Annotated in this window: 32 protein-coding genes; 13 read left to right on the forward strand and 19 right to left on the reverse strand. The window is 35.7% G+C overall.

Features of this window, described 5'->3' with window-relative positions:
- Positions 1 to 257 precede the first annotated feature (257 nt).
- Positions 258 to 737 carry a hypothetical protein gene (locus tag SGJ10_14885; protein MDZ4759408.1) on the reverse strand — a complete coding sequence of 160 codons (480 nt, stop codon included), beginning with the start codon at positions 735 to 737 and terminating at the stop codon, positions 258 to 260.
- 277 nt (positions 738 to 1,014) lie between these two features.
- Here SGJ10_14885 and SGJ10_14890 point away from each other — a divergent pair, with 277 nt between their 5' ends.
- The 4 genes from SGJ10_14890 to SGJ10_14905 all read left to right on the forward strand — a co-directional run bounded on the left by SGJ10_14890 (position 1,015) and on the right by SGJ10_14905 (position 4,513).
- Positions 1,015 to 1,434: a lipocalin family protein gene (locus SGJ10_14890; GenBank protein MDZ4759409.1), complete on the forward strand. Its 420-nt coding sequence runs from the start codon at positions 1,015 to 1,017 to the stop codon at positions 1,432 to 1,434.
- A 375-nt stretch (positions 1,435 to 1,809) separates the two neighbouring features.
- Entirely contained in the window at positions 1,810 to 2,715 is a 906-nt protein-coding gene (locus SGJ10_14895) for a PKD domain-containing protein (protein MDZ4759410.1), read from the forward strand.
- Positions 2,716 to 2,919: 204 nt separating this feature from the next.
- Entirely contained in the window at positions 2,920 to 3,726 is an 807-nt protein-coding gene (locus SGJ10_14900; protein ID MDZ4759411.1) for a hypothetical protein, read from the forward strand.
- Positions 3,671 to 4,513, forward strand: a complete 843-nt coding sequence (locus SGJ10_14905) for a gliding motility-associated C-terminal domain-containing protein (protein MDZ4759412.1) — start codon at positions 3,671 to 3,673, stop codon at positions 4,511 to 4,513. The genes SGJ10_14900 and SGJ10_14905 overlap by 56 nt, the downstream gene beginning before the upstream one ends.
- A 57-nt stretch (positions 4,514 to 4,570) precedes the next feature.
- Here SGJ10_14905 and SGJ10_14910 read toward each other — a convergent pair whose 3' ends face one another.
- Positions 4,571 to 7,714 carry an ATP-dependent DNA helicase gene (locus tag SGJ10_14910; protein ID MDZ4759413.1) on the reverse strand — a complete coding sequence of 1,048 codons (3,144 nt, stop codon included), beginning with the start codon at positions 7,712 to 7,714 and terminating at the stop codon, positions 4,571 to 4,573.
- Between the two features lie 472 nt (positions 7,715 to 8,186).
- On the opposite strand from SGJ10_14910, the gene SGJ10_14915 reads away from it, so the two are divergent.
- Positions 8,187 to 9,122: a T9SS type A sorting domain-containing protein gene (locus tag SGJ10_14915; GenBank protein ID MDZ4759414.1), complete on the forward strand. Its 936-nt coding sequence runs from the start codon at positions 8,187 to 8,189 to the stop codon at positions 9,120 to 9,122.
- A gap of 27 nt (positions 9,123 to 9,149) precedes the next feature.
- Entirely contained in the window at positions 9,150 to 9,896 is a 747-nt protein-coding gene (locus tag SGJ10_14920) for a T9SS type A sorting domain-containing protein (protein ID MDZ4759415.1), read from the forward strand.
- 280 nt (positions 9,897 to 10,176) lie between these two features.
- Here SGJ10_14920 and SGJ10_14925 read toward each other — a convergent pair whose 3' ends face one another.
- Together SGJ10_14925 and SGJ10_14930 are read right to left on the reverse strand one after the other, a co-directional pair.
- Positions 10,177 to 12,270 (reverse strand): M43 family zinc metalloprotease, encoded by a 2,094-nt coding sequence (locus SGJ10_14925; GenBank protein ID MDZ4759416.1) that lies wholly within the window; start codon positions 12,268 to 12,270, stop codon positions 10,177 to 10,179.
- Positions 12,271 to 12,322: 52 nt separating this feature from the next.
- Positions 12,323 to 13,984: a DUF4139 domain-containing protein gene (locus tag SGJ10_14930; GenBank protein MDZ4759417.1), complete on the reverse strand. Its 1,662-nt coding sequence runs from the start codon at positions 13,982 to 13,984 to the stop codon at positions 12,323 to 12,325.
- Positions 13,985 to 14,145: 161 nt separating this feature from the next.
- On the opposite strand from SGJ10_14930, the gene rbfA reads away from it, so the two are divergent.
- The 3 genes from rbfA to SGJ10_14945 all read left to right on the forward strand — a co-directional run bounded on the left by rbfA (position 14,146) and on the right by SGJ10_14945 (position 16,415).
- Complete coding sequence (gene rbfA / locus SGJ10_14935; GenBank protein ID MDZ4759418.1) at positions 14,146 to 14,505, forward strand: 30S ribosome-binding factor RbfA; 360 nt, start codon at positions 14,146 to 14,148, stop codon at positions 14,503 to 14,505.
- Between the two features lie 139 nt (positions 14,506 to 14,644).
- A complete protein-coding gene (locus SGJ10_14940; GenBank protein ID MDZ4759419.1) occupies positions 14,645 to 15,451 on the forward strand; it encodes a class I SAM-dependent methyltransferase in 807 nt (268 codons plus the stop codon).
- Between the two features lie 73 nt (positions 15,452 to 15,524).
- A complete protein-coding gene (locus SGJ10_14945; GenBank protein MDZ4759420.1) occupies positions 15,525 to 16,415 on the forward strand; it encodes a tyrosine-type recombinase/integrase in 891 nt (296 codons plus the stop codon).
- A gap of 356 nt (positions 16,416 to 16,771) precedes the next feature.
- Here SGJ10_14945 and SGJ10_14950 read toward each other — a convergent pair whose 3' ends face one another.
- From SGJ10_14950 to dut, 6 genes are all read right to left on the reverse strand, one after another.
- Positions 16,772 to 17,143 carry a hypothetical protein gene (locus tag SGJ10_14950; protein ID MDZ4759421.1) on the reverse strand — a complete coding sequence of 124 codons (372 nt, stop codon included), beginning with the start codon at positions 17,141 to 17,143 and terminating at the stop codon, positions 16,772 to 16,774.
- Positions 17,144 to 17,284: 141 nt separating this feature from the next.
- On the reverse strand, positions 17,285 to 18,622 hold the full coding sequence (locus SGJ10_14955) for a peptidoglycan DD-metalloendopeptidase family protein (protein MDZ4759422.1): 1,338 nt from the start codon (positions 18,620 to 18,622) through the stop codon (positions 17,285 to 17,287).
- Positions 18,607 to 19,413, reverse strand: a complete 807-nt coding sequence (locus SGJ10_14960) for a DUF4292 domain-containing protein (GenBank protein MDZ4759423.1) — start codon at positions 19,411 to 19,413, stop codon at positions 18,607 to 18,609. Before SGJ10_14960 ends, SGJ10_14955 begins: the two co-directional genes overlap by 16 nt.
- 121 nt (positions 19,414 to 19,534) lie before the next feature.
- On the reverse strand, positions 19,535 to 21,292 hold the full coding sequence (locus tag SGJ10_14965; GenBank protein MDZ4759424.1) for a tetratricopeptide repeat protein: 1,758 nt from the start codon (positions 21,290 to 21,292) through the stop codon (positions 19,535 to 19,537).
- 7 nt (positions 21,293 to 21,299) lie between these two features.
- A complete protein-coding gene (locus SGJ10_14970) occupies positions 21,300 to 22,301 on the reverse strand; it encodes a sugar phosphate nucleotidyltransferase (protein MDZ4759425.1) in 1,002 nt (333 codons plus the stop codon).
- Between the two features lie 28 nt (positions 22,302 to 22,329).
- Positions 22,330 to 22,764 (reverse strand): dUTP diphosphatase, encoded by a 435-nt coding sequence (gene dut, locus SGJ10_14975; GenBank protein MDZ4759426.1) that lies wholly within the window; start codon positions 22,762 to 22,764, stop codon positions 22,330 to 22,332.
- Positions 22,765 to 23,238: 474 nt separating this feature from the next.
- Here dut and SGJ10_14980 point away from each other — a divergent pair, with 474 nt between their 5' ends.
- From SGJ10_14980 to SGJ10_14995, 4 genes are all read left to right on the forward strand, one after another.
- Positions 23,239 to 26,919, forward strand: coding sequence for a PKD domain-containing protein (locus SGJ10_14980; GenBank protein MDZ4759427.1), 3,681 nt, complete (start codon positions 23,239 to 23,241; stop codon positions 26,917 to 26,919).
- A 551-nt stretch (positions 26,920 to 27,470) separates the two neighbouring features.
- Positions 27,471 to 34,667, forward strand: a complete 7,197-nt coding sequence (locus SGJ10_14985; protein ID MDZ4759428.1) for a PKD domain-containing protein — start codon at positions 27,471 to 27,473, stop codon at positions 34,665 to 34,667.
- 3 nt (positions 34,668 to 34,670) lie between these two features.
- On the forward strand, positions 34,671 to 35,345 hold the full coding sequence (locus tag SGJ10_14990) for a DUF5329 family protein (protein MDZ4759429.1): 675 nt from the start codon (positions 34,671 to 34,673) through the stop codon (positions 35,343 to 35,345).
- Positions 35,346 to 35,931: 586 nt separating this feature from the next.
- A complete protein-coding gene (locus SGJ10_14995) occupies positions 35,932 to 36,606 on the forward strand; it encodes an ATP-binding protein (protein ID MDZ4759430.1) in 675 nt (224 codons plus the stop codon).
- A 2-nt stretch (positions 36,607 to 36,608) separates the two neighbouring features.
- Here the strand turns inward: SGJ10_14995 and SGJ10_15000 are convergent, their stop codons facing one another.
- From SGJ10_15000 to SGJ10_15040, 9 genes are all read right to left on the reverse strand, one after another.
- Positions 36,609 to 36,890: a hypothetical protein gene (locus SGJ10_15000; GenBank protein ID MDZ4759431.1), complete on the reverse strand. Its 282-nt coding sequence runs from the start codon at positions 36,888 to 36,890 to the stop codon at positions 36,609 to 36,611.
- Between the two features lie 120 nt (positions 36,891 to 37,010).
- Positions 37,011 to 37,382 (reverse strand): hypothetical protein, encoded by a 372-nt coding sequence (locus SGJ10_15005; protein MDZ4759432.1) that lies wholly within the window; start codon positions 37,380 to 37,382, stop codon positions 37,011 to 37,013.
- Between the two features lie 35 nt (positions 37,383 to 37,417).
- Positions 37,418 to 38,296 carry a hypothetical protein gene (locus SGJ10_15010; GenBank protein MDZ4759433.1) on the reverse strand — a complete coding sequence of 293 codons (879 nt, stop codon included), beginning with the start codon at positions 38,294 to 38,296 and terminating at the stop codon, positions 37,418 to 37,420.
- Between the two features lie 282 nt (positions 38,297 to 38,578).
- Entirely contained in the window at positions 38,579 to 39,469 is an 891-nt protein-coding gene (gene era / locus SGJ10_15015; protein MDZ4759434.1) for a GTPase Era, read from the reverse strand.
- A 48-nt stretch (positions 39,470 to 39,517) separates the two neighbouring features.
- A complete protein-coding gene (gene hutH, locus SGJ10_15020) occupies positions 39,518 to 40,990 on the reverse strand; it encodes a histidine ammonia-lyase (protein MDZ4759435.1) in 1,473 nt (490 codons plus the stop codon).
- Positions 40,991 to 41,097: 107 nt separating this feature from the next.
- Positions 41,098 to 41,628: a hypothetical protein gene (locus SGJ10_15025; GenBank protein ID MDZ4759436.1), complete on the reverse strand. Its 531-nt coding sequence runs from the start codon at positions 41,626 to 41,628 to the stop codon at positions 41,098 to 41,100.
- Positions 41,629 to 41,686: 58 nt separating this feature from the next.
- Positions 41,687 to 42,208 carry a hypothetical protein gene (locus tag SGJ10_15030; protein ID MDZ4759437.1) on the reverse strand — a complete coding sequence of 174 codons (522 nt, stop codon included), beginning with the start codon at positions 42,206 to 42,208 and terminating at the stop codon, positions 41,687 to 41,689.
- 3 nt (positions 42,209 to 42,211) lie between these two features.
- Positions 42,212 to 42,577, reverse strand: a complete 366-nt coding sequence (locus SGJ10_15035; GenBank protein MDZ4759438.1) for a hypothetical protein — start codon at positions 42,575 to 42,577, stop codon at positions 42,212 to 42,214.
- Between the two features lie 14 nt (positions 42,578 to 42,591).
- A partial coding sequence (locus SGJ10_15040) for a hypothetical protein (protein MDZ4759439.1) occupies positions 42,592 to 42,875 on the reverse strand: 284 nt, incomplete at its 5' end.

Consider the following 42,875-nt stretch of genomic DNA (forward strand, 5'->3'; position numbering starts at 1 on the left):
AAACTCAATATATAATAGTCCAAAAGAAAGGGACTAATCCCCCCGCATCCCGATAATTATCGGGATTAAGCGGGGCTTTCGGGATGTAGTTCGGTATTAACATTCTAAAAACTAAGTCCGCCACAGGCGGAGAACTATTTTAGTTTAAGAATTGGTATAATATCAAATAGTTTAAGTGTTTCGAAATAAACAAATCGAAGCTATAGGAAACAGTTATCCTATAGCTTGATTTGTTAAAATATAAACCGCATTCCCATTTATCTTGGAACCACCTTAAAATTAATGGTGATTATATAGTCGTTCTCTAGAGCTTCATTCTTTTTGCATTTGCGGTGCTTTGGAGGACGAGGGCCTTTGCAAGTAGAATCCATTTTGCTTGAGTCTCTTGGAGGAGGAGGAGGCATCAAAGAATCTTTGGGGTGTTTGCATTTGCCCTTAATTCCTTTCACTGTAGAGATAACTACCTTATCAGTTCCGGTATAGGTACCATCAGGAATATACTGATAAATTAATTGTCCTGCTGCATCTACTCCCAAGGCACTTAATGTGCCGTGCAAAGGTTGCGTAGTTACTTCAAAGGCATCATCCGTATTTGTAGGCAATACATAGGTGTAGGTGGTACCCGCTGCAACAGTAGCTGACTCAATGGGTGTAAGTAGGGTTTCTGCTTTTTTGCAGCTTGGCATAAAGAACATCGCGGTGCCGGCAATGGCCAACATTAAAATTGATTTTTTCATGGTGTTTAATAATTAATTGTGAGTTGAAATAAAATTTAAAGTAGATGTTCTTTCAATATTTTTAATTGCTTTTCAAATACCATTACGGGGGAGTTTTTGAAAAGGTGGGCTTGGGATTATTTTTTATTTTACATTTTTAGAATTTACATTTTATTTCCTATGCTGTAGATTACATTTTCGTTGGTGACACCTTTAGGAAAGTTTAGAACTTTCTTAAAGAAAACATTTGGTTTGTAAGGTTAAGAGGCTTTATTTTGTAATCTAATAAATTAAAATCATGAAAAAAATAATTACCCTAACCCTTATTATCGCAGCGTTGGCTGTAACTTTTAGTTCTTGTAATAAAGAAAAGCAACTAGAAAAACGCATTGAAGGTACTTGGAACATTGACAAAGCTGATGGTATAGTCACTCCTATTGGTGGTGGTGCTGGACAAACTTTTTCTTTCCCAAACATTGGTACTTTCACTTTTAAGAGTGACGGCACTGGCACAAGTTCAACAAACTTTGGTGGTGGCTCTCAAAATAGTACCTTCAATTGGACTAATACTGAGACTACTGTAACTATTACAGAAAGTGGAAAAACACCTTCTGTAATGACCGTAACTACCAATGAGAAGACCAAACAAATTTGGACTTCTACCGAAAGTGATGCTACCTCAAGCACCACTTATACTTATACATTAAGCAAAAAATAATTAGTTAAAACAAACTAAATCAAAAAGCCCCGTCAAAATATTTTGGTGGGGCTTTTTATTTTACTATAGTTTATATCTTGAAATTTACATTCTTATTTTTTTGAGAAATATGTATTATACCGAAACTCAATATATAATAGTCCAAAAGAAAGGGCTAATTCCCCCGCAAGTTTGCGGGGCTTTCGGGATGTAGTTCGGCATTACCATTCTACAAACCAATCCGCCACAGGCAGAGAACTATTTTAGGTTAAGAATTGGTATAACAGATACCAGAAATAAGTTTTTTATTAGCATATAGAAGCTATATTTGCTTCCTTAATGAAAAAGGTAAATACATACTTTTATGCTATACTATTTATATGCTTTTGTATTATAATGCCTAACAAACTGTATTCTCAGTGTAGTTCATTTCCCTATAACAGTACTGCGGCAGGCAAGATTGACCCTTCGCTAGGAATTAGTGGGAACAACCTGATTTGTTATAAAGGATGTATTGATTTAGAAATTAAAACTAAAATATCTGTTGATTCAATATGTGTCGATTTTGGCGACAATAAATATTTGACAATTATTTCTTCAACCTTGGACACCACAATAAAACATTGTTATAACTTTACACCTAAAGATAGCTGTCCTGCAAGCAGACCACAAGATATAAAAGTTGAAGCCAAATATTATAAAGGCAGCCCCGCTGCTACCTTTAGTTTTAGTTCAATAAGCACTACAGTTTCAGTGCAATATTTACCCCGTTTACCCAAAGTTAATTGTCAAGATACGGTTTGCGTGAATGACTCTCTGGTTCTGAGTTTAACTGGAAATAGCTGCACGAATGGATTTGTGAATAATTCTGCAACTATTATTTGGAATTTTGGAGATGGCACCTCTCCATATTCTGTAAATGATATCACGAACAACTATACACTTCCTATTCCACGGCACGCTTATACAAAACCGGGGATATATTATATAAAGCTTACCTGTTCTAACACTTGCGGGAGTGTAGAAGATTCAATCCCAATTGTAGTGGTAAAAATAGACAGTGTGCAATGTGCAAAAAAAACTTGTACTGGCGACACAATTGCAGCAAGAGTATATGCAAAAAATATTAAATATTACGATTGCTATAGTTTGAATGGATGGGTAACTATTATAGGAAAAAATACCAGCACCCCTAAAATTATTTTTAATAGTACGGGCACTTTTGTTATAGCCTTCGCTATTTGCAATCCAGTTACTTGTATCAAATACGATACAATTATAGTGGGCAAGGGCCTGACATGAATTTATCTGCGGTTCCTGATTTTTGCTTTTTCCAACTATTTTTCGACAAATGGTATACCTCAGTCAAATCATTATTATATATTATTAAAGAATAGTATTATATATCAAAAAATTGATTCGGGTATTCCAGCTTCGATAAATCTAACTAAAGCAGGAACCTATACCGTTATTGATTCTGCATTCAATACTTGTGGTTTTAAAGTTATGATTCGTACATTTAATTTGTCATCGATCGACAGTGTTCAACTTCCCAAAACTGGATGTACTGGCGATACAATTAAGGCTTTTGTTTATGCAAGCAATACTTCAATATATAATTGCAGTAGTATAAATGGTAGCGTTTCAATAGTAGGGCAAAATACCAATGCCCCGAAATTTGTCTTTAATAGTCCAGGGACTTATACTATACAATTTACCATAGGTACATCCTCAGTATGTCCTGCTGATAGTGTTATAACAATTGCACAAGGCCCTATGATGAACATGAACGCCATGCCCGATGGTTGTTTTACGGGAAATGATTCATTCTATTTCGACAAATATTTTAGTTCGGGAGTGAGTACACAGTCGAATCATTTTTATGTATATAGAAACAATACACAAATAAATAAATTTACAAGCACTGGAATTCCCGCACCCATATTATTGCCGCAAACAGGCAAATATGTTGTTTTAGACTCCTCATTTAATGGTTGTGGTTTTATAGTTTTAAGTGACACTTTTGATTTGTTAACACCAGCTATAGTTAATTTACCAAGTGATTACGACACCTGCATCCAATCTACCATTTCACTTCCTAGTAAAGCAGGTACCACTATATATTTGGATGGAAATATTGTTTCTGCCACCTCCCTGTTTTTAGACTCAGTAAGGAAATATAGTTTTATATATATTCCTGGGTGCGGAAATGCTGATACTATAAATATCAATGCAAGAGGTGTGAAGGTGAAAGGCCATGAATATATATATTGCTATATTGGACACCACCATCTGTGCCCGTTCAAATTTTAGTATTTCAGTAGATGCAACTTACTTTGATGTGTCTTATTATTGGAAATTGTACCATAATAATGATTCTATTCTCATTACAACTTATGATGGAAAAATGAAAATGAATACCAAGGATACGGGCTTATATGTTTTAAGTCTGTTAGCATCGAACAACAACCCGCCATTTTGTAGTGCGATTTCGAAAACAACTTCCATATATATACATATAACTCCTCGTGCTTCTTTTATTATTGACCGCAAATCGGATTCTATTAAATTCAATACAGATACAATCCCTGCCAATATTATTTTAATAGATAAAAGTATAAATGCGACGAGCTATCTTTGGCATTTCGGCAATGGTGAATCTAGTTTTAACAATAACCCCGTCGTAAATTATACAACTCCAGGGCAGTATAAAATACAGTTGATTGCTTATAACGGAATTTGTAGTGATACAGCAGAAAATCCTATAAAAATATACCCATTCTTTTCAATATATGTTCCCAATGCCTTTACCCCCAACAATGACGGTGTGAATGACTTTTTTGATATCAAAGTTAATGGGTATGAGGATTATACTTTTACCATTTTTAATAGGTGGGGTGAGCGTGTATATGTAGGCCACAAGAATGACATAGGTTGGGATGGAACATTTAAGGGAAAACTATGCAATCAGGATGTTTACCTTTGGGTATTGAGCAATGTAATGTATAATAATGTAGGAAATTTAAACATTAATACTTCTAATAATTGTATTGATTGTAATAAGAAAAACTTATCTGGGGATATACATTTGTTAAGATAGTAGGTCATCTTTAACTTTTAACTTTTGGAAAGTTCTATACTTTCCAAAAGTTAAACCTCAATCCCTCCTATTCAACTTACACCAATCACACTCACCACACCCTTTATCAAACTCGTGGTTTTTAATGCGGGTGTAAACATCTTTTATTTGAACTGATAGCATGCCGGTTTCTTCTGGAACTATATGCATCGTTTCTTCATGAAATTGCTTGGTATCTTTATCGGGTTCTATAAATTGATATACTGCTTTGTCAAAATTCCAAGCACGCATTCTGGCTTTTGGATCGTTGTCTAGTAATATTTTATAGAACACAGCTTGCCTCCAATAGTCGCCACCCAAAGCAATTTCAGGATCTATATTACCTGGCTCGGGTCGTTTTAATTTTTTCTTATCGAACTTGCCAGTTTTATAATCGACCACTGTGGCTTTGCTCCCCTCAAATTCTAATTTATCTATGAAACCTTTTAAGGGTATATCATTGAAAATAATAGCTTCCATGCGTACCTCTGTTTGTATAATAGGATTCCATTTATCTTTGAAATGATTGTGGTATTGTTTTAATACATCGCTTCCATATTCTATTCTACGTTCATATTCTTCGGCCACAAATTCATGTTTTCGCAAATACATTTCATAGGTAAAAAATTGCACCAACTCTTCCGCATTGTCAAATGTTTTCTCCTCTTTGTTTTTATTGAAATAACGCTCCAATGCTTTGTGCACTGCGTTTCCAAATGACAATGCTGGGGCACTTCCTGTAGGCACTTTTAATAAATACATATAATAAAAACCAATGGGACATTCCAAATATGCATTGAGATGTGACACACTTAATTTATAATCGCCCAACAAATTTTCCATTTCTTCATTGGCCAATAATTCTGGCTTGCTTTCTTTTTGTTCTGCCATTACCAGAGCAAGTGCTTCGGCTAATATATCATCATTTGCTTCTACTCTTTGTATCATAATACCTGCCTTTTCTACCTCGGGAACAAAACGGGTTGGGATAGCTTCTTTATCTTCATTGTCAAAATTATAATAACTCATATATAAACCATGCTTTGCTCTTGTCATACCCACATAGAAAAGTCGACGGCTTTCTTCAATAGCTAATGCATCAGTATCCACCGCCATTTGACTGGCTTGACGTTGGGTATGGTCTAATATATTGGGCGGGAATTTAAATCCATCTCCTCTTCTGCCACCTTCCCAATACTTGCCTACCAAACCCACCATAAATACATGCTCAAATTCCAAACCTTTGCTACTATGAGCGGTTGTAAACTTTACGCCTTTGCCAGTTCCAGTGTTTAATACCGCTTCCAAAGTTATATTATACTCCGCCATCAATTCCAAACTTTGCATGAAACGTGCAATATTTAATCCTGGTGCTTTATGTTCTTCTATTGTTATATAATTATGCAAGGCATGGATTTGCTGCAAATACAAATTTCTTTCGGGGTGATGAAGGGCAAATTTCAGTGCACCTGAACGTGTAATCACATCTTCAAAAAACTGTAATAATGTTTTGTTTGCACAAGCAGGAACCCAATGGTTAATCATATCTGATAACTTGGAGGCACTTTTTTCAAAATCACTCAAACCACTAAATAAATTAGGCTTCTCGGGGTTTGCTATAGTTTCTAATGCTGCACGAAGTGAGTTTATATTTCCCCGTGTTTTCGGAGTTTTTTGCCAACGAGCCATAAATCTTGCTGCCTCCACTGGCGGACCAAATCCTAAAAAATCTATATGGAATAGTTGAAATAATAAATCATCATTACTATGTGGTCTGTCAACTTGTGTTTTTATATAATTAAGAAGTGTAATTAAATGTTGTGTAAAAGGTTCTTTCAATACATCAATTTTGCGTTGCAAACTCACAGGTATTTCTTTTTGTTTGAAAAACTTGACTAAGTTTTCTACCTGTCGATGTTCTCTATATATCACTGCAATTTCTGCGGGGTTGGTATCTTCTTCTATCAACTCCATGATATGTTTGGCAACGCCCGCCATTTCAGCAGTTTCAGTAGGATAGTTTATAATAACAGGTGCTTGAATATTGCTCGGAAATTCTCTTTGAGCAATGAGTTTTTTATCCAGTTTTTCAAAACCTGCAATACGTGTAATACGTTCAATATTCAAATCAATTAATGCTTTTGATGCATCTAAAATTTGTTGCGTACTTCTATAATTATCTCGCAGCATCACTACTTTTAAATGGGCATCATATTGTTGTTTGAAATTAAAAATATTCGCCACATTCGCACCTTGAAATCTATATATACTTTGATCATCATCGCCTACTACAAATACATTGGGATTGGGCCAATAATTACACAGCAGTTGCACCAATTGATTTTGTGCATCATTGGTATCCTGAAATTCATCCACCAATATATATTGAAAACGCTCCTGAAAAATACGCAGTGTTTGCGGGCGGTCCACAAATAGTTGAAGCACCCACAATATCATATCATTAAAATCGTAGCGGCCAAGTTCTTTTAATTGTTCATTATAGTTGGGATATAAATTTGCAGCAGCAATTAATTGTTGCATATCCTTTTGCAACTTCTCCATAGCCGTGGGTTTGGCATCGCCCGCATTATACTGCTTGTATTTTTTTTGATAATAAAATTCTGAATTAGTCGTATCACTTTCCACTTCTTTCAGATACTCGCCTACCCTTTCTGTTATATATTCGGGCATCCAGTTTTCGTGCTTCATTACGCCAAATAATTTCTGCAAACGAGCCACATCATAATATGCTCCGCTGCCCTGCCTTTTTAGCGGATGCTGGAGCGGCAATTTATCGATCATTTTGCGTAATAGTTCTATTACTTCTATTTCAGTAACAGGGCTCATTTCACGCAATCCAAAATCGGCAGCATGTTGTTGTATAATATCATTACAAAAAGAGTGAAAAGTTTCTATCTTAATTCTGTAAGCATCAGGACCAATTAAATGCAATAAGCGTTTACGCATGGCCACCACTCCTGCATTGGTATAGGTAATACATAATATATTTTCGGGTGCCGCGTGTGTAGTATCCGACACCAATATATGCCCAATACGTGTAGCAAGAATTTGTGTTTTGCCTGTGCCTGGGCCAGCTATTACGAGTACTGGGCCTTCTATTTGGTCTACTGCTTCGCGTTGGGCTTCGTTGAGGTTGTTGTAGGCTTCTTGAAACGGGGTCATAATATTTACGATTTAATGATTTACGATTTACGTCCCGATAACTATCGGGATGCTGACGCAAGATTTAGATGAATGGACAAATATAATAGTAGAGTTGTTACCAAAAGTAGGAGTTGATAAAAAGAGGAAGAAGTTGTGGATATAGATCAGCCTGCACAAATGATTAGTTTCTACAATCAAAAAAAAATGTTATTTGGTATTATTCAATAGTTTACATTTGCCATACAATTTTTTTATTTTAAACCTTAAACAAATATAACTAAATGAAAAACAGCATATTACTCCTCCCCCATTTCGAATTCGATAACTTCCAATTACAAAGTTGTTAAACCGTTCTTACAAAAGAATTTCTATATTCTTTTATTATTGGCGATGTGTAGCACTACTAATTTAATTGCACAAAAAAGAGATTGGACGTTCTTTAATGTACAGCCATCTGGAACTGCTAATCTTAATGGTTTTATTTTTAAAGGTGTCTACAACAAAAAACACCCGCATTCCCGATTTTACTGCTTATCCTCCTCCTATTACGCCTCCAATTAACAATGGAGTATGGCTTGACCAAACCGATGAATGCACTGTCTCCAATAGTAAATTTCATTATTGCAAAAATGGCTTGCAGTATTATAATACACACTCAAACCAAGCCACGACAACAATTACAGAAAATGTATTTTTTAACAATCAATTTGGTTTGGTGATGGCCTCAAGTAACCACCCAAATACATGCGGTAGTATTTGTAATAATACCAATACGAATACTATAGCAGTCAATATTGGGTGTAATAATTTTCTGCTGAATAATGTAGGTATTTTTGGTTGCGGTAAATTAAATGATATTGGCGGTGCACAAGAATCCGGAAATATATTTATTTGGAGTAATAGTAACAATAATAATATTGATTGGGACTTTTTGTGGGATGATTTGTCGGGGAATGCTAATCAGAAACATATTGAATTAAATAGCGGTGGACAGGGGTTCGCATATTATGATATTAACAAACCTAATCACAATACTCTTAATCCTTATCAAATGAATTCAAATGTTGCTTTTTCTTTAAATGGATTTAAAGGCAACTCGAACGGCGGAGCTCCTTCTGGCTGTAATAGGTCTGCGGGGCGTGCATTTGCCCCTCAGGAGTCTATGAACGAAATAACTCAGCAAATAATATCATATTTCCCAAACCCATTTTACGACTTATTAAACATTACTATTAATTCTATAGATGAACAGGAGATTTTCTACTACGAAATATTTGATATGACTGGACGAATCACTCAGAAAGGAAAATTATCTATAAGCAATAGTATAAACTGTAGTTCAATGCCTTCTGGGGCATATATAATAAAGATTTTTTCTAACAAAGGATTTAATCAGTATAATAAAATTAATAAACTAAATAATTAGATAGTGCGATATTTAAAATATTTTATATTGCTTATAATAGTAATCAATTGTGACATATCTAATGCCCAATATGATAACAATTGGACTTTTGGCTGGCACGGTGGCATTAATTTTAGCACTTCACCCCCAACATTGTTCCAGTCAGGGTCATGTTATGACTCAGGTATTACCAATAAAAATGATATAAGTAAATTTTCAAGTGCTATTTCAAGTTGTAGTGGTGATTTACTTTTTTATTTAGGGGGGGGGTGTCAGCTATGGAATAAAAATCATAATTTAATGCCACTAAAAATAAGTTTCCTACCACAACTGTTTGCCAATATCAAGAAAGGAAAAGATAGTTTATATGTGATAACTACAAGGCCTATTGTTAGTTATACTTGGTATAAAGATAATATATTATATAGTAACAGCTCCGCACTTTTACACCCACCCACAGGCAGATATAATGTGCAAGTGCTGGATGCGGATGGATGTGTAGCTAATAGTAGTTCCTTGATGTTTACTGGGATTGCTAATTATAATAGTAGTGTGTTTAATATATATCCAAATCCGACTAAAGATATATTATATATTGAGGGAATGCGTGGGATGGTTGGTGGGGACACCAACCACGGACAAACACGCATCGTACTGCATGATATGCTAGGTAAGAAAATATATGATACAATTACAAATGGGGAGAATGTATATAGTATAAATGTGGGAGGGCTGCCAAAAGGATTATATATAATACTTGTGGGCGATGTGATGCAAAAGATTGTGGTGGAATAGTAGCTAAGTCAAAAGACTTTTTATTTCATAAATAACCACAAGTCATCATTCGCTTATGGCCAAACACGCGACACTTGCGGCAAAAATGGGTATTTGCATGCACAGATTTGACAACTCTGCGTACGTATGGGCTTGGCTGGGTTGTCAAATCTACCAACTGCACTAAAATCGTAGATACCTCCTACATCGGTATAACAAATTTAATTAAATTGCGGAATGGGGAATTACGGCTATTCAGCGACAAAAAAAATCGTAATTCGTAATTGAAAATTTGTAATTCTTATTCCACCACCAAACTCTTACTCACACTTCCCTTTTCTGTCACAAAAATCAATTGATAAATTCCTTTGCTCAAGGTATTGTTATATATGTTTCTAAGTTCGAAAGTTGAGGTATTGCTTGGAAGTTGTACGTTTGTCAATTGTCTTCCTGTCATGTCCACCAAAATAATTTTTATATTATCATATATGTTTTCAGGTAATTTGATAGTGGCATTTCCATTATTTGGGTTGGGATAAATTTCAATAATGTTTGCCATATCTATATCATTTGTTGCCAACGGCCACCCACCAACATTAATATTATCTATATAGAAATTATTACCTACGCCACTTGTGATAAAAGTAAATCTGAGCATTAGATTCTGTACGGTTTGGTAAGCACTCAAACTTACTTTCTCTCTACGCCAATCGGCTGTCGAGGCGGGAGTGAAGGTACTGTTTTGGGTGGTGGTAGTTTCTAATTTTCCGCCTGATTTTGAAAATATATTATTCCAGTTCAAACCACAATCGGAAGAAGCAAATATCTTTAAATTATCAAAACTAGCAGCAGTGCGACGGGCATAGGATATAAAAAATTCTAAGTTGGGGGCCAAGCGTGAAGTCATGTCCAATGGGGGAATGGTGAGTTCGCAATAATCGCCTACATTGAAATTATTATAGTTATTGATATATAAACAGGAGGTACTAGCATAACCTGTTGTTTTATTTAATTTCCACCCATTACTCCCTGCTACTGCCATTGCGGTCAATTCGGACGGCAAGGTGGTATTTGTTTCAAAACTATATTGCCAAGGGGTTTTATAACCCGATACATTTGATACAACATTGATATAAGAAATTTTAGTTACCGAGTCGGCTCCGCTTGCATTAGCTACCACCAACTTTACATACATTGAACCGGATTTGGTAAAAGATACGGTAGGGTTTGAATCTATAGCTGTAGCTGGATTTCCATTTTCGAAATACCATTTATAGTTCGCTACTTTTCCTCTCGTGCTATTATCATAAAACTTAATTTGTGAACCTTGACATACATTGACCAATGGCGTATAAAAATCGGCCTTGGGAATACACAAGGCAATATTTGAAGTATCATATACTCCTGTTGCTTTTAAATTGGCTGTTGTATATATAGTTCCTCGATATTGTTGGAACACGCCATCAATCACATCTTTTTGCCCCGATGAAAACATATTCTGGCATTTACCATCACTGTAATCCATAAAGTTTTCTGTTTGGTCGGGAAGATCGGGTACATCATTCGTACAACTGTTACGATTGCTGGGGCAGCCTGAATTTGCTGAAGCTACAGGTGGTGTATCATAAACATCTTCTGCCGGGAAACTACCATTACAACCACCTTGAAAGGTATGAAACAAACCCAACCAATGCCCTATTTCATGAGTGGCCACTCGACCATTATTTCCACTATTTTTGGCTGAACCTATGCTGCCAAAATAATCTCCTCTTATTAGCACACCATCCGTTTTGGTAGCACCCGAACCTGGATATGGAAATTGTGCATAGCCCAAAACCGTTCCTATTCCCCCTCCTCCTATATTATCATCAATAGTTTTCACTATCCATATATTCAAATATTGAGTTTTAGGCCAAGGATTTAATTTGCTGGCTTCATTAGCAGTATTGGTAAGCGATGAATATATACGTTCGATGCCATCAGTGCAATTGCCCTGCGGGTCCTTCGTTGCCATACGAAACTCAACTTCACAATCAATTGCAACATTTTGAAATATACTTCTTGTACTACTCGCATCTGCATTCTGCCGGCGAAAATCGAGATTGAGAATCCGTATCTGATCAAGTATTTGATTCTTTGAAATGTTTTCGGGCCCATATTGATGTATTACATGAACCACTACTGGAATGATACGCAGATTGGCTCCACGTTCATTTTTATGCGAATGGCCTGCTAATTTTACCCCCTGCTGAAAATTCAGAATTTCATTTTTTAAAGCTATATTATTGTGCAGTTGCTTTTGAAAATATTCATCGGTGAGACAGGATTGTGCTTGAATTTGAAGTTTGCTGAAAACAAAAATAGTAAGACTAATAATAATTAATAATTTTTTCATTGAAATATATGATAGTGGATTTTTTAGGGTGGTTTTCTATTATAATATATATTTAAAAGTCGGGGCAGTATAATGCTTTGTGGCGTTCGGCCTTCACTTTTACAGGTCTATTTTTTGGATATTTTACAGAGTATGATATAATATATTTTACGGATTCGCCCGCTTTCACATTGATGTTCCACTGCAGTTTACCATTGTCTTTGTTCCAGTCGGCTGCTGATATTTCTGTTACATCAACCACAATCTCACTATTAGCACTAATTGGCACTTGGTCGAACAAATTAATAGATACATCTTTACTATTTCCATTTCGAATAGATATTTCATACGTGAAATTACTGACTGTGTTTCCACTAAAAAAAGTCTTATGAGATTTTTCTTTTTTCTTCTCATATTTCAGAACAACCTTTTGGTCACGGCCCACCGAAACTTCTAGGGTATCACCATCAATATTTGGGTTAATATATGATTCGCCTATATATGTTTTTCCCATATATACATTTGCGGGGCCTTCAATCAAATTCAAAGTATCCCAATCTAAAATACTGGCCATCAAATAAGCCTTTGCATCTAATTTGGGAATAGCTACATAGTGATAATCTGCTTTCAAAGTATATTGTTTCATTTCTACCAAATAAGGTTTTCCATCGGTAGGAATTGTTTTCTTTTCTGCTATTTCAAAATCTACACTTAATTGTGATATATCAATGGTGGTAAATTTTTTCTGTTCATCTCTATTACTATTTGTTATGATATCATAAGTAGTATAACCGTTACTATTTTTTTGAATTTTACTTTTATTGGCCCAGTTGGATTGTCTACCACTTGAATACATTTGCCCTGTTGGCGACTCAAAATCGATACGCCAAGGATCGAGCACTGGCACCATGGCCGACTTAGAAGGGTCAGCCGTTGACACCACCAATTGTATATTATTCCAATCGATTCCAGTATTATTATACATTTTTGCATTATATACTAAATTGACGGGTTTGGAAATATCTGAAATTTTAAAATCGTAAAAGGGAGCCCAACCGCAATCGGTAACAAAATGTTGGAACTCGTATATTTCGGTTGTGGCCATTTCACTTTCTACAGTTGCTTTCACCAGCCTGTTTGTCTTGTAAAAGGTATTCTCCATTTTCGACTTATATACTTTTAAAGCTGTGCGTATACCGGCCAAACTATCTAATTGTATTTGGTACTTTCGTAATAAATGAACAATCTCGGTAAGCCTTGAACGAAATAGGTTAGCCATTTTCTGTAGCTCCACTACTTGCACGCCCACATTGCTACCACCTATATTCATATTACTTGAAAACAAATCACGTTCTTTATTATAAATGCTAATCAAATCATTGGTCTCATTAATCTGAGCCTGTATCAATTTGAGGCTGTCTGTGATGCTTTTGTAATGTATGTTTTGCTCCAATGCCGTCAATTCTAAAGACACTTCTGTAAGTGCGACTACTTTGGCATTGCCCGAAAACTGTAACAAAATTCGGTCAGCATCGGCTTTGGCTGAAATGCCCTTGAATTCGATTTGGTTGGTTCCCTTTTTAAGATTGACGGATCCATATTGGACGAGTGTTGCTCCCATTGTATAAATGGTAACATTAGAAGGTTTACTGTCAAAATTCAGACGCTCTTGTGCTTGAGCGATGTGAAGACTAACACTACAAGCAAATACTAAAATACTAAATAATTTTTTCATTGTGTTAAATGAGGGGTTCAAAAATAATGATTATTGTGCAAAGTATAACGGCGTATCGCGTAATAAAGTTGCAATCTTTGCGAGAGGATTGGGGAATTGGAATTCAGATTTCATCCTATTCCCCGTTTCCCAATTCCCAAATCCTATCTTACCTTTGCACCATGGCTTCCATCAGACAAGAAAAATTTGCTAGGCTCCTACAGCGTGATTTGTCTAACATTATACAACAACGCACGCACAGTTATTTCGAGGGGAAAATGTTAATGGTGAACGACGTAGAAGTATCACCCGATCTTGGTTATGCCAAAGTATATTTGGGATTTGTTAACCAAAGCGAGAAAGATTATTTATTGGGCCTGGTTAATTTCCACAGCAAAGAAATTAGACACGAGCTCGCTCAAAAAATAAGAAACGAAGTACGCAAAATTCCAGAACTCACTTTCTATATCGACAACACCTTGGACAATGCCCTGAAGATGGAGAAAATTTTGGAAAAATTGAAAGAGAATAATGAATTATAATAGTTGACAGTTGCGAGTTGCGGGTTGCGGGTTGTGAGAGGCATACGCGAGATAGCCCATACCCCACTCCTAACTAATAACGCACAACCGACAACTAAAAAATCATTAAATCAAAAATCACTAAATCATACATATCAAGATGCATTATGACCCAATAAAAGACGGACTCGGCAGGTTTTTTAATAAGAGCACTGCTAGCCGCAAATTTTTCTACAAACTATTAGATCTTTTGTTGCTGCGTTGTTGGCATATTCACCAAGAATTGCGTGTATGGCAAGATGAAAATCCAAACAAAAAAGAAGTATTGGATGCAGGTTGTGGCTTTGGTCAATATAGTTTTTGGATGGCGAATAAAAATCCCAAATTTAATATTACTTCTGTAGATGTGAAAGAAGATTACTTGGCCGATTGCCGTGTATTTTTTAAAGAATGTGGATTGAATAATGTGAAATTTGAAGTGGGCGATCTTACCAATTTCCCCCGTGAAAACAGCTACGATTTAGTGGTGTGTGTAGATGTGATGGAACATATATTGGAAGATGTGGAAGTGTTCAAACATTTCTATAAAAACTTAAAACCCGGAGGTATGATGTTGGTATCAACCCCTAGCGACCAAGGTGGCAGCGATGTTGGTGATGATAGTGATGAGTCATTTATTAGCGAACATGTACGTGATGGTTATAATATAAATGAGATACAAGACAAATTACGTTTGGCTGGTTTCACCAAAACATTTGCTAGATACAGTTATGGTACACCTGGCAAAATTTCGTGGAGATTGTCTATGAAATATCCCATACAAATGCTCAATACTTCCAAACTTTTCTATATCATTATTCCTTTTTGGTATCTGGTATTTTATCCACTTTGTTATGTATTAAATTGGGTGGATACTTTAGGCTCGCACAAAACAGGAACAGGTTTGATAGTGAAAGCTTGGAAGTAATACCTATCATTCTGTCCCGATAAGTCCCGAAAGCTTTCGGGACTTATCGGGACAGAATGACATATATAATATAATGAACACCGATTCTGCTCAAACTATATATATTGATTATCTCAAATTTGAGAAGAAAGCATCGCCACATACTGTCGATGCATATCTTACCGATTTAGGCCAGTTTCTTGCTTTTATAAAACTAGATTTCGAAATAGAAAATCTGGAAGAATGTTCACACCAGATAATCCGCAGTTGGCTGGTACAGCTAATGGGAGATGGCATTAGCCCACGTTCGGTTAATAGAAAGATTACTTGTTTGCAAAGTTTTTTTAAGTATCATATTCGCTTGGGAAATATTATACAAAATCCGATACAAAAAGTACAAAGACCCAAGCAGGGAAAAAAACTTCCTGTTTTTATTGACGAACAAAATATCAATAACTTTTTGGATATTAAAAATGAAGAAAATGATTTTGCCACACAGCGTAACCAAATGATTTTATTATTATTATATCATTGTGGAATTAGGAGAGCGGAATTGGTGAATTTAAAAACTGCTGATGTTGATTTATTGCGTGGGCAAATAAAAGTATTAGGTAAACGCAACAAAGAACGCATTATCCCTATCCTGCCTGAATTACAAGATGCCATCAAAGAATATATAATTGCAAAAACAGAAATGGGTTTTAACAATATAGAACTCTTATGCAGCGATAAAGGAGTTATACTTAGTGTGGGAATGGTTTATACAAAAGTGAAGAATTTTTTATCGCAGTTTACTACTTTGCAAAAGAAAAGTCCGCATGTATTACGTCATACATTCGCTACGCACATGCTCAATCATGGTGCCGATTTGAATGCAATTAAAGAATTGTTGGGTCATGCAAATTTAGCAGCCACGCAAGTATATACGCATAATTCGTTCGAGCGATTAAAAGCACAGCATAAGCAGGCACATCCAAAGGGGTAGCATGTTTAGATTTCACAGCCGTACTTGTTTCGAGATGGTAAAGTTGTCAAATCTTTAGAAAGCAAAATATATACATATTTTACAAAAAACCAAATTATACCGAAATTAAATATATAATAGTCCGAAAAAAGGGGGACTAATTCCCCCGCATCCCGATAACTATCGGGATTAAGCGGGGCGTTCGGGATGTAGTTCGGCATTACGATTCTAAAAACTAAATCCGCCACAGGCGGAGAACTATTTTAGTTTAAGAATTGGTATTATATACTGTGGTTTAGGCTTTCCATAGCAAAGATGAGAGAACAGAAATAGTATAACATATATATTCATTTTCATATGCTTCACTTTACACTTAATTATTTATCAATAGTTATTATTGGAAGTTTGAAAGTGTAGTTCTTTGTTGCGTCGATGGGTGTAAACTCTACATATCCTTTCTTTAGTGAATCCTGTTGTTGTGTAATTAATATATATGGATAGTAATCTTCTAACGGATGATTCAGGGAATAGGCTAAGTCGATTGTGTCTGAGTTATTTCTTTTATTCCAATCACCTGTATAGTATGTTGAACAACCAAAAGCAGAGGAAGTGCTAGCAAATTTATTATGTTCTCTTAAAGTAAAATCGAAAGTACTTACCGCCCCTTCTGAACCTGCATAAAGAATTATTTTTTCGTGTTTCACATTCTTTATAAAATCACGTCTTGCCTTTTTGTCAATTTTAGACATGATGCAACTTGTGAAAAATAAAGTCGATATAATTATAAGTTTTTGCAAAACATATTAATTAGTGTGTGTTGCTATTTAATAGTGATAGATTTGACAAATCTGCAAACACACATGCCAATACTGATTTGTCAAATCATCTTCCTAATTCCCCAACCAATCTTCCGGGTTCAATTTCACGGTATCTTTCCACACCTCAAAGTGTAAAATTGTTTGTCCTTCGTCTACATCAGTATAGATGGAGCCCAAGGACTGACGGGCGTTTACATTGTCGCCTACTTTTACGGTTACATTCTCTAAATGGCAATAAACAGTATAATAATTACCATGACTCACCATCACCATTTTTTGCAAACCGGGAATCGTTACTACAGCTTTCACGGTGCCTTTATATACTGCGGTAACATTGCTACCAGGGGTGGTGCTTATGTCAACGCCATTATTTTCTATCACAATGTTTTTGAGATTAGGGTGAGAATGGACCCCAAACGAACTCACTATTAATCCCTTCGAAACTGGCCAAGGTAAATTGTTGCGATTCACGGCAAAGTTTGTAGTAAGCGGGTCTATAGTGGCATGTGCAGGTAAGTCTGCTTTTTTAGGTTGGTCTTCCTTGTCTTCTTTTTTAGGCTCAATACCATCTTGTTTTTGTTGTTCCAGCTTCTTCCGTTTCTCTTCGTCTTTTTTGCGTTTTTCTTCGGCATCAGCTTCACGTTGTTTACGTTTGGCTTCTTCTATTTCGCGTTTTATAATATCTTTAATAGCACGATCCAATTGAGCCATCGCTTTTTTGCGGTCGTTCAACTGGCGTTGTAAATCTTTTTCTTGTCCCTTTAGTTGTGTTAATACATCGGTTTGCTCTACGCGGTCACTTTGCAGGGCATGCTTTTCGGTTTCTTTTTCGCCAATGGTTTGCTCTTTATTTGTTTTGGTATAGGTCAATCTTTTTTGCTTACCAGATAATACAACTTTGGTCTCTTTAATTTTATTTAACTGTGTTTTGCGTTGCTCGGCTAGTGTCTTATAATACTTTATTCTATTTACTGCTTGGTTAAACGAACTTGCAGAAAATATATATACCAGTTTATTATAGTGGTCACGGTTTTTATAAGCACCCACTACCATTTTGGCAAGTTTGCTTTTCTGTTGTTTTAAGTTTTGGCTTAGTGTTACTACCGAATCTTCAATTGCAATCAATTCATTTTCTAAGTAGTCTACTTGTTGGCCCAAATTAGAGATAACAGATTGTCTGGTATATATTTGCCTGGTGAGCGACTGTAATACAAAAAGTGATTTGTACTGACTATTTTTGTTATGAGAAATATAGTTTTTTATTTCTTGTATCTCTTGCTGTTTTTGTTTTTTGCTTTTTTCTAAATCACTTTTGCTAGGCTGTTGGGCAAGTGAAACAAATGCATTGTTGATAGCCATAAAGGTGATGATATATATATATATTCTTTTCATCTTCATTTTTTTTGACATTTGGTATAACTGGCAGGGATATTAAAATCGGGTGAGAGTAGCTTATTGAAAGCAGGCTCATCATAATCGAATTTGATGGTAGCTTGTTGTGGTCGAACGGTATTGAACTCCAAACTATGTGGTATTTTAGTTGATTCTACCATGTTGAAATTACTATAGTTTATTCTCAGATCCTGTTTCTTAATTTTATCTTCGACTGCGTTCTCAAATATCTCTAACGTATTAAGTAGTGCTTTTATTGTGTTTTTGGTAGCAGTGTCTTCCAAATTAGCAGTGACCACACCCAAACTGTCTTTACTAAAAAAAGCCTTAGCCAAGTCGATGGTTGAATTTCCTATAAGTGCCGCCTGTAGTTTCTCGAGTGTGAAAGGTACATTGGAGAATTTTTGTATATAATTGTAATTGGCAAGTATATAACATTTATTAAATTTGTTGAGCACCTTAAGTGAATCTTTGGTGACCAAAACCCTAGCTTGCTCACCTAAAAAAGGGACAGATACAGAAAGCCAAACATATTCTCCTTTTTTCATTCGAAGCGTCCCACTAAAATTACTAATAGGCAAACTGATGGCACTGGTGTTCAGATCAATGTCTACCTTGGCAGTAAAAGTATTCCACTCAATGTTTTTAAATTGGTAGCTTTCAGCTTTTACGGGAATGGGTTCTCTATTTTTTAAAACCAGCACAGTGTCCTTTTTTTCAACAGGTGTAGTTTTTGTTAAATTCTTTTTCGGTTTACACGAATACGCAAACATCGAAACTGAAAGTATTATATATAGTAGTTTAGTCATTGTTTTTTAGTTGCGAGTTGTAATCCCGATAGCTATGGTGTGGGTTGTGGGTTGTATTCGCGTTAGCATCATTAACCCCGCCGCGGCGGGAATCATTTATCATTGCATTATCGATTCACCATTATTCAATCATTTTACTACTAATCTTACGGTCTATCATTTCACTTGCTCCACCTTTCTCTTTAGCAAGTATCCAATATTTAAGTGCCTCTTCGGGCTTTCCGTTTTTATATAAAGCATCTGCATAATGTTCTAATACTTCTCCATTATCGGGGTTACCGTTCGCAGCTTTCTTTAAATTGATTTCAGCATCATTGTATTTTTTGTTTTTATATAATACATAACCGTAGGTATCTAAATAATTGGCATTGTCAGGAAAACGCTCAATGATGCGTTTCGACATTTCTTCTGCTTTATTGAGTTTATCACCACGCAAGGCCAAAAAATATGCCCAGTTGTTTAGGGTATAATAGTTATCTATATCAAATAGTAATACTTGTTCAAAAGCGGAATCGGAAGTGCTGTATTGTTTTGCAAAATGTGCGGCATCGCCCAGTGTGGTATATAATAATATATTCAAACTGCGGTCGATGGGCGAAGTCTCAATACCTTGTCTGCAAAGGGTTACCACTCGGTCATACTTTTTAAGGTTATAGTTTGCTTGTGCATTATACAAATAAAAACCTGTAACGTGGGGGAAGTATGAAATGGCCCTATCGGCATCCTCAATTACTTTTTTATCATCTTTTAATTTAATATCAATTTCGATAATTTCTGAATGGGCATTTTGTATACTGGGCGATAATTGTATTGCTCTTTCCAAATCGTTTCTGGCATCTTCCAATTTGTCAATGGTTTGGTTGTAACGAGCAGAGATAAGAAAAAAAGTGGGTTCTTCACTTTCATTCAGTTTTAATATATTTAATAAATCTTCAAAGTCTTCCCTGGTTTTTGGGTCCGATTTTTTGATACGTTGCAAGCGTGGTATCAAATTTTCCATTTTGTCTTTACTTGGCACATCATCGCTCGCAAAGGCAAGCTTAAGGTGATGCACGGCACTATCGTCCATACCTTTACTTTCATAATATTGCGAAAGGGCCATGTGGGCCAATCCGCTTTGTGGCTTTGTGGCCGCAATTTCATAATACATTTTTATTGCTTTTTCTACTTGATTATGTTGTTGGTATAAATCGGCAAGCATACCTTTATATCTTATTTCTAATGGAAATGCATCTGCTAATTTTATCAATGTTTTAATGGCATTGTTATAATCTTTTTTCTGTAAATACACATCTTCCTTGCTTAACGATGATTTTTCGTTGATGCCCTCTTTCTTTTCAATTTTATTGTAGAGTTTAATTGCTTTGCTTGTTTTTCCACTGATGCCCCACATGGCAGCGGCATTATACACATGATTAAGCTGGTCGGGTTCAAGTTTATATAATTGTTCGAAAGTTTGAGCCGCTTCTTCATATTGCCTCACAGCTTTGTACATATCGGCTAGATGTTGCAAATACCAGCGGTTTTTGGGATCGAGTTTGGATGCATTTGAATAGTATATCAAAGCTTGCCTATAATCGCCTTTCCCCTGCAGAATGGTGCCAATTAAATACATACTTGCATGATGCTTGGGCTCAATCTCTAAGCAACGCAATAGGTTTGTTTCAGCACTTTCTTTATTAGACAAAGCTAATTGTTTGAGGGCCTCATAATAATAATTGTCGAGTTTTATTTTTTGCTGTTCAGCTATAACAGACTCTATAGAATTCTGTGAAAAACTATAATTTGAGAAACAAAAAAGAGCAATAAATATATATAATATCCTTTTAATGATTTGCCCCTTGCAAAAGCCGTGATTATATAATATAATTGGTAACAAAATGCACTTAGGTTAATATAGAATAATCGCCCAAACTGAGTTCTTCTGTCGGGCCTTTGTAATGAACGTTGTTACCTATCATACTGTTACAAATATTTGCATATTCTATAAGGGTATTGCTTTGTATAATACTGTTACTGATTACAGAATGAGATACTTTGCAGTTGTCGCCCACAGAAGCATAAGGCCCCACCACTGAATTTTCTATCACGACATTGTGGCCGATATAGGATGGTTCGATAACTATACTATTAACTAGTTTGGCCGATGGGCTAAGCAACGTTTCGTTACGTTTGTTTTCCAATACTCGTTGGTTGGTGAATACGGTGCTTTGATAATTACCGCAGTCGAGCCATTCAGTAACTGCGGCTGGGGCAAATTTGAGACCCTTGTTTTTCATATTGGCCAAGGCATTGGTAAGTTGGTATTCGCCTTTTTCTTTTATATTATTATCGATAAGATATTGCAATTCGGTGCGAAGATTTTCACCATCTTTAAAATAATATATACCGATGATGGCCATATCGCTCACAAAATCTTTGGGTTTTTCTATCATATCACTGATAAAACCATCCTCACCCATTTTCACCACCCCAAACTGTTCGGGATTTTTCACATGGTTCACCCAAATAACCCCATCGAGGTTGCGGTCAATTTTGATATCGGCCACAAAAAGAGTATCAGCAAATGCTACAATTACGTTTCCTTTAAGGCTTTCGGCTGCACATAAAATAGCATGGCCTGTTCCCAAAGGTTCGTCTTGATAAAATATTTTACCTTTTGCCCCTAGGCTTTCTGCAATACTGATGAGACTTTGTTCGGCCTCGAGGCCAAATCGTCCCACCACAAATGCTATTTCCTCAATTTTTTCGTTGCTTTCTTTTGCTAAATCTTCTACGAGTCTTTGCACAATTGGCTTGCCAGCCACGGGTAGCAGGGGTTTGGGCACGGTGAGGGTATGTGGCCTCATGCGTTTGCCCATGCCTGCCATGGGTATGATAATGTTCATCTATTTTTTTCTTTCGTTATTATAATATTCAAATTCCTGTACTTCCATAGCCACCATTGCCTCGTTGTGTTTCATTGAGCTCTTCAACGGGCTGCCAAGTAATAGTTTCGTGTTTAGAAACTATCATTTGGGCTATTCTTTCGCCTGGGGTTAGAGTCACTTTTTCGGGGGACAAATTTATGATTAAAACTTGGATTTCACCCCGATAATCCGCATCGATGGTGCCTGGGGTATTGAGCACGGTAATTCCTTTTTTTAATGCAAGCCCACTGCGGGGTCTAATCTGGGCTTCGTGGCCAACGGGCAGCTCAATGAACAATCCAGTAGGAATTAATTTTCGCTCCAATGAATTCAGTTCAATCGGGCTTTCGATATTGGCCATTAAATCTAAGCCCGCTGCGGCTACCGTTTGGTATGCAGGCAATGGGTTGGCCGATTTATTAACGACGAGTACGTTGAGCATATTGTTATTAGTTTTCAAAATTAAGGAATGTAAGCTAATAGCGACAAAGAAAAAGAATATACATTGGGGATAACTTGATTGATGGCAGTCTGAGTTTATCAAAGACGGTCTTCAATAAACTCAGACTGACAATTGTGTTAGCAGCTTATTTAGGTGTTCTCATTGACTGCACAATAAAGTTGCTGTTAGCAAGCTTTCTAATTTGTGTAGGCCTGAGGAATATTGTGTTCGATTTTTTGGTATTTTGGATTTTATCAGGTTTGATTTTTTTCCTAAAACAAGGGCAACGTATTTTTTAAAATTGTGTCTTAATGCGAGCAATTACCCTTTACTTTGCTGAAAACTATATTTATTATTTTTTTGAGAAGCTGTCAACTTTTATTTTGCACTATACTTTTAAATCTGCTGTGTTTGCATGCAGAAGCACAATCGTGTACAATAAAATGCGATAATTACACTTGTCTTGGAAGTAGTATGGTCTTCGTGCTGGATGCAGGTGCTCAGACACCCGTAAGTTATGATTGGGATTTCGGGGATGGGCAAAAATCCACATTATCGTCGCCTGCAAATTTATATATTAAGGCAGGAATATATAAAGTAAAAGTAACGTCTACTTTTACTGGTGGTGCATCGTGCAGCGATACTAAAACCATTTCTGTATATGACTTGCCTGTTGCCAAATTTTCTATAAACCCAATATCCCAGTTTTGTTTTGTGGGAAATAATATATGCGTTGCAGACGAAAGTACTGAAAGTGCAGACAAAAATGCGTTAAAAAAGCGAATTATTCTATGGGGCGATGGTGCTGCAAATATTGATACAGGAAGTAGTATAAATAACAAAGGACTTTGCCATAGCTATAATCAAACGGGTCAGTTTATTATAGATATGGAAATAACGGACACGAAAGGATGTACTAAAAAGTTTGGGGTTACCATTAATATTAAGCATGATATTGTGGCACAGTTTTTTGCAGATACTGTTGACCGAAACTGCGATTCACCTAGGATTTGCTTTACAGATATATCCATTGCACAAGCCGGTACACATGTGAAAGGCCGTATATGGAAATCGGGGAATACAACGGATAGCAATGCGACATTTTGCAAAACATTTTACGCAGGAAAGTATGATACGGTTAGATTATATAGTTATAATGATTCTGGATGTGTGGATACGGCAGAAACATTTATTTATATTCCGAAGGTAAGCAGTAACTATCAATTTCGCGATTCAATAGTCGAGCATTGTTTTGGGACAAATGAGGTTTGGGTAAGTTTGCCGCCTAACTCAGCCTATATAAAAAGTGTGAATACCACATTTTATAATGAGTTTCACAAACCACTCGAGAAAGTATTGATATATGTGGGTGAAAATAGCAAATGGGAATTCTATCATATAGCTAGAGAATATGGAGCTGGTGTTTTTTATATAAGCCAATCTATAAATTATGGTTTTTGTAATACCACTTATACCGATTCGATATATATAAATGGGCCAGGATTAAATGATAAATCAGTAAAATTTAGAAATACAAATCAGTGTAAAGAAAAGAACGATTCCGTATTTGTATGTGTAGATTTTATTAAGGCTCGTGCAAAGAATGCAAAAGTAACCGTCGACTATGGCGACAACTACAGCCCTGCATGTACTTCGTGGGTTGGCAAAGGGATTAATGTGGGACAAAATTGTAATATAAGTCATGATAATCCAAGTGCACATTTATATACTAAGCAAGGTTGCTATCAATTAAAATTAACCGTAGAAGATACAATTCTACATTGTGTAGATTCTATGATACAAAACGTGTGGATTGGTCCACCCAAGCTTACGCCGTTTTATTATTCAAGTACCAATCATTGTAAAGGTTCGCTATTCACTTTTTTTAAAGAAAAGATGCAACCTAGTTTGCCTTGCGGTTTTAAAGATTGGTGGATTAATTTTGATTCGGCATGTGATATTAAAAATTTTGTACATCGAGATACCACACCACTTGATGGCAACGGAAATCCGTTTACAAGATATAATTATACTTGCGGCTCCGATGGTTGGGTAACTGTTGGTTTCGTGGGTAAGACAGGTGGTGGCCCAATATATACAGGATGCAATAGTAGCAATGGAGAAATGGATTCGTGTATAGATACTATATGGGTGCACAATTGGTTTAGAATATTTCGTCCGAAAGCAATTATGGTGTTACTAAAACAAAATGTATGTGCCAATGGTGAAATAGAAGTTGGTTTGCGTGATTCTATTCAAGACAGTATAGATATTGTGGTGTGGGATTTTAATGATGGTACTATTGTATATGATACTATAAAGGGACCAAAGTGGCTTATCAAAAGTCAGAAACATATATATAAATCGCAAGGGCATTGGCCTATTACAGTTACGGTTAATGATAAGCATGGTTGTAGTGCCTATTCCTATCAATTTATTGATGTAGGCCATTCTAGTTTTTTTACAGTAAAAGATACCGTGATGTGTATGGGAAGTCCCACAAGGTTTTATGATGATATATGGTATTGGTCATCGATAGGAAAATATACCTATAATGATTCCCAATATTTATGGAAATTCGCCAACCGTCCCGAAAAAATGTATTGGTATTTTGGTGATGGCGATTCGGCCACGGGTACGCGTCCGCAGCACACATATAAGCAAGCAGGTAAATATAAACCTATGCTAGTGAGCATTGATAGTTTGGGATGCATAGATACTTTTTATGCAAATTTTGGTATACATATATTAAACTTCCATGCAAATTTTTATCAGAAAAATGATAAGTTTTTATGTGGTGAGTTTGTGCAGTTATTCGATTCAAGTTATAGTTCATCCGACTCCACTTATACCGCAGCTAACGATACGGCAATATGGTGGGATTGGGATTTTGGCGATGGTAAACGACACAGTAGTTTGCAAAATCCTTATCATAATTATTCTTCTTTTGGTTGGTTTACGGTTACCTTAAAAACAAGAAATAAAAAGGGTTGTGAAGATAGTATTTCGAAACGCATATATGTGAAAGGTCCTATTCCTTCTTTTGAAATTATTTCTGACTCTATCGGCTGTGTCGCAATGACGGTGAGGTTCCGCAATACCAGTATCGATACCACCTGTTCAAGATATATATGGTTGATGGGCGACAGCAATCGTACTATAATTTCTACCACTAGCGATACAGATATAGTGTTTACTTATACCAAACCGGGCCGATACGAAATATATTTATATGGTGAAGACAGTATATATAATCCAGATACCAAAAATAAATATTATTGTTCATCTCTATTTCCCGATACTAATTTTCAAATGAAAAGAGTAGTGATTGTGCAGCCATTTCTACCAGCAGATTTTACAAAGCCCGATACCGTATGCCCACACCAGTACTTTGATTTGATTGACAAAAGTGATTCTGCATATACTTTTTATAGAATAAATTGGGACGATGGAACTTATGATAGTGCAATAGCAAAAACCATCAAACATGCTTATAACAAATCGGGGATATATACCATACAGTATATGCCCGGCAATGTGCCACAACCATTATATGATACTTGTTTTAATCAGATATCGAAAACTATTATAGTAAGTAATATTATAGCAGATTTTGATTTGGACGCTACCAAAATTGGAGAAACGGGTGAGATTGGTACCATTCAAAAATCGACTTACGCTGTAAAATATAAATGGGATTTCGGCAATGCAAAACAGGGAAGTTCAAACAAAAGCACAGAAATAGCCCCATCGCATAATTATGCAGGCGACACAGGAATATTTAATGTGTGTTTATGGACATATAATGAACAAGGCTGCTGGGATTCTTTGTGCAAACCAGTACACGCATTCCTTATACACCATATTCTCATCCCCAATGTATTTACTGCCAATGGCGATACTATTAATGATGCATTTGATATTGATATAGAAGGCGAAGAAGATTATCATTTGTATATTTATAACCGTTGGGGTGAATTGGTATTTATAGGAACCGAAGACGGAGAAGGCGATGATGGAAAAAACTGGAATGGTCATGTATTCAATACAGGAGCTGAGTGTGCCGAAGGTACTTACTATTGGGTACTATCATGCAGATTTCGAGGGTACAAAAAACAGGAGTATCGTAAAGGCTTTTTAACTTTGCTGAGGTAGGTATTATCTTGAATTGAAGAAAACTTTGAACGAATAAAATTTTATACCAAAACTCAATATATAATAGTCTAAAAAAGGGGACTAAACCCCCCGCATCCCGATAATTATCGGGATTAAGCGGGGCTTTCGGGATGCAATTCGGCATTACCATTCTAAAAACTAATCCACCACAGGCAGAGAACTATTATAGTTTAAGAAATAGTGTTAAAGATATTGGATCCCTTTCAGCATTCCCTTCTGCTATAGTAAGCACAATAGTATAAGCCAGCCACTGGCGGGAAGGGTCGATGCCAATGTTCATTAAGTGTAAGAGCAAATTGCAAAACAGGGGAGGAGGCAAACCCGCGTAGCTGCGTGAGGGATGGCAGCGGAAAGCCCGCAGCAGAGCGAGGACTTGCAGCGTACAGCCCGACGCCGCTTCGGCGGCACGCCCACAAAAACACTGAGAGAACTTAATAAAAAACTCATTTTTTTACATTCCCGTTATTAAACCTTATTGTACTTTTGCTTGTCAGTAACTTTGCTTACAAAGCAGAGGGTCATGTTATAACTTGAAAAAACTATTATATATATTTATTATACTATTTGCCACGCAGGTAAATGCACAGGTTACGAGCAATAAGGGCACTGACTTTTGGGTGACCTATGCCAACCACTATGAAGGTAGCAATAGCCAAATGGCATTATATATAACTTCGGATGTGAACACGAGCGGCACCGTTTCTATACCCGGTAAAAGTTGGTCGACCACTTATACTGTGAGTGCAAATTCCATCACTATCATATCCATTCCACAAACTTTTGCCATTATGAACTGCACCGAATGCACGCAGAGTAAGGGAATTAATGTTACCAGCGTGGATCCTGTGGTGGTTTATTCACATATATATTATAAAAACAAATCGGATGCAACACTTGTGCTGCCTACCGAAACTGCAGGACGAGAGTATTATGTGATGGGTGCTACCCAAATGAAAACAGGTTATAACAATACAACAGGCGTGTATAGTGCAAGTCAATTTCAGATTATTGGATTATATGATAGTACAGAAATAGAGATTACACCCACAGCAGGAAGTATAAATTCGGCCCACAGCAAGGGCAGCACTTTTAATATATATTTAAACAAAGGTGAAGTATACCAATACCAATCGGATACTGACCTTACGGGTACTTATATAACATCGGTAACGAGCAGCGGCACCAATTGTAAGCGTATAGCAGTATTTGCAGGTAGCACCTGGACGCCCTTGGGATGCAGTGGGGCGGGCACAGGCGATAATTTATACCAACAATTATATCCAGTTAGTGCGTGGGGTAAATCATTTGCAACTGCACCTTGGAAAACAAGAACTGGTGGTGATGTATATAGAGTTTTGGCATCGGTGAATAGCACAAAAGTTACCATAAATAACTATAATACACAAACGCTTAGTGCAGGTCAATATTATGAGTGGATGATTGATTCGGCACAATATATTATAGCAGACCAGCCCATTTGTTTGGCTCAATATCAACGAACGCAAAGTTGCGATAACGTAACGGGGGACCCCAGTATGACTATATTGTCGCCCATTGAACAACAGCTCAGCAATATAACTTTATACAGTTCGCCTTATTATCAGATTAGTGGACATTATATAAATATATTGATGGAAAGTGATGATACCAGTAATTTTTATTTGGACAATAATAAAGTGATATGGAAAACTATCCCTGCAAATACCACCTATGCATACTCGCAAACTGCGGTGAGCAGTGGCAACCATACACTTATTGCCGATAGCGGATTTAATGCGATAGCTTATGGCTTTGGAAATATAGAAAGCTATGGATACAGTGCAGGTGCCAATATTGTGAATTTGGTACAACATATAGAATTAGGTAATACCAAAGAATGCAAAGGGCGAAGTGTTTCGTTTAAAGGTTTCTGTGTATATACTCCCATAAAATGGAAATGGACATTTGGCGATGGAGGTACGGATACAGTACAGAATCCTTATCATATTTATCAAGATACGGGCACTTTTATAGCCACCTTGGTTACGTTAAAATCGAATGGGAATGATTGCAGTTCGCAGGACTCAACGATTTATACCGTAAAAATATCTATGCTGCCCGTCGCTGATTTTACTTACGACAATTCCTGCTCAAAAGGGGATGTAAATTTCTATGATAAAAGTAGTATTGCAAACGGAAGTATAACTAAGTACTATTGGGAATTTGGCGACGGATCTTATGCTACTTCCAAAAATACCACACACCATTATAATAATACTGGAAACTATACCGTAAAATTAATGGTGACCTCGGCAAGCTTATGTGACTCAACCATCTCAAAAACTATTACTGTAAATGAAACACCTGCCGCAAACTTTAATATAACACAAATTTGCTATCCTGACACTATCGTACTTTTTGATTCATCGACCTTGGGCAATGTATATAAAACAAACTATAGTTGTTCTAAAGCCTATGTGAGGTGGGGTGATGGCACTGTGAGCGATACTTTTTATAACCAAATAGGCAATCAGAATTTCAAACATAAATATAACACTTATGGCACTTATTCGGTTACTATCATCGTGAACGATTGTTATAAGACTTGTGTTGATTCATTTACCAAATCGGTTATTATATATGATAAACCAAAACCGAAGTTTGTATTGAGCAATACTTGTCAAAAAGACAGTTTCACCATTATTGATTCATCGAGTATTGCCTATGGCTCAATTACGCAGTGGGATTGGACCTTTGGCGATGCTACGACCAAAACGTATACCAGCAAAGTAAGTAGTTTTAAGAAAGCATATACCAATAATGGTGTGTATCTGATCTCGTTGAAAGTATATAATGCCAATGCTTGCTATGATACGGTATCGCAATATATAACTATATACCCCAAACCAAAACCAGGATTTACTTTTGGAAATGTATGTTATCCTTTCACTGCTACTTTTAATGATACCTCTACCATTACTTCGGGGAGTATTGTATATAAAAGAATTTATTTTGGCGATGGCAAGGATAGCATATTTACAAGTAGTTCTGTGGGGCATACATTTACCACTGCTGGAACTTATACGGTAAAATTATATTTGGAGAGCAATATGGGCTGCAAAGATTCGGTAAGTAAAAGTATAGTTATATATCCAAAACCAACCGTAAATTTCACGGTTACCAATTCGTGCTTGAATGATTCGGTACCATTTACGGAAAGTTCTAGTGTTTCATCAGGTTCAATTACCAAACGCTATTATGATTTTGGCGATGGCGATACTATCACTTATTTCACTACCAAAAGTAGTTTCAAAAAATTATATCAGGATACTGGCATCTATGCTGTGCAATTAATTATATATACCGATAAGGGCTGCTCAGATAGCGTAAGCAAAAATGTATATATCGCCCCATTGCCTACGCCTGTGTTCTCGACACTAAACGTGTGTTACCAAGATACTGCCTCGTTCTACGATTCGACAAATATATACAATACCAATATCATCAAATGGACTTGGGATTGGGGTGATGCACAAACCACTACATATACAACTTATAGCAGCTCCGTAAAACACTATTATAGCACTTCGGGAATATATAAAGTCGTACTAAAAATAACAAATACCACCAATTGTTATGATACTTTTTCGCAATATCTACAGATATATAAAAAACCTTTCATGGGTTTTACCGCTATCAATAATTGCTTAAATGACAGTGTGATATTTACTGACACTTCTATCTCTGCTGATGGTCAAATAATCAGTAGGAACTGGGACTTTGGGGATGCAAGTACCTCAAATGGTAATGACAGTATCGTTAAACATCATTATAATAGTATTGGAAATAAAACAGTGAAATTGGTTGAAATTTCTCAATATGGTTGTAAGCAAACCTATACAAAAAATATCACGATTGATACCGTGCCTGTACCAGCGTTTTCTAATACAACGGGTTGTGCAAAAGACAGTATTATATTCACCAATGCCAGTACCATAAAATCGGGAAGTATATCAAATTATCAGTGGATCTGGGATGATACCACCACTTCTGCGGTAACAAATAGCAGCAATATCAAACACGGGTATTGGAAAGGTGGCTATAAAAATGTATCGCTGATTGCATACTCTGCCAAAGGTTGCAGAGACACCCTTACGAAAAAAATATATATAAACCCCAGACCCAATGTCACTTTCTCAACGCCTGGAATATGTTTTAAAGACTCCGTTACTTTTGTAGATTATTCTACTTTGGATAGTGGCAGTATAACACTCTGGCGATTTGATTTTGGCGACGGGAATCAAACTACTTATTTTTCGAAGAGTAATTTAACGCACAAGTATGCCACGCCAAATACCTATCCTGTAAAGATGTATATAGAGACTACTTGGGGATGTGCTGACAGTGCCACTGCACAGTTTGTTGTAAACTCGTCACCCGTGGCCAAAATTTCTTGGGACAAACTCTGCAAGAACGATTTCGTGTTATTTATTGACTCAACGTATATGGCTTATGGAAGCGTGTTGAAATGGTTCTGGAAATTCGGAGACAGCTATTCTGATACCCTAAAAAACCCTTTACATAAGTATGCGGATACAGGAACTTATACCGTTTCACTAAAAGTGAAATCTGGGAATTTGTGTGAAGATTCTACCACTACAAAAGTTTATATAAACTTAAACCCGCTTACCAAATTTACATTGAGCAATATATGTGAGGACGATACTGTGGTGGTTAATATACAATCATCGTTATATAATAACCCATTGCTATATTATGTATGCAACTGGGGCGACGGAAGTATTGATACTTCAACATCTTCTAAGATGAAGCATGGCTATAGTAATTGGGGCTACTATCCGATTACAGTCAACACCTTATCCATTTACAGTTGTGGCGATACCTTAACCAAATATGTATATATTCGTCCAAAACCTATTCCTACTTTTAATTTCAACCAAGTTTGTATTTATGATAGTTTGTATTTAATTGATTCCAGTTTTATACCACGAGGAAATATTATACAATGGAAATGGGATTGGGGCGATGGAAACCAAACCACAAAGAATACGAATATAGCTGTAGCACATAAATACAATGCTCCAGGCAAATACTCCGTAAGCCTTTTGCTTAGCAGCGACAGTGGTTGTAGTGATATAAAGTATGATACCGTGGAGATATACCCGGTACCCAAACCCAAAATCTACATTGCTGATTCAAGTCAGTGCGAACCTATGCAACAATTTAATTTTATTGATACTTCCACCATCGCTTATGGTTACTATAGCCGTGTTTGGGATTTTGGTGATGGCAATACGGATACGAACAAAACGATTACACATACCTATGCTACTTACGGAAATTATACCGTAAAGCTCAAACTTAAGTCTGTCAATGGTTGTGAGGATTCAACCACACAAAGTATTATAGTGTACGAAACACCCAAACCTAGAATATATTATACCATAGCCGATAGTTGTGAGCAAACTGATATTATCAATTTGTATGATAGTACTACCTCAAAAACAGTGACGTGGAATGTGAATTGGACTTTCGGTGATGGCAATAACAGCAATGCTTTCAACCCTGTACATCATTATAATGCAAGCGGAAGTTACAAAGTGCAATTGTATATTACTTCATTAAATGGTTGTGTAGATTCTATTACACAAAATATTATTGTTCATGCAAATCCAGTGGTACAAATTTCTACCAATAATAACTGTTTTGGGGATTCTTCTGTATTTGTGGATTTATCGAGTGTTTCTGTAGGTACTATAGCCAAAAGAGTTTGGTACTTTGGAGATGGAGATTCACTTTCTACAAACAAAACAACTATTTCACATTTATATAAAGTTTTTGGTTCTTACCAAGTAATATTAAAATGTACCACTAATAAATTATGCGAGTGGAGTGATACGCAAACTATTGTGATACAACCAAAGCCTAACGCCAGTTTTTACCAAATACAAAACTGTGTGAATGATTCGGTCGTATTTGTAGATCAGTCAACGGTTTCAACAGGGAAGCTTGTTTCTCGTTTGATGTATTTTGGAGATGGAGATTCATCCTATTTTAGTGATACTTTGTTAAAGCATAAATATATAAACAGTGGCAATTATATTTCCACCATCAAAATAATTTCGGATAGTGGATGCAGCGATATATTTACTAAGAATATAATTATATACCCTAAGCCTAGTGCTAAAGTTTTTGCTGCCAATGCTTGTTTGAACAACGTGGTTGCAATTTACGATAGTAGCAGTGGAATTTACCCTATTGGATATCGCTACTATAGTTTCGGCGATGGAATGGATACCGTGACAGATCAAAGTATTTTCTTTCACCAATATACTACTTCAGGTTATAATACTATTACACAGATTGTACAAAACTCTGTAGGATGCTTTGATACCAATAGTATTACAATATATATATATCCGCTGCCCAAGTTCAATATCAAAAATACCAATGCTTGTGCATTTGAGCTTATGCGTTTTAATGATTCAACAACGATTGATTCTGGCGGTTTCAAGCAGTTTGTGTGGGATTTTGGTGATAACTCTGGAAAATTATATTCGCCTAAAAATGTGGGTGTGGGACATATATATAATTATGGTGGAATCTATAATATAAGTGTGGCCACACAAACAGGATTTGGTTGTACCGATTCATTTAATTTTTCTGTATATATCAATTATTCTCCTGAACCAAAATTTATTGCTGATGATGTTTGCGTGGGAGATAGTACCATATTCAGCGACTTATCTACTATTCCCCGAGATACTATTAAACAGTGGGATTGGGACTTTGGTGATGGAAAAAAAATAAGTTATAATACTTTTTCTTCTTTATTCTCGCATCTATATGATACTGCTGGAAATTTTTTGGTAAAGCTAACTTGCACCAGTAGCTCCAATTGTAAAAAGGACTATACTAGTTATATAACGGTTCACGATATTCCACATATTAAATATAAGATTGACTCTTACCGTGGTTGCTTACCACTTACTATCAATTTCAAAGACAAATCATATAATTCAACCGATTCTATTGTTTCTTATGCATGGGATTTTGGTGATGGCTATGGTTCTGTTTTGCAAAGCCCTATCCATACATTCCGTAAATCGAAACTATATACTGTTTCATTAAAACTCGTTTCAGCATTTGGTTGTATTAATTCATTTATTGACTCTACGCCTATCTTCCCATACCCGCTTCCCAAGGCCATCATCAATGCCTTCCCCGATTCTACACCTTCGCTACAGGCCTTAGTTCAATTCAGCAATTTATCATTTCAATATATACAAGGCAAGTGGGATTTTGGCGACGGTACCACTTCGACCTTGACCAATCCATTCCACCACTACGAAGACACAGGAGCTTATAATTCTCAATTGGTAGTGAAGAATCATTTTGGTTGTTATGATACGGCCTACAAACGTATCTTCATCATGCCCGATTTTACTTTTTATGTGCCCAATACTTTCACACCCAATGATGATGACCTCAACGAAACCTTTGGCCCCAAAGGGTTATTCAAAGGTATTATACATTTTCAAATGACTGTATGGAACCGATGGGGAGGGGTGGTATTTGAAACAACAGATATCAATAATCAATGGAACGGTACTTTTAGAAACCAAGGTGTGGCCTCACCTATGGATGTATATATATACCGCATGGAATACCAAGACTATTTTGGACGAAAACATAATTCTGCTAATCAGGTGCATTTGATAAGGTGATATATGAAAAACTATATTATACTGTTATCATTTATAATGCTGCTTTCCTGTAAAAATGATACACAAATAGAAGCAGTGCCCATTCCTCACGGACTCAAAATTCCCCCACGGGGAATTGATATTACTTTAGTGCAAAGACACAGTATAGATATAGTAGGCTACGGATCCAATCTGCATGTAAAGATAGATGAAATCACTGCGAAGCAAACAATTATCACACTTCAAGATTCTCAAATTATATTACAACAATCTATCCACGAAGGCGATACTTTTGCTTTTGAATTTGGTGGAGTAGGATATATTATAGAATGTAAAAAATTAATCAATCATTTATTAGATGAAGACAATGGAATTTTCACCATCACCAGAGATTCACTGAATAAAAAAGTTGCCGTATTGAGCGAGAAAGAAAAGATAGAAAAACTATTATATACAATTGCTCATTCCAATTTTATTTTCATCCGTAATGGCGATGAACATAAATCCGCCGATGCCGCATCACACCTGCGTAGCAAATGGGACTATGCAAAAAATGATATACATACCGTAAATGATTTTATCGAAAAAATTGGCAGCAAATCATCAAGTTCAGGAAAATCCTATCAAATAAAACTTCCAAACGGAAGTATTGTAGGTGCCGAGAAATGGATGAGGGAGCTGGTGGAGGGGATGAAGTAGGGTCTTTATATTGAATTAATATGACACTAATGTAGTTTAATATGCATAGTAAAAAAATATCCACTACAGAGCTTTCGTCAATATTGATAGGCAACTTAACTTTTCTAAACTAATTTAAATGCTCGCTAAAGCCCTATTTAATCATAACTAACACAGATGTGTGGAATTAAACCTTAAAAGCTTAAATCTTTGTTATAAATTTAAGCGTTAATTTGCAATTGTATTATTTTCATAAATGAGTCAATTTTCCTTCATAAAAGATATAGCTAAGTACGGTCTGGAAAATGACCAAGAAAAACTATTGTCTACTTTAAATGAGCTTATTGAACATTCAAAGTAAAGCAAAAAAATAAATTTTGCTTTACAGCTTCAATCAATTTTAAAGGATACAATTCGTCAACAACAAACTAGCGGTCTGACAAAAGTTGGTTCTGACAATTATACGCAAAGAGCTGAGGATAGAGAGGTTAATGAACTAATTCTAGAAAAATTAACAAGTGATTATTCTTTTGAAAATTTAGTTTGTGACAATAGAGTAAAGCAGGAACTTGAATATTTCATAAAGGAACACCAAGCAGCTGATATTTTGCTCACGTATGACTTACCCATTGCTAATAAAGTATTACTTTATGGCCCTTCTGGCTGTGGTAAAACATTGGCTTCTTATGTTCTGGCAGGAGAACTGCAAAAAATGATGGTCGTTGTAAATTTAGGAGCAATTGTATCTGCAAAACTTGGGGAAACAAGTAAAAACCTAGCAAAAATATTTCGTAAAGCTGCTTCTGAAGAATGTATAATTTTCATTGATGAATTTGACTCTCTTGGTAAAGTTAGAGATTATGGACAAGACCACGGAGAAATGAAACGAGTTGTAAATACTATTTTACAACTATTTGATTACTTACCGCAGAACAGTTTGGTTATTGCAGCAACCAATCAAAAGGAAATGGTTGATGATGCTTTGCTCCGCCGATTTGATTTTAGTTTGAATTTTGATTTACCAACAGTTAGACAAATTAATGAGCTTATTAAACTGACTTTAAGAAATGGGCAATTTGTATTTGACAATAAAACTAGAGCCGCCGAAGTAATTAAATTATCAAAAGCACTATCATATTACAGTGTTCAAAAAACTCTCGTCACAGCAATCAAAAGAAGTATTTTTAGTCAAGCTAAAAAGGCAAGACCTATCATTACAAAAATTAGCACGACCGTTTGGAGAGAATTAATTATTGAAGAGAAAAAAGCTTTTTCGAGATAATTCTAAGCTTCAGCTTCCATATCTTCAATTGTATTCAATAATTCTAGTGTATTAATCGCAGTTAGTTCATCATATAGTCTTCCCGTTCTGTTTTTAATTTGTGTATTTTCCTCTATTGTAAAAACAATAGAAAATGTAATTTTTCTGTCTTTCAATTTACTTTTATCAAGTGCATTAAGCAACTTATGGAGCTTTGCATTTACTACTATTTTCAAAACACAATCTTCCTCAATCAAAACTTTCTTTGAAATTGAGAAATTTATCCGTTGTGTATTGCTCAACATCTTTGCTTTGAAATAATAATCCTGTGACCAAGATTCTGAAAAAACATAGTTAGAAGTTTTAATATTATTTATACCTGTCGAAATATTCTTTCCTTTTTCATTCTTGAGAAGGTTTCCATTTCAATCATAAGCATAATCTTCTAAAGGTTTATTTCTAAATACACCAAAGGAAATGTGCAAAGGATTATATGCTAAATAATGATGTTTTAATGGCTCGAATTTGAAACATAAAGTTGCTTTTACTTTCAGCAATGAACTTGTTTGGTCAATATCAATTAAATATTTAGGAATTTGAATAGGATAGGATTGTATATTGTCGGGGTGAATATCATCTTCTAATATTATTGTTGCAGAATTTTCAGATGAATAAAGGCAACTTTTATCATCGGGGATTCCATGACCTATTATTGAATTTGGAAGAATATCCTCCACTCTTTCAAACGCTTTTCCAATATCACTATCCATCGCCGCATTAAAGATTAAGGCTTTCACGGTTTGCATATTTTTGTTTATATCAGGATACGTTTTCAGAATCCATAAATCTGGTGAGCTTCTCGAATTAATCTTAGAACCTCACTTTCTATAATATAACCAGAGGAACCGTTTAAAATTTTTATACTTAGTAATTTTGCGTCAGCTTCAAAACTTCCAATAGGATTTAGATAAAATTTCTTACCAAAAGCTGCCAAAGCCCCTACAGCAGTTCCATGATTGGCCTCATCAATATTGATTTCTGTCGAAGTTAGATTTAAATTATTATCGGTATTTACAATTAAATCTCTTAAGGGAGTTTCAGCACTAATACCAGTGTCGATAATTCCAATAATAGGTAAATCTTCACTTGAATTGCTTATCGTAAAACCAAAAGATTTATCAGACAAATTGAATATATCTGGTTTAACAAAACCTGCTGCATAGGAATTAATAGATTGTAGAATATCAAAGTTATCAGCAATCTCCTTTAAATTATTTACAGTGATATTCAACAACTCAATTTTGTTATTATTCAAATCTTGAAAATCTCGAATTTCGTTTTCATCTAGGTATTGCTTTAACCTCCTTTCAATCGGTTGTATATAGTTTAGAAATATCTCAACATTGTCAATGAAATCAATGATGACATGTGGTTTAAGCTCTTTATACTTGATTATTTTCTCAGAAGAATAGAATGTAAATTCTTTAATATATTTTATAGCTGGATGATACTGTGGATTTGAATGATTTGTAGTGTCAATAAAAATTTGAAGTTGTTGAATAAAATAATCAAATTTATCTTCAGAAATTACTACAAATAATCCAACAGTATTAAATATACTATAACGTGTTGGAGACAATCCAAAATTTGCTCTATAACGATTTTCAAAAACATCCGAATCAAATACATCATGGAAAACAATTTCAATCAAATCAACTTTGGCTGGTACTTGCAGAGAATTATTCCTATTTGCTTCTCTTTTGTTTTTTCATCTCTATACTGTCTAATAGAACGAATAAAGTCTTCTCTTTTAGGACTGTAATCTTTTTTTTATTCAACTCCTTCTTGTTGAGCACCAGAGTATCTAGATACTTGTTTATATCTTGTTACACCTTCTTGTGGATTACGAAACATTCTATGCGGTTTGTTTGTCATAAACTACGAATATTCTTCTCTATAATTTAGATATAATGATCTTTTAGTAGAATAATTATCACTCATATCCAAACTGCTTCAACAGCCCATCATCATTTCTCCAATTTTCTTTTACTTTTACAAACGTATGTAGGAAAACTTGCTTGGCCCAAAATTTCTCCATAGTATGGCGTGAGCGGCTTCCAATCATTTTTAATTTACTACCGCCTTTACCAATTAATATAGCCTTTTGGCTATCACGCATTACATATATAGTGGCTTCAATTTTTAATATTTTGGCGTTGTCTTTAAAACTTTCTATCACTACTTCTACATTATAAGGAACCTCTTCTTGATACGCTGTCATAATTTGTTCGCGTATCATTTCGGCTGCAATAAATCTTTCACTACGGTCGGTGAGTTGTTCCTTATCATAATAATAAGGACCTTCGGGAAGTAGTGATTTTATTAAATCTAAAAGCGTATCTACATTGAATTTTTTGAGTACCGAAATTGCCAATATATGTGCAGGTGCTAGTAATTCTTTTACTTGTTCCATGCGTTCATTCACAACTTCGGGCGTACTCACATCCATTTTGTTAAGAACTGCTATTACAGGCTTGTCCATCTTTTTGAGCTTCTGTACAAACTCATCATCTTCCCATTTATCATCCAAGTCTATCATATATACAAATACATCAGCATCGGCAAAACTTTCGTTTACAAAACCCATCATTTTTTCGTGGAGTTTATGAGCAGGTTTTAAAGTACCTGGTGTATCAGAAAAAACAATTTGATAATCGTCGCCACTTAATATACCTTGTATACGGTGACGTGTAGTTTGTGCTTTGTGCGTAACAATAGACAAACGCTCGCCCAACAAGGCATTGAGCAACGTAGATTTGCCAGCATTCGGTCGTCCTATAATACTTACAAAACCGGAGTGGGCTAATATTTTATTTGGATCCATAGTGTGAGTTTTTTGGTAGAAATATGATATATAATAAATCGAATAAAACTATTCGAAGTTGAAGTTGGTTATAAAGTTATTTGAAGAAATTAGCAGCGGATGCATATATGTATCATGTTCGATATATGGAATTTCTTTGCGGAAAGTATGATATATATGTTCTAGTTTTTCGGAAGTTTTTTTTGGCCTGCGAAACTCGAATGCTTGTGCTGCAGTCATCAATTCTATAGCTAGTATTTGTTGTAAATTATTCACTACTTCATATGCTTGCACGGCAGCATTGGCACCCATGCTCACATGGTCTTCTTGGCCGTTACTACTAACGATGCTATCAGCACTTGCGGGTGTACAAAGTTGTTTGTTTTTGCTTACAATACTTGCCGCAGTATATTGTGGTATCATAAATCCAGAATTCACTCCAGCCTTGGGAGCCAAGAATGACGGCAATCCGCGTTGACCCGACACCAATTGATAGGTTCTTCGTTCTGAAATATTTCCCAATTCATGCAATGCGATTTTTAAATAATCTAATGCCAAGGCTAAAGGCTGCCCGTGAAAATTGCCACCTGATATAATACGATCCTCATCCGCAAAAATATTCGGATTATCACTCACCGCATTTACTTCTGTTTCAAACACAGAAAGTACATGTGCAACTGCTCCGCGTGTGGCTCCATGCACTTGCGGAATGCAACGGAATGAATATGGATCTTGCACTTGAGTTTTAGTTTCCGCCGCAAAAGGACTTCCTTCAATCCATTTCAAAAATTGTTTTGCTTCATGCATCTGCCCATTATGCGGGCGTATAGCATGCACCAACGAATCGAATGCATCGTAGCGGCAGGCAAAAGCTTCAGCACTCAATGCGGAAATTGCTGTGGCGGCTTCTATAAGTTTAGCAGCTTTTAATAATATAATAGTTCCATAGCCACTCATAAACTGCGTCCCGTTTATCAATGCCAAGCCTTCCTTGGGGCCTAGTATTATAGGTTTATATAATTCATTTGTTGATTGCACTTTTCCGTTTTGCTCCACTTCTCCTTCGCCCAATAATGGCAAACACAAATGTGCCAAGGGAGCTAAATCGCCTGATGCACCAAGACTTCCCTGCTCATACACGACGGGATATATATATTGATTGAAAAAATCTAATAAACGTTGAACGGTTTCTTTTTGAACGCCAGAATATCCTTTGCTCAATCCCAAAACTTTTAATAATAGCATAGCCCGCACCACCTCATTGGGAACTCTATCGCCCGTGCCGCAAGCATGAGAGCGAAGTAAATTAATTTGCAGTTGTTCTAATTCATTGCTATCAATTACCGTATCGCACAAAGAACCAAAACCTGTATTGATGCCATAAAACACCGCCCCGGGCTTGGCGATTTTTTGTTTCAGAAACTGATGACAATGCTCGATTGCTTGAATCATATCGCTACCGAGCTCATGCGGTTCAGTAGCAGCAAGCAGTTTGCCTAATTCTTCAATGGTATAATGTTTTTGATTTGACAGTGTAGCCATGTTGCAAAGTTGCGTTAAAAAAAGGATATTGTATTCACAAATCGGAGGTTACCAATAAACTAGGCTGCCCGTGGTTTGCGTCCCCACAAACCACTCACGATAGCATTTTAATTCAACCGAAACCCAATTACAGAAACTTCTTTTGTATCTTTCACAAAAGTCAACATTACTCCCATACCTTTCCCATTGGGATCGGTAACACACATTATATTAGCGACGCAATCAAGTTTGAGGGATGTATTGGTATTGATATCTTGAGCGGTAGTTTTTTTTGTTATATGATACTTATCCAAAATCAGAGTTCCAATATATATATTCTTCGAAACTTTTCTGTCGCCATCAAAATTATAAGTAATGGCAAAGGAGGTTAAAGTTCTCACTGTTGTATCTCTTCCTATTTCAAATGAAAATCCCAATTTATCATAGACAAATACACGTTCTTTGCCTACAAGCTTTTCAATTCTGTCAGGCTTCCCCAGCATTTTTTTTACCTGTTCGATTGTTGTAGTGGACAATATAATATGTTTCCCAATAGTTATTTTTTTTGTGGAAGAATTAACTGTAATTGTATCTTTTTGTTGGGCAAACAAATTAAAAGAGAATAAAATCGAACTCAGAATTATATATATATGTTTCATGGTAAATTAAAAAAATGTCCTATTTAATTCATATAGAGATAAGCTATATTATGGTAACCTACATATCAATATCTATTGGGAGCCCCACTCTCATAAAATATCTAGCAAATGCTTGAGACAAATGCTCCCTATACGGTGGTAAAATCCTAATTCTATATTCTATATCTTTTAAATGGTTTTTGAGGAATCCAAAATCTACTCCATAAACATTTAGAAAATCTACTACAATATAGTCAATAAGATTATAGTTTTCTTCCTTTTGTAGTATATGATACCCAGGGAAATTCCCTTTTTTTAAATTATCAATTACTTTACTTACCCCCTTACCCCCATTTTTACTGACTGGATGCTTTTCTAAAAAATCTTTCAAGTTATAATAAGGGCAAACCAATACAATAGCAATTTTATCATTTTCTAAATCGCACGATTGTGACATTATAATAGTATTAAGCACTTTGACTTGTAAATCATGCTCTCCATCAAATGTTTCAGGAGGGACAATTATTGGGCAATCAAAAACAAAATCACCTTGAAGAACATTATCTGAAAATGAAATAGTTTCATACCAAGGATAAACCATACTTTATAAATTCAAGGATATTGATTTATCTATTATGAAAGATTTTACTTTCATTGTAAATTCTTTCACATACATAGGTTTCATAACAAAATCTAACAAATCATCTTCATCCTCATCGATTCGTATTTTTGTTTCTAAAGTAGAATTAACGGTATTAAATATTGCTAAATTTGTATATGACTTATTATCGAAATTTGCAAGGTTTCCCACAAAACCATGTTCTAGTGGATATTTATTATAACTATTAGGCATAAGCGACATCCCCCCAATCAACATTATTCCAACGCTAGTACTAAGATGAGAATTGGCTGCATTTCTAAATATTGAAGTCGGTTCCGAATAAAATTCACTTTGATTATTCTTTTGCATAACTTTTATATTTTTTAAGATTTAAAACTATCATATAATTTCCCCTTTGTCATACCTTTAAACATTTGACTACAAAACTCATGCGACTCATTCACCCATTGTTGAATTAATCCAATTTCTGGTTTCATAGAAGGGCTCGTTACATTTGTTTGAATTACTATACCTGGAATTTTTTTTTCTATATTTTTATTACCTTTTGAAATAACAATTGACAACGCCCCTAATTCTGTCTCATAATAAAAACTTAAATTTAAATTATTAGGATGATTCTTATTTTTATAAAAATCTTGCTTAATAC

The sequence above is a fragment of the Bacteroidota bacterium genome (genome assembly GCA_034439655.1).
Taxonomy (GTDB): domain Bacteria; phylum Bacteroidota; class Bacteroidia; order UKL13-3; family UKL13-3; genus CANJUD01.

Coding starts and splice junctions, on each gene's coding strand:
- SGJ10_14950 (MDZ4759421.1), bottom strand. CDS start 17,143: ATGTCTAAAATTGACAAAAAGGCAAGACGTGATTTTATAAAGAATGTG.
- SGJ10_14890 (MDZ4759409.1), top strand. CDS start 1,015: ATGAAAAAAATAATTACCCTAACCCTTATTATCGCAGCGTTGGCTGTA.
- SGJ10_15035 (MDZ4759438.1), bottom strand. CDS start 42,577: ATGCAAAAGAATAATCAAAGTGAATTTTATTCGGAACCGACTTCAATA.
- era (MDZ4759434.1), bottom strand. CDS start 39,469: ATGGATCCAAATAAAATATTAGCCCACTCCGGTTTTGTAAGTATTATA.
- SGJ10_14940 (MDZ4759419.1), top strand. CDS start 14,645: ATGCATTATGACCCAATAAAAGACGGACTCGGCAGGTTTTTTAATAAG.
- SGJ10_15000 (MDZ4759431.1), bottom strand. CDS start 36,890: ATGTTGAGCAATACACAACGGATAAATTTCTCAATTTCAAAGAAAGTT.
- SGJ10_14960 (MDZ4759423.1), bottom strand. CDS start 19,413: ATGACTAAACTACTATATATAATACTTTCAGTTTCGATGTTTGCGTAT.
- hutH (MDZ4759435.1), bottom strand. CDS start 40,990: ATGGCTACACTGTCAAATCAAAAACATTATACCATTGAAGAATTAGGC.
- SGJ10_14905 (MDZ4759412.1), top strand. CDS start 3,671: ATGAATATATATATTGCTATATTGGACACCACCATCTGTGCCCGTTCA.
- SGJ10_14900 (MDZ4759411.1), top strand. CDS start 2,920: ATGATTCGTACATTTAATTTGTCATCGATCGACAGTGTTCAACTTCCC.
- SGJ10_14930 (MDZ4759417.1), bottom strand. CDS start 13,984: ATGAAAAAATTATTTAGTATTTTAGTATTTGCTTGTAGTGTTAGTCTT.
- SGJ10_14970 (MDZ4759425.1), bottom strand. CDS start 22,301: ATGAACATTATCATACCCATGGCAGGCATGGGCAAACGCATGAGGCCA.
- rbfA (MDZ4759418.1), top strand. CDS start 14,146: ATGGCTTCCATCAGACAAGAAAAATTTGCTAGGCTCCTACAGCGTGAT.
- SGJ10_14910 (MDZ4759413.1), bottom strand. CDS start 7,714: ATGACCCCGTTTCAAGAAGCCTACAACAACCTCAACGAAGCCCAACGC.
- SGJ10_14885 (MDZ4759408.1), bottom strand. CDS start 737: ATGAAAAAATCAATTTTAATGTTGGCCATTGCCGGCACCGCGATGTTC.
- SGJ10_14945 (MDZ4759420.1), top strand. CDS start 15,525: ATGAACACCGATTCTGCTCAAACTATATATATTGATTATCTCAAATTT.
- SGJ10_15030 (MDZ4759437.1), bottom strand. CDS start 42,208: ATGGTTTATCCTTGGTATGAAACTATTTCATTTTCAGATAATGTTCTT.
- SGJ10_15025 (MDZ4759436.1), bottom strand. CDS start 41,628: ATGAAACATATATATATAATTCTGAGTTCGATTTTATTCTCTTTTAAT.
- SGJ10_14990 (MDZ4759429.1), top strand. CDS start 34,671: ATGAAAAACTATATTATACTGTTATCATTTATAATGCTGCTTTCCTGT.
- SGJ10_14955 (MDZ4759422.1), bottom strand. CDS start 18,622: ATGTCAAAAAAAATGAAGATGAAAAGAATATATATATATATCATCACC.
- SGJ10_14925 (MDZ4759416.1), bottom strand. CDS start 12,270: ATGAAAAAATTATTAATTATTATTAGTCTTACTATTTTTGTTTTCAGC.
- SGJ10_14980 (MDZ4759427.1), top strand. CDS start 23,239: ATGGTCTTCGTGCTGGATGCAGGTGCTCAGACACCCGTAAGTTATGAT.
- dut (MDZ4759426.1), bottom strand. CDS start 22,764: ATGCTCAACGTACTCGTCGTTAATAAATCGGCCAACCCATTGCCTGCA.
- SGJ10_14895 (MDZ4759410.1), top strand. CDS start 1,810: ATGCCTAACAAACTGTATTCTCAGTGTAGTTCATTTCCCTATAACAGT.